Genomic DNA, 57,671 nt, shown 5'->3' on the forward strand with positions numbered 1-57,671 from the left:
AGGGTTTTTTCCTGGGCTTAACAGGTTTTCACCTGTGTCAGTCGCTAAAGACCAGTTGTTGTGCTTTCCGCTTCCGTTTACGCCTGCGAATGGTTTTTCGTGGAATAAAATGTGGAAATGGTGTCTGTGAGCGATTCTTGCCATAACATCCATCAACAAAGAGTTGTGGTCTACTGCAACGTTTACTTCTTCAAACATTGGAGCCAGCTCAAATTGGTTTGGAGCCACTTCATTGTGTCTTGTCGTTACAGGAATACCCAATTTCATGCATTCGATTTCCAACTCTTTCATGAAATTCATGACTCTTGTAGGAATTGAACCGAAATAGTGGTCGTCCAATTGCTGCCCTTTTGCTGGAGAATGTCCTAATAAAGTTTTACCCGTTAAAACTAAATCCGGACGAGACTGAAACAATGCAGAATCAACCAGGAAATATTCTTGCTCCCAACCTAAAGTAGGAGTTACTTTTGTTACGTTTTTGTCGAAATACTGCATTACGTTGGTTGCAGCTTCGTCTACCGCATTCAATGCTCTTAAAAGAGGTGCTTTATAATCTAAAGTTTCTCCGGTGTAAGAGATGAAAATGGAAGGAATACACAATGTAGTTCCCATAATGAAAGCGGGAGATGTAGGATCCCATGCTGTATAACCTCTTGCTTCGAAAGTGTTTCTGATCCCTCCGTTCGGAAAAGAAGAAGCATCAGGCTCCTGCTGAATCAATAAGTTTCCGCTGAATCTTTCGATTGCTCTACCTCCTTCAATGGGTGTGAAGAACGAATCGTGCTTTTCTGCAGTTGTCCCCGTCAAAGGCTGAAACCAGTGGGTGTAGTGAGTCACTCCTTTGCTCATTGCCCAGTCTTTCATAGCTACGGCTACCTGATCTGCAATGTGTCTTTGGATTTTAGTTCCTTTTTTTACCGCATCCATAATAGACTGGAATGCTTCTTTCGTTAAATATTCTCTCATTGTTTCTTCTGAGAAAACATTCTGGCAGAATAGTTCTGACAATTTTACAGGAACTTCTACAGAGTTATCTCTTCTAAAGTCCTTAAACGGTAAAGTTTCTAACGCTTTGAATCTTAAAGTTGACATATAGGTTAATTTTTACGGGGCAAATTTACAAAAAAAACGCATTGAAAATATTTTTACCCCAAAAAATTAAGGGGTGTTTTGAATTTTAACTAAATTTTAAACGTTGATTTGAATTCTGAAGGGGGTGAGGAGTTTTGTTTCTAATGTGAATAAAAATTATTCCGAATTTCTTTCCCGATACCTTAATATGTAGTACTTTTAGAAAACCTGTCATTATTCAATGATCAGCAATTATGTATTTGATTTTCAGTAAATTGAAGTATTAAATATATTTTTTGTAACTTAGCAGACTTTTTATAAAAATTTTAATATATGACAAATTCTAGAGCAAGAGAAACTACCGAGGCCATTGAAAGACTATACATATCTATGAGACACCTGTTTTATAGAGGTTTTTTCAAGCCGAGCGGAGTTTCTGGAGAAAGCATTAGAAGTTTGTTGAAGACGATCAATCCGGAAATTTACGGTACCATGAGCATTCCAAGCAAATTGGAATTGGATGGTTTGATGTATGTTTTAGACAGACTTCCAGAAGGTATTGAAGAATGTGCTTTCATTCATTTAACTTCAGACGAAGGTTTTGATAAAGGAAGTTTCGAACCGATCGTTCCTAAAAAGAGAAGAAGAAACTGTTACAGAATCGACGAACACCAGATGAATATCGAAGTTCTTTTGGGGCGTTCTGAGATCTATGATATTCTTACCCACTTAACATTCTTATTTATAGAAGCAGATAAAATCAGGAATTTAGCTTTCATTCAGGATGAAAACTGGAAGCCGACACGTGCTTTTAAAATTATCGAAGAAGTTGTAAAAGGCGAAAAGAAATTCAGCAGAAAAGAAAAAGAAGTTGCTTTAATTCATTTATCTTCTTTAATAGGAAGAACTTTTGAAGAAACCTTAAACGCTTACAATACTTTCGGAGACGATACAAATCCTGACCGTTTATTTAAGATTATCTACAACTTAGGAAAAGTAAGTTTGGAAGATGCAAAACAGACGAGAGAAAGAGAGATTCATTTCAGTGCTATTTTAAAGGAAAGAGTGGGTCACCATTATTTCGGTGAAAAATGGGCAGATAAAGTGAAAGAGGTTTTATTTGAAAATAATCTTCACATGCGTCCGTTACACATTATTTCTGCCAATATGCATTCCGTGAAAAATATGCTGTACGCCAACGATGCATTAAAGAAAAAAGACAACAAAGAAGTTGATTATAAGCTTTACGGAGAAATTTCTGATAAAAAAGAGCTTCGCGATAAAGTTTCAAAATATGCTTTGGAGGAAGGTATGCTTTATATTAATGATAAGAGCGGAAGTAATATTGATGTTCAGATTATTGATTTAAGCAAAACAAACCTTAAAAACACGCCTTTCCACGATATTAAGTTTGGTGGCGATGATGTAATTATGGTTTTTGATTACGCTTTCGGAGAACAGGCTTATGAGGTGATGGACGAATTATTAAGGCCTTACGAGCATAAAGGAGAAGTTTACATGATGAAAGTGAAATCTGTTTCCATCATGGGGAAAGCCGGAATTCTGGAAGGTGGAAAAGGTGATATTATGATCCCTACTTCACATATTTTTGAAGGAACGGCCGATAATTATCCTTTTGAAAACGCGTTGAAAAAAGAAGATTTCCATGATGATGAACTGAAAGCTTTTGAAGGTCCGATGATTACCGTTTTGGGAACTTCACTTCAAAACAGAGATATTCTTTCTTATTTCATGAATACTTCGTGGAAAGCAATCGGACTTGAAATGGAAGGTGCACATTACCAAAAAGCAATTCAGGTGGCGTCTAAAATCAGACATCATATTTCACCGGATCTGTTTGTAATGTATGCGTATTACGCTTCGGATAATCCTTTGGAAACAGGAAGCACACTTTCTTCAGGAGGTTTGGGATTAACAGGTGTAAAACCAACCTATCTGATTACGCTAAGAATCTTAGAAAAGATTTTACAAAGCGGAAAAAAAGAAGTTGCCGCTAAGAAATAATTTTTAATTATTACTAAAAAATATAATCCTCCAAAGTTTTAAAACCTTGGAGGATTTTTTTTGCTTAAACACTAATGGCTCAAATGCTTTGCGCAAATTACACGAATTTTATTTGTGATAAATATGGGTGATGTATTTCATCTCTCGCAGATCAAGCAAATTTAACAGATGTTTGAGTTAAAAAAATCAGCGTAATCTGCAAAATCAGCGAGATAAAAATTTAACAATTGAAGATAACTTTCATCTAAAAAAGACTCAAACCTCAACAATAACTCTACGTTTGAGGTTCTTGTTTAAATTAACTACCTTTAGAAAAATAAAAAATTTTAAATGAAAAAATCGGTTGCAATCCTGTTTGCGTTTATAATTTCTCAGTTTCAGGCTCAGCAGGGCCCTTATTATCAGCAGAGTGCGAAGTACAAGATGGATATTGATGTGAACGCTGAAAAATTTACTTATCAAGGAAATCAGACTTTAGAATACACCAACAATTCTCCGGACGAGCTCAATGTTGTTTATTTCCATTTGTATTGGAATGCCTTTAAACCCAACTCGATGATGGATCAAAGAGTGGCCAGTCAGGGAAAAAATGGGGATTCGAGATTGCAAAAAGATGGAATTTCAAGATTGGCTTCTATTCCGAAAGATCAGGAAGGAGCACAAAATATTCACTGGATCAAACAAAACGGCAAAGACCTGAAATTTGAAGTTCAGGAAACCATCATGAAAGTGTATTTGGCGGAACCTATCAAGCCAAATTCAACCACTACTTTCACGATGGATTGGGATGCGGTGATTCCTCAACAAATCCGTAGAAGCGGAAGAAATAACAGAGAAGGCGTTGATATGACGATGACGCAATGGTATCCGAAAATTGCAGAATACGATTACGATGGCTGGGCGACTTTCGATTATATGGGAAGAGAGTTCCATGCTCCGTTTTCAGATTTTGATGTGACGATAAAAATCAATAAAGATTATGTTGTGGGAGCTGGAGGAATTCTTGAAAATCCTACAGAAGTAAAAGGTTACGATGCGAATGCAAAGATCAAAGCCGAAAAAAATAAAAAAGCGACATGGAAATGGACTGCGAAAAATATTCTTGATTTCGCTTGGAGTGCCGACAGAGATTATATCGTAAAAAGTTTTGATGTTCCACAGGGTCCGAAAGTATTCTTTGTGTATCAACAAAATGATAAAACAAAAGTTTGGGAGGAAGCTCAATCTTATGTAACGAAATATTTCCAGATCATGAATTCTCATTTCGGGAAATATGTGTACCCAACGTACGCATTTATCCAAGGTGGAGACGGCGGAATGGAGTACGGAATGTGTACCATGATCCTTGGAGAAGCTAAAAATATTAAAGATTTAATGGGATTGATGGCTCATGAAGGTTCTCACTCCTGGTATCAGCAAATGCTGGCAACCAACGAATCGATGCGCCCGTGGATGGATGAAGGCTTTACGAGCTATGCGGAAGGATATGTAATGTATCAGCTGTTTCCTGAACAACTGCCGAATCCGTTTATGGAAAGATTAAATGCTTACAGAAGTTTCATCAAAAAAGGAATTGAAGAACCGGCTGTTTGGTTAGGCGATCACCACGACAACGGAACGTCTTATACGTATGCTTCTTATGTGAAAGGGGAATTGTATTTGGTACAGTTGGGTTATATTATGGGTGAGCAGAATTTGGCTGAAACATTAAAACAATATTACGATCAGTGGGCAATGAAACACCCGTCTGACAGAGACTTTTTACATATCGCTCAGAAGGTTTCGGGGATGGATTTGAAATGGTTCCAAAACTATTGGATCAACACCACAAAAACCATTGATTATGGCATTAAAGATGTGAAATACGATGCAAAATCTACGACGATTACTTTGATTAATAAAGGTCAGGTTCCGATGCCGATTGATTTCAGTATTATGACTACCGATAAGAAAATTGTGACGTATCAGATTCCTTTAAATATGACACATACTTGGAAAGAAAAAGATGCGTATGGTGAGTTTAAAACCATGCCGTACTGGCCTTGGACTCAAAAGGAATATACGGTAACGGTTCCTTATACAAAATCTCAGTTATCTGTTTTAGGTATTGATTTCAGCCAACGATTGGCAGATGTGAATATGGAAGATAATTTTGTTGAAGTGAAGTAAGTAATCTTTTAAAATATATAGAATCCTGCAGTTAGCTGTGGGATTTTTTTGTTTCTTTAAATTCTCTTTTACTTAATTACGACAGAAGACGGATTAAAAAAATATATTTTTTTAAAGATTCTATACTTTATGCGTCCAAAAATTATTAATTAAATAGAAATTAGTATCACTTAAGTAAATAATTATCATCATTTGATTTCAAACAATATGTGGGAAACAAAAGTAGTTTGTATTTTATTGCAAACACCCCTGTTTTAAATCTCCGCACTTTGTATTTTATTACAAACAAGGTTGTTTTAAACAAAATACTTACTACATTTATTTAAAACAACCTTGTTTGTAACCTCCGTAAAAATAATTTGGTCTTAATTCGGTTTTTATTGCACAAATAAATTTTAACTTCATCCTATTCATGATATTTTTATACAGAAGAGCATTTTATGGCAGATTAAGGGATAGTTTTTATGAAAATCATTAAATTTATTCCCTCAAAATAAAGCAAGAGTTTCAATAGTATTTAATGAAATTCTTCTGAAAAGTAAATAAATGAATTCAATCGTAATCAACGTAGGAAACAGCAATATCAGATTTGGACTTTTTGATGATGATAATTGTGATGTTTCGTGGGTCATCAATACAAAACCTTACCGCACGGCAGACGAACTGTATGTACAGATGCTGATGTTGTATCAGACGTATAAAATTGAACCCAGGGAGATCGATAAAGTCATTATCGGTTCTGTAGTCCCTCAGCTTACCAAGGTAATCAGTGCTGCCATCAGGAAAATTCATGATGTTGCTCCGGTTATCGTAGACAGTACAACGCCGTCTGTGGTACAGGCAAAATCGAAGTCGAGAGGAACGGATATTTTCGCCAATCTGGTAGCGGCGCATATGCTGTATCCCGGAAAAAAGAAAATTGTTTTGGATTTCGGAACGGCACTTACGGCAAGCTGTATCTCGGAAACGGGAGAATCTTTGGGGGTAATTATTGCTCCGGGAATTATCACCGCTTTAAATTCGTTAATCAGCCACACTGCACAGCTGCCCGAAATTGAGTTGAAAAAGCCGAAAACAGTTCTTGGTCTGGATACTGTAAGCTGCATGCAAAGCGGTATGGTATACGGATTTTTGGGGATGGTAGAAGGGTTTATCGACCGAATTAATGATGAGGTAAATGACGACTGCTTCGTGATTGCGACGGGAGGTGTCTCTCATGTTTATAAGCCATTGACAGATAAAATCCATATTATGGACAGGCTTCATACTTTAAAAGGACTGTACTTTTTAGGAAAAGATTTATAAATAAGATTCAGGTTGAGCATCTGGATGCATGTTTACTCTAACCTGGAGATGAACGATAGTAAAGTATGCAAAATTTCCCCACAATAAAAACCGAAAGATTGATTCTTTCTGAATTAAAAGAAGACGATCTTCCGTTGGTTATAGAATATATGCAGGATAAAGAATATTCTGATTATACATCTACAATCCCTTATCCTTACCGAAAAGAAGATGGTGATTTCTGGCTGAAACTGGTGAGAGAAGCGTTCACCTCTAAGAAAGGGTATACTTTCGCGATCCGCGATGCATCCGGAAAAATGATCGGAGCGATTGGTCTGCACGATGAAGGTCATGATAAAGCAGAAATGGGGTACTGGATGGCAAAAACTTTCTGGAATAAAGGATATGTGACAGAAGCTGCCAGAGCTGTTGTCGATTTTGGATTTAATGAATTGAACTTTAACAAGATCTTTGCGATTCATTTTCCTCATAACCCGGCTTCCGGAAAGATCATGCAGAAAATAGGAATGGAGCAGGAAGCTATTTTAAAACAACATCTGAAGAAAGACGGGAAATATTACGATATCCCGATGTATTCTATTTTTAAAAATAAGGATTGATTTATCTTTTCGATCTAAAAAACTCTTTCACAATAGAAGAGCATTCGCTTTCTAAAATTCCTGTAACAATCTCTGTTTTGGGATGAAGGGATAAATTTTTGTTGATGAATCCTCGCTGCTCGTCTCGCGCGCCAATCACCACCTTGGTAATTTGTGACCAAGAAAGCGCTCCCGAACACATGACGCAAGGCTCCATCGTAACATATAGGGTACAGTTGATAAGGTATTTTCCGCCCAGAAAGTTCGCTGCGGAAGTAATCGCCTGCATTTCGGCATGAGCGGTAACATCATGTAAAGCTTCGGTGAGATTGTGTGATCTCGCAATTACTCGGTTATTGGAAACTATCACGCATCCGATGGGAACTTCATCTTTTTCCAAAGCAATTTCGGCTTCCTGCAAAGCCATTTTCATAAAATACTCGTCGGTAAACATTTATCTGTCGATATTCATAGTTAAAGGAAGGCTGAAACGGTACCGTACCGATTTACCATTAACAACTGCCGGACTGAATTTCTCTGAAACAGAATACATCGCAATTTCTGCCTGTCTGTTGAAGGTGAAATTTTCTCCCTGCGCACGGACGTTACTGATGCTGCCATCTTTTTCAACGATAAAGGCTACGTTGGTTTTGATCAGTTTGTTTTCAGAATATACTCCGGGAGAATAGAAGAGATCTGAAACCTCTTTCCTCAATGCATTAATTCCACCCGGATAATCTGCGTTTTTCTGAATGTCCGCAGGTGTTTTCGTCAAATGATCAGAAGAATCTTTTTTTTCATTTTTCAGACTGATCATTTTGAGATCTTCCAGATTTTTAACTTTCAATAAAGCCCCAATCAGGGCTACATTTTCAATGCTGTCCATTTTCTTCATGAAAAGAACGAAATCCTCTCTGATTAATGTTTTGCTGAATGTATTCGCTTCTGCATCGAATTTCTTTTTAAATTCACTGGTGAGCATATTTCGATGTTGGTTGTAAAAACCTTTTACATGTTTGAATTCCTCTGTCTGCTGTGAAAAACAGAAAGAAGAAATAAGGCAAAACAAAACAAGAAATAGAGATCTCAAATTGATATATTTATGTAAATATAATCAAAAAAATCTATAAAAATACGGCTTTATTGCTCAAGATAATTGTTCAGTGATTCCTGTAAATGCGTTCGGATATCATCAACTAAAACTTTAGGTTCCAAAACCTGAACTTCTTTTCCGTAAGATAAAATTTCCTGCATAAAGTCATAGGTCGGATGTAGAAAAAACTCGAAAAAAGTCTCAGTCTGGGTTTCTTTTATTTCTTTTTGAGACTGATGAAGCGGAAAGCTTTTAATATATTCTCCCTGATGCTTAGTACATTTCATCACAATTTTTTGAGGATTTTGTTCTGCAAGATTCATCACTCCGAATGCATTTTTAAAATGTTCTCTGAAGTTATAACGGTATTTTTCCTTAAACTTAGTTTTGTGAACATCCAGATAATTAATTCGGTCTAAACCAAAAGACTTTAAGACTTGATCTTTGGTGTCAATCGCGATAAGATACCATCTGTCTTTGGATTCTTTTAAGGCCAACGGATGAACTTTTCGTGAAGTCATCTGTTTATTTTTATAATTATAGTGTTCAAAACTTACCACTCTTTTATTGCGAAGGGCAAAGAAAAGGTCATAAAAATTTTCAGCGCCGGTAGGTTTTCGGCTTTCAAAAAAGATGTACTTGGAAAAATCAGGATGGTTGTTCAGTGCGTTGCTTACCTGAAAAGATTCCAGGAGTTTTTGGTTGTATTCTTCTTCTTCCATCGTGGGGCGGCTCTCAATATAATACCGGTTATCGCCCTTTTTCTTGTTGTGAATGGAAAGGTTGAAGAGATCAGAGATCTCGCGAATATCCCTTTGCAATGTACGAATGGAGTAGCTTTTGATATTCGCATCCTGAAATTCGAAAGAATTGAGCAGATAATCCTCCAGCTGCGAATAGGTAGCCGGGGAATTTTCTAATCTTTTTATAATTAAAGCGTATCTTGTCAGGTAAAAATCTTTTTTCATTCGGAAATTTTTCTGCTCCAAATATAAGAGCTTAATACGACAAAATACGACGTATTTGCGTTTTTTTTTAATGATGAATAAGTATTTATAATGAGCTTATCTAAGATATACCTGAAGTTTTCAAACACCTTTTAATTGGGCAAAAAGATTTTTTACGCCTTTCTTAAACTCACGGACCAGCATTTAGATACGAAAAAACCGCTTCGTTGGAAGCGGTTGAAATATTTAGATTATTTTTTCTTTAAACTTGCATCTCTTCTTATTCTAATTTGAACAGTGAAATTTTCATGAATATAATTTCTTACTTCATCCTGTTCTTCATCAGAAAGATTAGCAGACCAACCTATATGGTCTTTATGTACAGAAAATACTTTTTTAAGTTCCGGACACTTTTCAAAAAGCAGTGCATATCTTTTAGAGCCAACCTCTTCTATTTCATATCTATCTGGTTTTTCTGCGCCAAAGAAATAGGCTTTATGCCAAGAAAGTAAATAACTAAGAGGAAAATAGATTTCTCTGTCACCCATTTCATCAAAAGCTTTTTGCAAATATTTAATAGGCTTTCTTTCTTTCTTATATTGAATCATTTCATTCAATAATTCTTTAATTTTTATATTCATTTTTAATAATTAACATAAATAAAATCTAACATTTCTCTGATAGTATCAAAATCCTTATCAAGACCAACCGATTCCTGAAAAGCTCTTTCATGAAAGAAAGCTCTTTTTTCCCATTGGTAGGTATCTCCAACAAAGTCTTCCAGACTGTCTAGAGCATGAGTTCCTTCATGTACAAATTCGCTTAACAATTTTTCGGCTGATGTAGACGCACGGTAAAATGTGTTTTCATCAATGCAGAAAGCAGCTGTACCTATTGCTTCTTCTAAAGTGTCACCAGAATCTATTAATATCTTTTCAAATTCAACATCATCAAGAATTCTAAATTCCATTTTTCCTTCTTCAATTAATCTTGCGACTTTATTTGCTTGTTCCGTATACCCTTTTAAAGCATTTGTAATTTCAGTCTTGCTGAGCTCAATAATTGATTTTCCTTCCCATTTTTCTTTAAAGCTTTCGAAGCGACGTTTATTCTGTTTTGCTTGTTTTCCTCTTTCAACATTATTCTTCTTTTCAATTTTATCCTGTATTAACTTTTGCTTCTCCTTCACCCTCCTCTGCGCAGGCGTAAGCGCATGATCCCCTACTTTTTCACCAAACCCGAAAATCTCATCGATAAAACCTTCTAATTGAGAAAAAAGATTTTTTACGCCTTTCTTAAACTCGCGGATAAGATTTTGGATAAATTCCAGAATTCTTGTGAGCAAGTTTTTTGTAAAAGTAACGATTTTTGAGAGTAAAAAACCACTCCAAATGAAGTGGTTAAATCATTATAAATGAGAATCTTTGTTAATGAAGCCATAATTTGTCAAATAAAAATATTTTTTTTAATATTAAAAGTTTCTAACAAAAGTATATTGCTTAATACAACAAAGGGTGTGTGTTAGTTTTTTGTGAAGGATTTTAAGATTTTAGGGCTTTAATTTTTTTTTCTACGAATTCAGAAAAAGTATTATTTATTTTTTTAAACCCAGGCACACCTTCTCCTCTTTCATTTTCCCATTCATCTAGATATGAGCAATAGTAATAAACGGGAGGATTTTCTCCCTCATCATAAAAAAAGAAGTGAAATTGTTCTCCACCATCTAAAGCAGATATTACCCAAAAATCTTTTTCTATTTTGTAATTATCTTCAGTCAATACATTTTCTACGCATTCTCTAAGATTCTTAAACGTATTAAAACTTGAAGAACTTGAAGACTGAAAAATATTATTGTTTTTACCTCCTAAAAATAGAAATTCACGATAGGAATTTGGAAATCTGTTTTTTGAAAACTGCTCCATTTTTATGATCTGAGATTCAATAATTCCTTCATTTTTTGCTCCAACGATAACGGGGTTGGATTTCATTGTTTTTAAATAATTAATTTCCATTATTTTCTAGTATTTAATAAATTTTGCAATTGGTCATGACCTTTAACTCCTATATATTTTCCATATTCATTTTTGAAGAAAGGATGTTCTACATTTATTATAGTATTATACCAATTTCTTCTTATATCTAATTCTCGTTTGCACATTATACAGGGTTCATATGTTGTTTTCAAACTAATTTCCACTTTAGCCCCTGACATATCTAGCAAAACCAAATCATTATCCATTTGTACTAACGTTTTATTTTCGCTATCGTACCATCTGTAATCATCCTCAACACTGTCGTAAAAAAGTTTTTTATTTCCAGAATTACTGGGAGCGCCAATACTATTTTCTATTTTTTTGCCTCTACCAGAATGAGCAATGTAATCAAAAAAATGCTCTTCACCATTTTTGAGTATTACTTTCACTTTCATTGATGCTATATTAGAGAACTCTAGTGAGCCTTTTCTATATTTTGTAAGTACTAATAAGTCCTCATAAGAAAGTTCTCTAATTCTTTTTGAAAAAAATGTCTCCCAATTTTGTTTAATGCGACGCCTATTCATTTGTTTACGTCTAGAATCAAATTTGATAAGTAATCTTTTTGTTTTTGTCCTAATTTTTTCTTAGAACTTGTTTTTTCGTTTAATCTTTTTTCTCTAGCTTCTACTTTCTCCTTCACCCTCTTCTCCGAAGGCGTCAGCGCATGATCTCCCATTTTTTCACCAAACCCGAAAATCTCATCGAGAATACCTTCTAATTGGGCAAAAAGATCTTTTACGCCTTTCTTAAACTTGCGGACCAGCATTTGGATAAATTCCAGAATTCTTGTGAGCAAGTCTTTGGTAAAATTAGCTGTTTTTGGAAATGAAAAAACCGCTTCGGGGGAAGCGGTTAAAAAATTATTCTTCTATTTTTTCAAAAGATTGAGGCCCAAGAATAAAAATCATTTTATGCGTTTTTTCATCAAATGTAGCTGAATATAATGCATCGCCATCATAAGGTTGGTCAGAAATAGAGACCATAAATGAAACAATATGTAACTTTCTAAAGCTATTGTCTATCATTTTCATTTTCCTTAATCCAACATAATTAATAGAATCTTTATAATAAGTTCTATTGTTTTCTTGTAGAAAAGTTTCTAAACTTTTTTCTAATTTCTTTTCTATCATAATTTTATATTTTTGGAATTTTAATATTTCTTTTTTCTAATTTGATTATTATTTCTATATCAAGATAAATAAAAGCATGATATAACTCTTCATTATTAAGGTTAAACTTCTTGGCATTTTTCACCAATTGGTCATAAACATATTTTTCTCTTTTATATAATCTTTTCCAATTATCAGTAGTATAATCAATTTCTTTTACTCCCCGCAATGGAGCATCTTTTACATATTCATCAAATCCAATTTTAAACATTTCTTCAGCATGAAAATGCTCATGTGCCATTAAATATTCTGTTACATTCTGTTTATAAAGAATTGTATTGGTATTGGGATCAAATTGAGCTAAAATGCTTGAACCCTCAAATTTGTCTACTTTTTTTAATGTTGTTCCAAATTTCTTTTTCAATAATTTTGCCCAATCTTCAATATCTGCATTTGAGAGAATTTTCCCATTATAAATTCCATTACCTTTTATACTATCAGGAGAATATTTATTATTCTTCCTCTCCAGTTTTTCTTTTATTCTCTGTTGCTTCTCCTTCACCCTCTTCTCCGCAGGCGTCAGCGCATGATCTCCCACTTTTTCACCAAATCCGAAAATCTCATCGAGAAAACCTTCTAATTGGGCAAAAAGATTTTTTACGCCTTTCTTAAACTCGCGGACCAGCATTTGGATAAATTCCAGAACTCTTGTGAGCAAGTCTTTTGTAAAAGTAGCTGTTTTTGGAAATGAAAAAACCGCTTCGGGGGAAGCGGCGTAATATAGAAATTATTTATCTTATATTGGAGTTTAGTCAGCTATTCAACGTTATTGATTTTTATTGTTTACTGTTTCTAGTTCTTATTAGTGGTTTATAATTTGAATCTATATAGTCTCTAATCTCTAAAATATCAGATTGTATTAGTAAGGGATTCCAGGTAAGAACATCAGGATGTAATTCAAATATTTCAGTCATAAAGGGACAATGCTGAAATAGTAAATTATATTTTTGATAAGTTTTCTTATGACCTAACTCATACTTTTCTAAATTTTTTAATTCTATTTTTGTTTGTTTTAGCCATGTTAATAACCAGCTTACAGCAAAATAAAAATCATCTGTAGACAATTCATCTTTTGCTTTTTTTAAATAAATTTTTGGTCTTACATTATTAACTTTCCAATTAATTATTTCATCACATAATTCTTTAAATTCTATTTTCATAATATTAATTTTAAGGATAAGTGTAAAAAATATGTTCTAGCATACTTTCAATTGTTTTGTACTCTACATCCATTTCGGTTGCAGTTTGAAATGCTCTTTCATGAAAATAAGCTCTTTTCTCAAATGAATATACATCTTCTAGTATTTTTTTAATTTCTGCTTCAGATTTCCCTTACTTCAAAAGGTTGTAAAGTTAAAGAGGCCGTCTTTTGAATTTTATTTTTCAGTATTATTTTTTAAATATTCTAAACCTTTGACGGTGATTGAGTACAGAGTGTTTTCTTTATCAATTAAATTTTTCCTTAGCAATTCATCTAATTTAGCCGATAGCGATAGTAAAAATTACTACCGCTATTTGAAATCTATATTTGATTACTTACTTGAAAACCTATCCTCATCAGGATACCAATAAAGATCTGAACTAGGTGCCATATTTGTATTTTCATAGGCTTTCACATTATTCTCTAAGGTCATTCTTGAAGAAAAAGTAACCACTCTTCCTGTCTTTTTCTCAACTAAAAAAGGTGCATTTCCACCTAATGCTTTATTAAAATCTTTTGTTAAAAGAAATTCTTTAGACTGATAGCGATAAATATTGCCATAATTTTTTTTGATTATTTCTTCCAATAATATTATCGGCTCAATGTCCTTATCTACTATTCTTCTTACAAAACGTTTTGCTATCTTTAGCATTTCTTTGTCTGTTAGCATAATATTTTTATTAATCGTAAAAACAACAAAAACAGCAGTAATTTTGAGGGCACTGAAAAACCCCGTTCATATAGAATTACCAATTGATTTGGAGTTAGAATTAAGAGTTTATTACGAAAATTAAACCTTCGTAATAAGCTTTTTTTCTTTTTTTCAGTATCAAATTTTTGAGGTTTAACGGGATTGATATTGCGCCACGCCTGCGATGTTTATAAAAGACGGAGTATAGATCGATTTCTCTATATTAATTTCAGGATTCTCTTCAAATTGACAGTGAAAATAGCCATTGCACCCTGCATTTGCATATTTTCAATACCATTTGCAATCGCCCTGTCGTAGCCGTGTACGTTTTTAAGCTCGCTGTTTTTGGCTTCGATTTTATAGCGGTGTTTCGATTTTTCTTTGTAATAATCGCTTTCCTGAAAAATCATTTGCTCCTTATGTAAGTCTGATTTTATGGAAACCGAATAAGTTTTAGATTTTGCTCCTTCTTTATAACATCCTTCTTTTAATGGGCAAACCTTGCATTTTTCAATATCAAAATAATAGGTATCCACTTGATTTCCGCCTACGTGTTTCTTCCCGCCACGAGCTTTGCGAATCGCCAAATGCCCTGCAGGACACACAAAACGGTCGGCATCTTTATTGTAATCAAAACGGTCTTCATCTTTTCGAAAACCCTGGGTGATGGAAGGATTAAGTCTGGCTACTATTTTAATATTTTGTTCGCCCGCAATTTTCAGATTTTCTTTTCCGCTGTAAGCAGCGTCACCAATGATGGCATCTACCTCCATCCCGTTGTCCTGGCTCATCTGCAGTAATTTTGGCAGTTCCGGGCCGTCGCCTTTTTCTCCCGAAGTTACCACGGCCGCCGTAATAATCCGCTCTTCGCTCATCGCCAAGTGCGTTTTGTATCCGAAAAAAGAACTGTCAGCCGATTTGTGACCCGTTTTAGCGTCGGCATCTTTTGAAAAAACCATCTGCTCCCCGGTGTCTCTCACTGTTTCCTTCAAAAGATTCAGCTTCTCCTTTACAGCAGGAATCTCCCTGATAGAAGCTTCGTTTTCAATGCGTTTTTCGAGTTCTCTGCAATAATCCAATTCTTTGTTTAAATCATTTTCAATATTTTTTGAGGGCATTTTAGTTTTAAATTCTTCATCAAACTGATAAACGGTCTTGCGAAGCAGTTTTGAGCGCTCCCGCAATACTTCTATCGTTGAAAAAGGATTGCTCATCGACAAGGTGTGAGTGGCATCTACAATGATGGATCTGGATTTGATGATGCCTTTTTCAATCGCAATACTCACGGTTTTACCAATGAGCAAGCTTAAAAGATCACTATCTTTCAAACGCAGTTTTCTGAATTTTGTAAGGGAACTGGGATTGATTACATCTTCTTCCGGAGTCATATCCAAGAAATATTTAAAGGACATATCATACCGGGAACGCTCTACCACATCTACATCAGAAACTGTATAAATACTTTTTAAAAGCAGGTATTTAAACATCCGTACCGGACTTTCAGCATTGCGACCATTGTTTAAGCAGTATTTGCTCAAAAGCTCATCATAGATGAAAGAAAAATCAATCAGCTCATTAATTTTTCTAAGAAGGTTTTCCTTCGGTACAATTAAATCATACAAACCGGAATAGGCACTCAACGGAAGTTTTTCTTGCTGTATTAACATTTGCTTTGCTATTGAAATTTACATTGAAGATAAAAAAATAAGCAAAACTTTTAAAGTTTTGCTTATTTTTTTTAATGAAGTTTACTTTTTCAGTGCCCTCGTAATTTTTATGCTGTTTTTTTATTAGAGATTATTTGCAGATCATTTATTCAAACCTGTCTTCATCCGGATACCAATAAGTGTTTAAAGCGGTAGACATGGTTCCATTTTCGTAGGCTTGTAAATAATTTTCTAATCTCATTCTTGTACCAAAACTAACGACTCTACCTGTCTTTTTTTCTACTAAAAAGGGGGGGGTACCGGTTAGTACTTTATTGAAATCCCTTGTTAAAAGAAATTCTTTTGATTGACAATAATAAATATTACCATAAGGCTTTTTAATCGTCTCTTCTGTTAAAATTACTGCTTCAATATCTTTATCGGTCTTTCTTTTAATAAATCGTTCTGCTATGTTTAGCATTTCTTGATCTGTTAACATACTGTTCTATTTTTTAATTTTACCTACTTTTGTATACTTAAATTGTCTATAATCTATTTCAAAGTTTTTAGATTCTATGGAAGCTTTATCATATAAAAGAATTTCTCCCGTATGTCCTTCTAATAAATAAACTTTCTTCTCTACCTTTACTGCTACAAGATAATGGCCTATAGTACTTCTAGTTATGCTGTCTTTTCTTTTCCAAAAAACCGCAACGGTAAAGTTGCGGCTACTATTTTTACGAAAAATTATGAAATATTAGATTACTTATAATCAAACCTATCTTCATCGGGGTACCAATAGCGAGTTAGAGCAGGTACTAATGCGCCGTTTTCATAATCCTCTATATAACTTTCTAAGGAGCCTGCTGTACCAAACCCAACCACCCTGCCGGATTTTTTTTCTACTAAAAACGGAGAGTGTCCTGCCAAAGATTTATTAAAATTTCCGGTTAATACATATTCTTTGGACTGATAATCATAAATATTACCATACGGCTTTTTGATAGTCTCTTCAGTCAGTATTACAACTTCAATATCTGCCCCACCAAAATATTCTCCTTTACTTTTTAAATAACGTTCTGCTATTGCTAGCATTTCTAGGTCTGTTAACATAAAATTTTAATTTCTCACTCCTAACTATTGAAAAAACAAGAAATACAACAGTAATTTTACTGTTGTATTTTATTAAAGATTATATAGATATTATTTGTAATCAAACCTATTTTCGTCTGGATACCAGTAACGAGTTAAGGTTGTTGCTAACGTTCCATTTTCATAGTCCTGTATATAGCTTTCTAAGCTACCAAGAGTACCAAAACGAACGACTCTTCCTGATTTTTTTTCTACTAAAAACGGAGCGTGCCCTGTCAGAGATTTGTCAAAATCTCCGGTTAATATATATTCTTTGGATTGATAATTATAAATGTTACCATAAGGTTTTTTGATAGTTTCTTCTGTCAAAATTACGACTTCAATATCTGAGCCCCCAAATTCTCCTTTTCTTTTTAAATAATGTTCAGCTATTTTTAGCATTTCTTGGTCTGTTAACATAATTATTTATTTAAGTTATTTATCTTACTTTTAAAAATCTAAATCCTCCTCCTTGCTCTGATTTAAGATCTTTATTATACTTACTTCGAAGGAACGCTTGAAATTCTGGTTTTCTGCTAAGTTCCATATATTGTCCAGTTTGTCCATCAAATAGATGTAATATTCCATCCTTTTTTACTCCTACAAAATAGTGTCCGCTTGTACTTTTTGTTATACTATTCACATCATTAACACCATAAATAACAACGATCTCATCATTTTTCATCAATACTTGTAGCCTTTCTAATGCAGTATAAAAAACGCCTTTTAGAGTAGCTGGATGCAATTGTTGAAAGTAACCTCCCCCATACTTTGCTGCTACTTTTTCAAATGTTTCATATCCACTATCTCTTGCTCTTCTTATTTTTTTGTTTTTCAGAAAATTTATTATGGCATCTACTACATCACCACAATTTTCATCACCTATTTGAATTACTACTTTTTCTAGAGATGTATGGTTAAACAAAGGCAGTACCTCTTTTAAATTTTCAAATGGATTTTCAATGATTTTATCTAAATATTTTTTTTCAAGTACTTCAAAGGCTTTTACTTCTTCATCAATTGTTGTTGCAACGATGGATTTTTGATTGCTATTTCCTCCTTCGTGTCTAAACTTCTCCAGAATTTCCTCTTTCTCTGCTTTTGTAAGTTTCCTGGTAATCCCATTTTCTTCAATTACAGCTTCATTCAGTTGCTTTTCTAAGCTGGAAAGATTTTGGTTTCCTTCAAATTTAGACATTTCACCAATGTCTTCGATCATTTTAAGAACTTTTTCTCTTGAGCCTTTAAGAAGTGTATATTTCCCAAAAACGAGCTGCCATTCTCCTGTTGTTCTTTCTACACGTAATCCCATTTTATAGGCTAAAAGAATCAATTCATTCTTGGTAGAAAAATTAGCCAACCAAGCAGATATTTCTCCAAGTGCTTCAGTCGCTCTTCCTGCTTTTCCTATTTTGGGAATAGGTAAAAATAGAGAAAGGATCATACTTATTTCATAACATTGTTGATAAGAAAGTCTGTATATAGAACCTTTGCTATTTTCAAAGTCGTATGCAGTAAGAATGTCTCCTAATTCTTGAGGTGTCATCATAAGAAAATCTACAATAACTCTAAAGAACTGCTTAAATGTAGCTCTGTCTGAAAGTATCTGATACAAACTAGGTAAAAGCATTGCAAATCCGTCTGCGGTATCGATTAAAGCATTCCAAAAACCGCAGAATTCAGCATTTATGGCTAGTGTCCAATCAACTTGCTTTTCTTTTATTTGATAATATTCCAGATCTTCTTTTGAATAGGTATACTTTTCTATGGGAATAGTTGTATTGACACCGATAGCTTTAAGTAATGCTCCATTTAAGATAGGATCAAATCCATTGGCATCTGGTAAATATGATTTTTCAGAAAGCCTGTATTCTTCAATTTTTTTTCCTACACCACGAAACTGATCTATAAAGAATTTTAAAGCAGTTCCCATTCCGTCAAAAATGAAGCCTATAACTTTTTGATAATTATATTCTGCGAAAATTTCTCTATCAATAGCATTGATTATTTTTGTTTTCGACAAAGCATAGCGATTGAAAGTTCCTTTATTTAGATACATGTCGGATATGCTATTGGCTAAATCTTGTTTAAAAATATCTAAAGCAGGGTTTATAATTTCTTTTCCTCCATTGTCTTTTATTACATATCCTCCTGTAGAAATTAGATTTTCGTTATTCAGTTTTAAACAATCGAAAATATCGCTTCCAAGATTGCATGCTACAAATTCAACTTCTTTTTTGTCCGGATTAGAAAATAGCTGAAAAGTCATCAGATTAGAGTCTGTACCTTCTAAAAACCAATATGCATTGTTTAGTGTATTTTTAAGTTCATTATAGGTATGATTTATAACGCCCTGCCAAGAAGTGTATGTTGTCTCTATTATTTTCGTTCGTTTGGTTTCGCACATTTTATCCATGATCATTGGTATTTCATGTTAATTTTATCATAGATTTCTGTAAAATCAATCTTTTCAAGATCTATATCGCTAAACAGTTTTTTTGTTGTTAGATATTTCCCTTTTTTCTCTAAAAAACGTCTATATGATCCTTCCTTTGCTTTATAGAAGGTACTTTCCTTTCCAAAAGGAGACTCCAATGCGTAATTATTATCATACTTTTTTGGAAATTTAGTAGAAGAATCATTGAAGGTTTCATTGGATAATTCAGAGTTTTGGCTTTTATTGCCTAAAATCTTATCGAATGAATTCCCAATAAGAGGATTATTTAATATTTCTAAACTCATTTTGTGATTTTTGGGGGTTAAAAAGCAGAGTTTTTTAGGCTCTGCTTCATAGATTTTCCCTGGGATCAGGAAAGTTTATCCAGATCAGCTTTTTTGTGGTCAATCAGCTCATTGAAATAGGTTTTTAAAAGGGTTAAAAATCCTACGGAATCATTCTGTAAAAGCCAGAGCATGTATTTGTAGCTGGGCACTTTTATTTTGCCTGATGTAAGGTCCTCCAGAGGTTCTTTTAAATCGGCTTCCAGAAATCCATTCTGTTGATCGCGCAGGTAGCTCCATGTATTCTTATGAATGATCCACTCGGGAGCCGGTAAAGAAATATTGATTTCCTGATCTGTATCTTTATCTCTGAGAACCTGCTCATAAGTGAAGCTTACAAATTCTTGTTTTGACTTGGCATCGATATTTAAAACCCGGATGCTTCTTTTAAACTGTGGCAATTGGGGGTGATCGTGTAATGGCAGTTCAATAAAATTTAAATTGATATTGGAAATGGCATCAATCAACTGCTGAATATCTGACGATATATTTAAATGGTTATTCATAATTGTAATTTTTAAAATTAAAAAAGAGTTAATTCTGTTATGTTAAAGGAAATGTTTGCGGAAACACTCATATTGGTATTAAACATGGCAAAGGAAAGAGCTTCGGTAGAGATGGTTTTGGAGTAGTTTAAAACACTCCCTCCGCGTGTCATCACGAAATAGACCACTGAACCTCTTCTCATGATGGTATAGTTGACAATCTCAGGATTTACCGGAGGCTGACTGTGGGAGATGGAGCTGTTGTCTAATAAGATCTGTCTTCCCCAGGAATCGCCCTTGGCTAATATTCTGATGCTGGCAATATTTGAATTGATTAGTTCTAAGGCTGTAGAATGCAGCATAAGCCCCAAAGAATGATAAGGTAGGACACTGTAAGGCTGTAAGAAATTAATATTGACATCAAAATTTAAATAAAAATCCTGATTGGCATCGATTATTTTAGAAGATTTCAATGCAGAAATAATAGATGCCTCATTGGCATACGCTTTAACATTGGGATTACTCTGATACTGTCCTGCACCGGCACTTCCGAATACGCCGTCGTTGGGCAAATCATTATAGATCTTTTTAGTCCAGACAATAGCATTAAGATCAACATTATTGGTGACTGAGGTCACGGTTATGATGCTTGTTGTTCTGTGTACCTGTACGATAGGCGTGCTGGTTCTGATCACGATATGATAATTTACTCCTGCAGCAAGGGCATCACCATAGACCGTTACAATCATGGATTTTCCGTCTGAAAAGGTCTGAAATCCCAAGCAGCTTATTTCTCCTGCACCGAGCGTATTTCCCTCTGGAATAAATTTTACGGAAGTGTTGGCCGGATTGACGTTGAGGTTTAAACCTTGAAGAACAAAATATTTAACCGTATGTTCATGCTTAATAATGGGAGGGGTTATGGAGTAGACATTCAGACTGCTGTTGCTGTATTGATTGCTCCATGCTAAACCAAACTGTTCCTTTTCAGCCGCGGTCATCAGAGACGGCATATTTAAGAAAGCCTGCTTCCCGTTAGATTTTCCGATGGAACCGGCTGAATTCTGCGTGAGCAACGTGTTAAACGACGAGTCATTTGAAACATTGTTGAGCCCGGTAATAGAATAGGGAAGTCCAAAAGTATTCATCGTCCAGCTTGCTCCTAAGGTAAATGATGCGCCGGGAATGGAGGTTAAAGAAGAATTGGCGATATTTTTCCCCAAATCTCCAGCCGGTAGTTTGGCCACTTTTCCCTCGTTGTTTAAACCAATGATTTTCGGATAATCCTGGGCATTTCCATCGATTAAAGGCATTTCCAGTTTTTGATCCAGCCGTTCTCTTGTATCAACATTGTACTGAGCCTGGCTGAGGATCTCCTCATTTTTCAGCTTCTGATCGGTCACCGTAATATGGTTATCCGATAGCTCCAATGGAACGGAGCCTTCCACAACAGCGTGGGTCTTCAAATCGCCATTGGCATCCACCGCATAGTCTGTGTAAGTAGCTGCTCCCGGGGCAGCTACTTGGTAAATAACATTATTTTCTCTTTTTTCAACCGGAGGTAATGCATTTACCCGTATAATTTTTCCTGTATTCGACATATTGTATTTTTAAGTATTCGTATTATTTTTAAATCCAGTCGCCTGTGATGATTTTTTGATCTTCATCGGATTGGCTTCCCAAGAGATGATTGTTTTTCTCGAAATTGAACCTATCCGCAGTGATCACCTCGGAAGGAACTTCAAAGTCATCAGGATTTTCCGTCGTAAATGGTAAGGCATGAGCCACTTTCAATCCAATGCTTTCTGCCTGAAGGATATTCAGTGTTGTTGGAAGTCTTGTTAACCAGGCTTTTCCTTGCTTTATCCCTTTAGGTTCTCTCATTTCATCGACAATCGATAAATAAAGCTCGTCCCCAATTACGGGAACTTCCCCGCCATTCCAGATTTTTCCGGTGGCTAAATAGAATTGTACCGCATCTTCAAATCCCGGACGAACCGTTGCGACCACTCTTGCCATACCGCTTTGTAAAAAGTTTCTGAAGATAGGATCGGTATTCTCGGATTGATAAAGATCTGTCCAGTTCGTTTTTTTACCCCAATAATAAGGGTAGAGGAAGTAAGAAATATTTTCCCATTCGAACGCCTGCTCCATAAATTTGACGAAAGCTGTATATTGATCGAGCTGAGAAGAAAGAACGGTTTCATAATCTCCAAATGTACTTCCGCTCGTTAATCCTTCTAAACCATATCCGTGAGTAGATCCTGCAGCTCTGTCTGCCATATAGGAGATACAGTTTTTACGTAAAACCGTATTTTCAATCTGTCTGTAGAAATTAGGGTTGGAATCTCTGATGATGACGGCTTTGTTGTTTTCTTCAGTAACCGCATTGTTGTATTCTACCAAAGCTTCTTCGTAGGCCTTTATAATCTTATTAAAGATCTCCTGATTCCATTTTGTTTTATAAGATGGTTTTAATAAACAAGAAATCGTGACGGATCCTCCAACGGTTTTAACATCCCAGGTATTTAGAGACAGACCAACTTTTCCTTCAAGATGATCCAGATCCATATTTATGGGTGAAGAACCATTGGTTGCAGCATCGAATGGGTCTTCCTCAGCATTTTTTACTCTTTTATCAGCAATGCTTAATATTGCTCCGGGATACATTCTTGATGCGCTTTCCCAGCCTCCTCCTCGAATGGTAATATCTCCCGTCAATTTGATTGCAACATAATTTTCGGGAATTTCCAAATCTTTACTGTAGAACCCTGCTAGTCTCCCAAAACCATTATTTTGACCTCTGTCAACAAAATCAACTCCCATTGTTTTGTCAGAAAAGCTATAACTTACATTTTTTCTATCTGCTAAGATTTCATCAAGTGCGACATTATATTTGGCAGACCAATATTTTAAAATACTTTCGTCGGATAAATAAGAGTAGTCTTTCATTTGCATCATGCTCGAAGTCCTAGGATCAACAGGCTTGATGAGTTCAGATGAATTTGGGCTTACTTTCATGCCTAACAAATGAAGTTTTGCAGGCTCCGGAACCATAAATTCAAACATCATACGCTTACCATAATTGTAGATTTGATTTTTCATCACTTTATCTACCCATCTGTACACGCCGACTACATGCTGATCGCCTTTTCGGTTGTCTAAACCATGAGAATTTGTTTCTTCAAATTCTTCGATGATCTTTTCAATTCTTTCTTCATGCACTTTGGAAACAATTCGATCCATTGCTCTCGCCGTGATATCCTGAGACTGGGTTACTGCTTGTCGGGTGCTTTCTTCTTTAGACTTATGGTTGGCATAGCTGGTTCCTAATCCGGTGCTGATTTTACCGCCACCTGTAAGATTCCAGGAAGCACTGAAGTTGGCACTTAATCCAAAATCAGAAGATTCCTGCTGCATTTTGGCGATCTCGCTTTGCATTTCAAAACGGTTGGCTGTCGTTGTATCCGAAAGTTGTTCTCTTTCGGTGTCTGATGATGACGTATTTGTATTTTCGCTTCTTCTTAATCTTCGGGTAGACTTTTCGCGATATTCTCTTGCCATCACATTTTCGATATGGGCAACTTCTCCTTCTACATAGGCGTGCGTGGTTTGTTCTACCTTCAGATAATCCGCGATACCGATCTGTTTAAATCCAAATCCGGAAGGGATGAATGTATTTTCATCATCAACAGCCGTTGGCGGAGCACCACCTTCTTCCGTCTGTACTTCAAAGGCTCCGGAAGTACACGTTTTATAATTCACATTCCTGGCGGTAAAGTTGATCACTTTGCCATTGGTAAAAGAAATTTTGAAATTAATCGTGGAATTCTCTGCAAGACTGTGATCTATACCATCTTTAAAGAGATCTTTTAAGAAAATCGTGTTTCCGCTTCTGGATTTGGTGTAATAATTCATCCCCAGGCTGCCATTTCCGCTGTTGGCTGTGATCACATAGTCTGCGTAGGAAACATCCCATGTAGAGTCCGGAACATTGAGTGCTAGGTCAAATACAGGAAGTCTGTAGGGTGTTCTGGGACACAGCTGATAGGTGAAAGCTTCCGACACGGCTCTTGACATGGGCATGATAACCCCACCAATGCTTACAAATACATCTTCATCTCCGGAAGTATTTTCTACAATGATATTATTATTTCTTTCCGTAGATTCACTAATTAAATCATGAATGTCCGCAAGCGTATTTCGCCCTTCCAATAAAGCGTTCACAGTACGGATATCTTCTGCCGCTCCTCTTGAAGCTGTTGCTTTGAATTCGTATCCGAGAAGAGAAAGAAGCGTATCTAAATTTTCTGCCTTCAGCGCACTGACCATAGAATCACCGCTTACCTGATCTTTATAGCTGAATTCAAACTTCGGGATATCGGGATAAGGGATTTCTCTAGGCTGTCTGCAAGGGTCTTTTGGATCATACGCTTGTTCCTGAGGTCTTGTTGAACAGAAGTTTTCTTTCTCGGCGGCAAGAGCTTCTCTGTGGCGGGCGAGGGTAGGCGCTATGGTTCTTTCATATTCTGCCTTTGCGGAATCATAAGCTGCCTGATAAGCTTTGTTGTATTGCTTTTCAAAGATCGTCAGGTTTTTTACCAAGGCTTCAGCTTTAATGATCTGTCCTTTGGCAGATGCTATTTTCTGCTGTCTCTGCATTTCCTGCGTTGGAAATGATTCTTTGGATTCTGACGAAGCGAGCCTTGAAACCGTTGAAGAGGTTGATAATGAGTCTTCATCCATCATCAGCTCTTTTGGAAGAACAATTCTTGCGGCCAATAAAGTCCTGGCTCGATCTTCATTTTGAGAATAATTCTGAATGACATGCGTCGCTAAAATCACCTGCATCATGGTTTCCTTAATGTAAAAATCTTTTTGGGTTACGGTTTGGAAAATAAAGTTATCCCATAGAGAAGTCATATTCGGGAGGGCATAATTGCTTGCCAATACTGCATCCCTCCTGCTTACAAATTCCTGATACGTGCAGGTATCTTTGTTTCTGGCGAGCCAAACACCAAAGTCATAAATAACTTTATACGTCCTTTTGAAGACATCCAGGTTATTGGGTTTTCCTTTTGTAATACAGCTTAAAGAAGTAGCATAGCTTGCTGCCTGAGTCTGTAATAATCTTTTTTTTGATCCGCTTCCTTGAGTAACAGGGGTGTAAAAATGGCTGTTGTCTTTAACTTCCTGAGACATTAGAATAAATCTCTTATCCTGATCTTTATCATCGGATAATTGCGGACTTCTCAGACTTACAAATCTAAAAAGGGTTTGACTTGCTGTGTTTTCTGCAGCATTTGAAGCTGCTTTTTCATTTTCTGTCATTTGATAATTTTTTTGTGGGTTGAAATACATTGTAAAGTTTCATCGGGTTCAGAAACTATATACGGTCAGTTTTTCGAATAAGAGTCTGACGAAAACTCCAGGTTTAGATTTTCTTTTTCATAGATTGTGGTGTTCTTGGGTTGCTTTTAAAGCATAGTTCCGGCTGATCAGCATCTTGTGAATGGTGATTCAAAGGTTGAGTTGAAGTGTAAAGGGTTATTAGGGGATGTTTTTAAATACGTAAAAAAGAAGTGCCGGACAGCGACGGAACCTGATGCTTTAAGAAATAGAATGAAGATATTTATTCTTCAATTATATCTTTTTCAAAATCTTCTCTGAAGAAGTTTTCGATGTCGCTGAGGTAGTTTTCATAATCTATCTCCGCGTTTTCAATATCGCTCCACTCAATGGTGTAGAGGCCTTCATCAAAAATAATATGGGGACTGTGATCCTCTGTTTCTCTATTGGCTATTTGATGATTCTTTGTAAAGTCTGAACATAATTTGCGCTGTTCAGCATAAGGTGGTGTTGAATTCAATTGGATTTTTAATTTTTTTTAATGATTGATTTTGTGCTTTATTTATACTCTAAAGATAATTTAGGGTGACGTCAAAATATGACGTGTTTAATTTTTTTTAATAATTAATTTGTGTCTTATTTATATTCCAAAGATAATTGGTAGCGACGTCAAAACTCGACGTATTTAATTTTTTTTTGAAAGAAAACTCGAAACAGGATATCATCTTTAAAACTAAATTTTGTTTTTGATTAATTTGTGAACGATCTGGTTCAGCGTTTCTCTATGATCATCGATATAGCCCAATCCGGCCTGTATTAAATTTTCAATATTTGATCTTTTAACATTGTCCATTGCGGGAGAGGCATTTTTCAACGAGGGATTTAGTCGATAGTAATTTTTTTTATTTCTTAAGCCTAATGTTTGAAACATCTGACTGATTTGATAATCGACGGTTTCTGCATTTGAAGACATCAGAATATCAATAATAGGATTAATCCATCCTATTTTTCCGGCTTTTTGTAATTTTTTGAAAGGATATGATTTGGATTCTATACCTGTTCCGATAGAAATAATAATCATATCATTGACAACCGGATTATTGGCTTTCTGATGATTTTTTAATACTTCTGCAAAAGGAATTTTCCTGGCTTCAGCATAGGCGCACAGGGCCGGGTTATTAGCAAACATTCCACCGTCGATGAGGCTGAAGATCTGCCCGTACATCGATTTTATCTGAGCCGGACTGAAATAGGTGGGCGCTGCGGAAGTTGCTCTGCAAACATCCTTTACGTAGAAATTATCGGTGCTGAGGTGGGCGTTCCACGAGTTAAATAATTTTGCTCTTCGGTTTTCAATGTCATAACTTGTTATTAAGCAGGGTTTTATTAGCTCTTTTAACTCCAGATTTCCAAAAAAATCATTTAAGTTTTTCTCGAGAGCTTCCTGGGAAATCTTTTCATTGAGCAGTCCGAAAGGATTAATCAGCCTTTCCCAAAAAGAAACCTGAAAAATGTTGCCTCCTTTTTCTGCATACAATTCCAACCCTTTCTGGATCGAATATTTTGCTTTTCGATGCTCATCCGGACATAGAATAATGGAAGCGATCAGTCCACCGGTGCTGCTTCCTGCAACAAGATCAAAATAATCTCCAAGCTTGGCTCCGGGATTATCATGAATCTGTAATTGCTCTTCTATATAGCGTAGAATAATACACGTAATAATACCTCTGATTCCGCCGCCGTCTAAAGAAAGAATGGTTGTTTTTTTCATGATTTTTTTATTTTTATTAAATTTCGCCGTAAATAGATAAAACCAGTTTTTTTCAGATATAAGTCTCGGTTTTGTCTTAAGGACTTTGTTATTAGCACTTTCTTATAGATCAAAGGTATAGATTGAAAGCGACAGAAGTTGTCGTATTAAAAATAAATTTTCTGAATTTTTTATTTTTTTTACCATTCATATTCCCGGAATAGTCGCTGTTTACAGAGACTCAGAAGTCGAGCTGCGGGCTATAAAATAATATATCCTTCTTCATTGCGGGGCATTTTGGCAAGGTTTCGCCAGGTTGCTTTTATCATCCCTTTTTTTGTTTTGATTTCTTTTTTTTCAAAATGGGGAAGATCTTTAAATGTTTTCCAGTTGCCTCCCCAGTCCCAGCCATGTCTGGCAAAAATAGTCACACATTCATACCAGTCGGCAATCCCGTCATTATCCCAGTCTTTTGCGGTGTCCCAACTTGCTGTTCTGCCATCAATGATCAGGCACATGTCGACCGCAAATCCATAGTTATGAATGCTTTGCCCGGCTTTGGCGTTGGTTACTTTTTTTCCCGAAGTAATTCTTCCGATGGCATATAGTTTTTCCTGTTCTTCAAAACTTCTGAGCCCTTGCGTGATTCTTATTTTTGCTCTTCCCGATAGTGCCTTGTCGCACTCTTTAATAATCTGTACTACTTCGTCCCGCACGGAAGGATGCAGTTTTTCAATTCTCTGTAAAGTCACTTTATCCATAATTGTAAAATTTATAAACCAAATATAGGTACGCAAAGCGACGAAACTCGACGTATTTAAAAAGAAGATCAGTTTAATTTTATAAAGTGTGGAATAAGGCCGTATTTTTTCAGAAAAAGATTCTGTAGCCTCTGAGGATGGTTAGAGGACAAAACAGAATTCATACTAAAATCTGAATAACTCTACTTTTTGTTATTGTTTTTTGTGGGTTTTTTATAGGAAAAATAGTGTAGTATGAATTTATTTACTAAATTTGAATTCAATATTTAGTGATATAGTAGCTTTTGTTTGTTAAAGAATATTTAATTTTTTTTGTTAAATTAATGAAAAATAGTTATTTTATTTGTATTTTTTAAAAATGGATGATAACACGTACCTTTACGGGATGTAAATTTTTTTAAATTATGAATATGAAAATAGCTTTATTAGGAGGCATTCTATTAACAACATTGGTGGCTTGTTCGGATAGAACAGAAGATGCTAATGTTCATGAAGAGATTGAGTATAAATCAGAAAACCTAATAAAAAGAAATGATTCTTTAACGGTAAAGATTCTGAATAGGGAAGCTGAAGATAACAAGCTTAATTCGGACAGTATTAAAGGAGATAAAACCCATTTAAAGCAAGAACAAGTTGAAATTGCAGTTGAGCCAGAAGAAACAATTGATCCGACAAAACCGGACAGACCAAAATAGGAATAGAATAAAATTAGTCATAGAGATTATTGCATCTTCTTTTGTACTAATTTCGGCCATATTACCATTTCTTAATAATTTATTAGGAAATTTTTTTGATTTATCCATAGAGCTGGAAAATAATGTGGGAGAAAGAAGTCTTGATCTGGACGCTTCCATCTATTTTTTATCCATCTCGTCGGCGCTTATATTATTATCATTAGGCGGATTATTCAGAGCGCACCGGTTTACGTATTACGTAGCCCTTGTATCCGGTTATTTTCATTTAGTGACCTATGTAAAGTTCATCTTTTACAACAAGAACAGCATCTCTTCAATCGCTGATTTTGCCATTATAGCGCTTATCCTGCTTATCGTTGGGGTCGTTTATACATTAGACAAACACTACAGGAATGAAATATTGAAAGAAAAGTTTAGTAATAATACTTTAGATAGATTTTCTAAGATATTATTTAAAAGAAATGACATTAATAGGAATGAGTAGGGAAAGATTAAAAATTCTTGTGGCTCTTAGTGATAAACTGTGGGATGATTTCGAAACTGAAACTATTTCTGAAGAGGCGTATCTCAGCAAGATGAAATTGGTAAAACGCGAGATCTATGGTGGTTTTATAAACACTATGGAAGAATTACAGCAGTTCACATATGAGCTGGGATATGTCGTAATCAAATTACCGACCCGGACATTTCTGGGAAGCTCAGATTTCAAAATTATCAACAGCAATTAGACCTTTTGTGCTTTTTGCTGCATGCTGGCCAGGATCTCATCTATTTTTAATGACTGGTTCTTGATCTGGTTCTGCAGAAACAGGAAATTTTTATCCGCTGCATTATTTTGTGCAAAAAGGTTCAGTAACAAATCGATAATTTTTTCAAATTCACGGTTGTCGATTTGAGGGTTTTCAGGCTTTTTCTCATCCTCATGATCTTTCAGCTTCAGCTCTCCTTCCCCTTTTATAAACCATTGTAAATTTTCATGATCAAGTTCGGGGTATTCTTGTAATATCCTCACAATCTTCGTGATACCAAGGTCATACTTAAATCCTTCCCCTTTAAAACTCGAAGCAGGCAGCTCTGTTTTTTTGTAAAAAGCTTCTTTTTTTATGTTTTTCTTTTCTAAATAATAGAAAATTCTTTCTTTTATGGTCATGTATTAGACTATTATTTCTTAAATTGGTCGCTTAAACGACCAGTGCTTGCAAAAGTACTAAAACAAAATTAAATAAAAATATAATATTTGTATGGAGACTTTGAAAAAATCAGCAAATGGATTGTACCGTCATTTTGCGCAGATCAATACGATTCACAATTTCTCAAACGGGTATGCTTTATCCGGCGGATCCTTTGAGCTAGGAGTCAATGAAGCCTGTTTTTGGTTCTATCATATCATTTGTGAGAACCAGGACTTTTTAAGTTCTTTTGTTTTTCAGAACTGGACCCTGAAAAAAGTCGGCGGTCATGAATATTTGATTGTTGTAAGAGATGAGAAAGGTGCTATGATTTATTCCCAGGTATTTATTAATTCAGAATTTATGTTTGATGAATTAATTGTTCTGGTGGTTAAAAGATTAATACTTTTACCATCGGAGTTCCAGTATTATCAGACGTCTGCACAGAAAAATCAACCATTCAGTATTAAAAAGATGTCAAGCGAAGAATTCTGTTTTTCATTTAATTAATGTGCATACTTATTCTAGATCTTTTGTTTAAATAAGTTTTTAATTTCCGGAAAGCTTGAACACGTTATTCACTCAGGCTGTCCGGAGATAAAGGAGGGTCCCGTTATACGGATGCTTTAAACACTGCAGAAATAAGGTGTCCTTCGTCGTTCTGAGTTCTTACAGTCTGTTTTTCAATAAAGTATTATAGAACTATCTGGACAATTGAGAATACGCAATTCTCCTGAAGAAAGATTAATATCTCCTTCTACAAAAAGATTATATTTCTCATAATTAATATAATCTTTTGATTATCTAATATTTCTATATCTCCTTTAATAAGGCCATAACTCTGAGTGCCAACACCTACAATTTCATTACCTATAGCTAATCTTTCTAATTTTATGGTAGTACCGGCTTTTTATAATGTAATATGCTCCTATAACGGCTCCTACAGCGGTTAGCCTTTTGGCAGTCTGTCGTTTAGCTCTTGAATATCTTTTCGAATTTCTAAGAACATATCTTTTAGATTATAGTTTTCAAGCCGATCCGGTTCAAAATCTTCGGGAAAAATGCCAGAAGCATATTGCCAGACTTCAATAATTTCTCCTAAGGAAATATCATAAGGTTTATAAAATGAATTGTCGGCAGCAACAGTAATTGATTTTTTATTTCTGGAGCTAAATCTTTTATAAGAAATCCCGTCATTTAAAGTCACAAAAACATAGCTTTTATTTGGTTTCAGGTCATCAATATGTTCAACGTATTTCCCGATAATATAGGAACCGTCCTTAAAGGGTGGCATAGAATCTCCCTGAGCCGGAAAAGCCCTGTACTTTCCGCCAGTCAGAAATGGGAGTGTAATTCTTTGTAAATTTTCAATGTATTCCGGGTCGCTGTATCCGGATAAATAACCCATGGATGCTTTCTGAGGAATAATTTCAATACTATTGTTTCCTAATTGATCTACCACAACAGGTAAAACAATTCTGTTGTCCGGAAGTTTCAATACATCTTCCAGCGGATATTTTCTGATATCCACGGTAAGAAGCAGATCAATACTCAGATTGAAATATTTTGACATTCTGATGAGCAGCTCATAAGGAGCTTCCGAACGTCCATCTTCATATTTTGAATAACGTACTCTGCTCATTAAAATTTGATCCGCAAGCTCTTGCTGAGATAAATTTTTCTGAGTCCTTAAAAACCTGATGTTATCTGAAAAAATTGACATTGATACAAATTGTATCTACAAATATAGGAAAAAAGATACAAATAGTATCTAATTTTGTAACGTGAACCGAGCAATTGTACATATGGATCTGGATGCATTTTTTGTATCCTGTGAAAGGCTAAATAATTCTAAACTTGACGGAATCCCTCTAATCATAGGAGGTGGAGACCGTGGAGTAGTCGCTTCATGCTCTTACGAAGCCAGAAAGTTTGGGGTTCGCTCGGCAATGCCGATAAGAATGGCGCTCAGGTTATGCCCCGATGCCAAAGTGATTCGTGGAGATTATGAACTGTATTCCAATTTATCCCATTTGGTAACAGAGGTTATTCAGGAAAAAGTTCCGGTTATGGAAAAAGCGAGCATCGACGAATTCTATCTGGATCTTACGGGAATGGATAAATTTTTTGGATGCTACCAATGGACTCAGGAAATTGCTGCAGCCGTAAAAAAAGAAGCCGGGCTTCCGATAAGTTTTGCCCTGTCTGCCAATAAAACCGTTTCCAAAATCGGAACCGGAGAATCTAAACCTGTGGGAAGATTAGAGATTAAAGAACTTGAAATTAAGCCTTTTTTAAATCCATTATCGGTAAAGAAAATTCCGATGGTTGGAGAAAAAACTTTTCAATTGCTGTCCAGAATAGGAATAAGAACCATTCATACATTGTCGGAAATGCCCGTGTTGGTTTTGCAACAAATGATTGGACTTAACGGAAAAGAACTTTGGAAAAAGGCGAATGGAATTGACGAAAATCCGGTGGTTCCTTATTCTGAAAGAAAATCAATTTCAACAGAAAGAACCTTTACAACAGATACAATGGATATGATCGAATTAAAAAGACTGATATCCGGAATGGCTGAAAAGTTAGCCTATCAATTAAGACAGGAGAAATGGCTGACTTCAACAGTGGTTATTAAAATTCGGTATGCCAATTTCGATACGGAAACCAAACAGATCAGAGTTACCTACACCTCTGCAGATCATACCTTATCAAGGGTTGCCTTAGAGCTTTTTACTAAAATCTATACCAGAAGAATGCGCCTTCGGCTGGTGGGTTTACGCTTTACCGATTTGGTACACGGTAACCATCAAATGAATTTATTTGAAGATACAGAAGAGCAAATGAATTTATACCAGACGATGGATCAAATTAAAAATCGTTTTGGAGCGGGTGCCGTGGGCAGGGCTTCAGGATTTGATTTTGGAAAATAAATTTTTAAATTCTTACACCATGTATCTCAACTGTCATTCTTTTCACAGCCTTCGTTACGGTACTTTATCGATAGAAGAATTGGTACAGCAGGCACATTCTCTGGGCATTAAAGAATTAGTGCTAACGGATATCAATACCATTACTGCGATTTATGATTTTAAGAAAGAATGCGAAAAAGCAGGAATTAAACCTATCGCCGGCATTGAAGTCAGAAAAGAAAATAAGCTGCTTTATATTGCTGTTGCAAAAGAGTTCTCCGGAATTGGCGAAGTGAATCAGGTTTTAACAGATTACAATTGTCACGGAGCTGAACTTTCTGAAATGGCTCCCCCATTTAAAAATGTTTTTATTATTTATCCCATAGATAATATGCCTTTAAGGCTAAAAGAAAATGAGTTTATTGGAGTTCGGGAAGAAGAATTGAATCTATTAATCCGGCCTGAATTTAAAATGCTGATTCCTAAAATGGTGATTGTTCATCCGGTTACTTTTCATACTCAGAAAGAATATAATCTTCATAAAATCTTAAGAGCTATAGATCATAACACCTTATTGTCCAAATTGTCTGAGCAGGAGGTTTGCAGGAAATCGGAATATTTTAAATCCGAAGATGCAATTATTACGACTTTTCAAAGATATCCGCAAATCATAAAGACTACAAAAAAACTGCTGCAGGCCTGCCACTTCGAATTTGATTTTGAAAAAGTAAAGAATAAACAATACTATACAAAATCCAAAGAATCTGATGTTAAGCTTTTGAGAAGATTAGCCTATTTAGGATTAGAAAAACGGTATGGAAAAGATCATGAAATCGCAAGACTAAGAGTAGAGAAAGAACTAAAAGTGATTGACGAACTCAACTTTTGTTCTTATTTTTTGATTACGTGGGATATTGTACGATACAGCAATAGAATGGGGTTTATGCATGTCGGACGCGGAAGCGGAGCCAATTCCATCGTCAGTTACTGCATCGGCATTACCGATATATGCCCATTGGAGCTTGATCTGTATTTTGAAAGATTTCTCAACCTTAACAGGAAAAGTCCTCCGGATTTTGATATCGACTGGAGCTGGCAAAACAGGGATACCATTCTGGAATATATTTTTAGCAGATATGGGAAAGATCACGTTGCTTTTTGCGGAACCAATGTGGAATTCAAATATAAATCGAGATTCAGAGAAGTTGGGAAAGCTTTTGGGCTGCCTAAAGACGAATTGGATGAACTGACAAAAAAGCCAATGGAAGTTCATGAGACAAATTCTGTGGTCCAGACCATTCATAAATATGTAAGGTTAATGGAAAAGTTCCCCAATCAACGAAGTATGCATGCCTGCGGAATTTTAATTTCAGAAGAGCCTATTACCCATTACTCTGCACTCGAAATGCCGCCGAAGGGATTTCCTATCGTTCAGTTCGATATGAATGTAGCAGAAGATATTAAGCTGGAGAAATTTGATATTCTTTCTCAAAGAGGTCTTGGAACGATAAAAGATACCGTTGAGCTCATCAGAAAAACACGGGGGATTGATGTTGATATCCGGGATACCAGAATTTCCAAAGATGAAGAAAAAGCCAATGAATATCTGGCTATAGGAAGAACAATCGGATGTTTTTATATAGAATCTCCTGCAATGAGAGGTCTTTTAAGAAGATTAAAATGCGACAATTACAGAATACTGGTTGCCGCTTCTTCTATTATCAGACCGGGAGTAGCGCAGAGTGGGATGATGCGGGAATACATTTTCAGACACAATCATCCGGATCAGTTTGAATATTTTCATTCTGTTTTTGAGGAGAATCTAAAAGAAACGTATGGCATTATGGTGTATCAGGAAGATGTCATTAAGATTGCACAATATTTCGGCGGACTTACTCATGCTGATGGTGATATTCTGCGCCGTGCGATGAGTGGAAAAGAGCGATCCATTGAAAAACTGAATGAAGTAAAGGCTAATTTCTTCATATCCTGCAGAGCACAGGGGCATTCGGAAGCACTTACTGCTGAAGCGTTCCGGCAGATAGAATCTTTTGCAGGGTATTCTTTCTGTAAAGCGCATTCGGCTTCATATGCAGTGGAAAGCTATCAGAGTTTATATCTGAAAGTATATTATCCATTGGAATTTATGGTTTCCGTTATCAACAATCAGGGAGGATTTTACCGTACTGAAGTCTATATCCATGAAGCTAAAATGTCAGGAGGACATATTCAGGTTCCCTGTGTTAATTCCGGCGAATTTCAGACGACATTAAAAGGAAAGAATATCTTTCTGGGATTTATGCTTTTGGAAAGGCTGGAAACAAGGATTGCTCTCGAAATTGTCGGGGAGCGGGAAAGAAATGGAGATTATAAATCATTGGAAAATTTTATCAAACGTATTCCCGTGGGTATTGAAACGATTCAGTCCTTAATTTTTATTGGAGCATTTCGTTTTACAGGGAAGCAAAAAAATGAACTTCTTGTTGAGGCAAGGGTTTTATTGGTAAATTTTAAACCCGAGAACAGAGGTTTAATGCTGATTGAAGAACCCGTTCAGCAGTTTAAGCTTCCCGAATTAAAAAGAGAACCGTTTGAAGATGCCTTTGATGAAATTGAATTGATAGGTTTTCCTATTTCATGCAGCCCGTTTGATTTGTTAGAAACGAAATACAGGGGTTCTGTTTTTGTAAAAGATTTACTCCGGTATCATAAAAGACAGGTGAAAATGTTGGCTTATCTTATTTCAAGAAAACATGTGCCGACCAAAAAAGGGACCATGTATTTCGGAACCTGGATAGACGTGAACGGAGATTATTTTGATACAGCGCATTTTCCAGACAGTTTAAAGCAATATGATTTTCAAGGAGGAGGATGTTACTTACTCTTAGGAACAGTGGAAGTCGATTATCACTTTCCCACAATTACCATCCATAAAATGGCAAAAATGCCCATGATTCCTGATCCGCGGTATTCTTATGACAGAGAAAAGCAATATGATATCCACCGGCAGATTAAAGAAGATGTAAGTATGACCTCCAGAAAACCTTATCCTCAGGAACATGAGGTCGGATTATCAAGGAGAAAATTTGGCTCATCGTAATGGGTTTCTCATTGGTAAACAGTGATAATACCCTTACCGAAGCTAATTTCAGATTTCATTAAGAGCCTGTTGAATAGACGGGCAGGTTTTTAATTGAATTTGATGCACTTTTCGCTTTCAATGCCGGATTTGACTCGTCAATTCAAGAATAGAAAGCGAAAAACAATCAAAAAAATCAAAACAACTCAAAAAAAAAGAAGAAAAAATCAAAGAGAAATGGAAGGATTTTGATTTTATTACTTCACATAATCTCCATCTTCCAGCACCCATCTTCCACAATATGAGATCGCATCTCCTAAAACCCAATATTGGCTATTTCAATACCTACTTGAAATCCGTTTTTACTTTTCAACAGGGCGTCATTATTAAACAGCGGGTTAAAGTCTTTTTGAATATATACATTAAATCCCCTGTATCCTATTCCTAATTTGCCTCCGACAATAAAATCATTAACCCCCTGCATCACTCTTTCTTGGTCCATAACGTTTGATGAGTTTACATTAGAGTATTTCGTGATCATTCTGCTCCCGATATTCGCGCCCCCATAAACACCTGCGATAAGACTAAGCTGAGGTTTGGTATTATCTAAATATTTTACGCCCTTATATTCTGTATATTGAGGATTGAGCACAAATCTAAAATCGATGGGAACAAAAATATAGGTATTACGGATTATGGATTCGTCTAATTCCCCTTTGCTAAAATCTTCCAGCATCAACTTATTGTTTCTCTGAAGAAAAGCATTATTTCCTTTGGCTTCATATCGGTCTGTTCGTATTCCCAGGCCAATATTATAAAAAACAGGGCTGGTAAAGTGTCCCAACTGATTCTCATATTTTACTGCCAAAGTAGAGTTATACACAATATTCATGTCCGAATTTTTTGAAGAAAGGCCAAAAGGTTCGTCTTTTGAAGTAAGGTTACCCGCTGAAAGATTATATAAGAGTGACCAATTATGTAAATAGTCTTTAGGCTCTTTTTTATTTCTTTGATTTATTCTCATTTTTAGACCATTAAGTCCCAGCTTCAAAAAGTTTTTCCCCTTACGTATGGTATCAGACTTTCCCAAAACGGCATGTTTCACCATTTCCTGGGTAGCCTCTTCGAGTTCAGACTTCTGGGCATCTATTTTACTATTAATAATCTTTTCGTACTTTGATGCTATTTCATTTCTCTGATTCTGTTTTTGTTCAGCCGTAATTTTATTATCTTTAAAATTTCGGTCCACTTTATCAAGCTCTGAATTCATCTCAGATTTCTCAGATATTACGATGCTGTCAATCTTCTTTGAGTACATCTCAATTCGAGTATTCATCTGTGGAGCTTCTTGAGCATACGTGTAAGAAATGGCCAGTATGGTAATCATCACGGTGATTTTCTTCATTTTTTTTTATTTTTTATAAATGATATATTATTTTTTTACGCAACCGGAGTAACCTTACGGCATGATATTGTTTTGTTTAAAGCTTTTTTCCTTAAAATAAACAAAAGCTCTTGTAGAAATCATAAGTAAAACCACTGCCAGGGCATATTCTATCTCAGTTCTTTGATTTTCAATCTCTAGGCTGCTCATATTCTCATGAGTATCAGATTGAATTTGTAAGTTCATTGGGAAATTTTCTTGGGCATGGCTGTAAGAAATTGCTACCATAGCAATCATTAATGTAATTTTTTTCATTGTTTTGTTTGTGTTATTTTTAGACAATATTTTATTGCTATTCACTTTTTTTGGAATAGTACTTTCTATGATTTTAAAAATTTAAAATTTATTTTTCTGAGGAGGAATAAATCTCTATTCCCATTATTTTTAATGAATTAGGACTCTTAATTTTATCAAGATCTACAACTGCAAATTGTTTGTCTTTAATCTCTTTGGCCGCTTTATCCAGCTCTCTTCCTGCCAGAAGATCATGAGCCTGGATATATTTGGTCGGCTTTTGTTCTGGAGTTCCTGTTTTTATTTCTGACTTTTCATTATTCAACGCTATTTTATTCTCTGCCGGTGTCACATCAGCAGTATATAATTCATGATGATCAGAAGTAGACGTAATTGAGGTTGGATTTTTTAGAGGACTATCTTTACTTGCTGTTTTTGCAAGAGAGGCATTAAAGTCTTCTCTTTCCACTGCATTTAATTTTCCGGGATTTTTCTTTTCATTCGCTACCAGACGGGACTTTTCAGAAGGTATTACCTTTGTATTCTGAGCTGTATTTTGAATGTTTGCATCATGTTGTGTCATTGCTGACGAATGGTCATTCTGCTTTTCAGCTGATTTTACAATCGAAATGCTTTTTTGCTTCAGTGTCGGTTCATTTTGATTAAAATAGAAAAAAGCTCCTGTTGAAATCACTGCCAGAACAGCTGCTGCCGAATATTTCCACCATTGAAAAGCAGGTTTGATATTGATTTCCGGTGGTTCATGGAATTTTTGATCTATTTTGTCCCATAGATTTGCTGAAGGCTTTATTTTAAGTTCTTCATAATCAGATTTTATTTTATTTTGTGTTTTCATTATTTTTCGGATTTTATATAATCTATTATCCACTTTTTTGCCTTACTCAGCTGGCTTTTGCTTGTTCCTTCCGAAATATTTAAAATGGCAGCAATTTCCTGATGCTTTTTTTCTTCAAAAACAGAAAGATTGAAAATTAACCGATAACCATCCGGCATTTTAGAAAAAATATCCTCTAAATTGATTGAATAGGCATTATCTTCCCAGCTATTTTCTTCATCTTCGATATTTATATTGTTTACATCAATGTCTAAATACATCAGGTTTTTATTTTTCCGGATAAAATCGACACAATTATTAACAACGATTTTTCTTAACCAGAATGGAAAACTTTTTGGATCCCGACATTCATTAATCTTTTTAAAACAGGTATAAAATGAAGTAACTAAGAGGTCTTCTGCATCATAGATATTATTAGTGTAAGAATTTGCAATCGCCAACATTTTATCAGAAAACATCTCATACAGAGCTTTTTGCCCCATACCGTCATTTTTCCTAGCGAGATCAAAATTCTCTTCTAATAAATTCTTCATCTGTTGTGTTCTGTAGATAAGACGAAAAAAAATGTAAATGGTTGCCTGAAAAAAAATAAATATTTAATAAAATTTTTTAAAAGGCTATTAGACAGTATTTTATATTGTCTAATTAAGTTCGGGATAAGCATGAAGCTGGAAGCTCATTAAGTTCTTTATTTTGTATAATCACAAAAATTCAAAGAAAAATGAAATGATTTTGCTTGTTATCACTTCATATAACCTCCATCTTCCAGCGCCCAGCACCATCTTCGATTCAGGTTATTTAAACAAACTCACCACCTCATTCACCAGAAACTTCACCTGGTCCGGTCTTCCTCTGTCATTTTTGGAGAGGTTATGATCGCTTCCGGTTTTCACAATCAGCATCTGATGTTCAGGTATCATGATAATGTATTGTCCTTGAAGCCCAAGAAAATAATAATGTTTTACAGGATTATCCTCATTGATCCAGAAACCCATTCCGTAAATTTCCTCAGATTTTTCTGTTGGCGTTTTCATTTGATTAATAAAATCAAGATTCAGAATTTGTTCGCCATCCACTTTACCGTCATCCAAAAATAGTTGTCCCAGTCTGGCAAAATCCCGCGCGTTGGAATGAATGCAGCAGTAGGTCTTTTCCATGCCTTCTTCATCGGTGCTCCATTCTGCATTTTGCTCCATTCCCAACGGGATCCAGAATTTTTCAGAAAGATAGCTTGCTAAGGTCTGGTTTAAAGCTTTCTTCAAGGCAAAACCCAGTAATTGAGTTGCCCCACTTTGATATTCAAATCTTTCACCGGGATTTTCTTTAAATCTTCTCGAAAAAGAAGCTTTACGGAGGCTTCTTCCGTAATAGGCTCTCGCGGTTGGTAAAAAAGGGTTTTTATAATCCTCATCCCAGTTAAGTCCGGCTTCCATTTGAGCTAAATTTTTTAACGTTAAACTTCTTCCGAATCCTTTTGTTTTAAATTCATCAAAATAATCTGAAAACAGATCATCGATACTGTTGATTTTTCCTTCTTCAATCGCCTTTCCCAAAAGCATCACTGTAATGGCCTTCGTCATGGAAAATGAGTTGGTATGTGAAAGTTGATGATAGCCGTTCCAGTATTGTTCATGCATGAGTTTACCGTTTTTCACCACAATAAAAGCGGCAGTGTGCGATTGGACGAGGTCGTCAACGATATTTTTAGGTAAATTGGTCTTGTTATATTCCGGAGATTCTTCCCAGATTTTGGGCGAAGCAGTTTTAATGATATTACTGCTGAAAAGCTTTCCGTCATCAATATAAGCGGTGGATCTCCCCCGTAGATACGTTTTGGAAATACCACTGAAAAGATAGCCGTATCCAAAAAGATACATAAGAATAATGGCCACAACTAAAACAATAAGAACCGTTTGCAGAATTATTAACCACATATTTTGAATGATTAGTGTAAAACAAATCTATTCAAAAAAAGTGTATAAAAAAAGCCCTGATTTCTCAAGGCTTTTCATCTATATTTTTGAAAGTAAGTTTCTGAAACTTGTCTTTTCGTCGATAATTCTTCTCAATTCCGATACCGGCACTCTTTCCTGAACCATTGTGTCTCGGTCTCTTATCGTCACCGTGTGATCTGTTAAAGAGTCATGATCAATCGTGATACAGTAAGGGGTTCCGATGGCGTCCTGTCTTCTGTAACGTTTCCCGATCGCATCTTTTTCCTCGTAGAATAAGTTGAAGTCATATTTCAGGTCGTTGAAAACTTTCTCCGCATATTCTGCTAAACCGTCTTTCTTCATCAACGGAAGAATCGCTGCCTTAATTGGCGCTAAAGCCGGAGGTAAAGATAAAACCGTTCTTTCTGAACCATCTTCTAATGTTTCGTCTTTTAAACAATGAGAGAAAATAGAAAGGAATAGTCTGTCTAAACCAACCGAAGTTTCCACCACATAAGGAACATAATTCTCGTTTCTTTCAGGATCGAAAAACTGAAGTTTTCTCCCTGAATGCTCTTCGTGAGCCTTTAAGTCGAAATCTGTTCTTGAGTGAATACCTTCCAGTTCCTTGAAACCAAACGGGAAATTAAATTCGATATCGGCCGCAGCATTCGCATAATGAGCCAGTTTTTCATGATCGTGGAATCGGTAATTATCATTACCCAAACCTAAAGCCAAATGCCAGTTCAGACGCTTTTGCTTCCATTGTTCATAGAACTCCAGTTCTGTTCCCGGAGCTACGAAAAACTGCATTTCCATTTGTTCAAATTCACGCATTCTGAAGATGAACTGTCTTGCAACAATTTCATTTCTGAAAGCTTTTCCGATTTGAGCAATACCGAAAGGAAGTCTGTGACGAGAGGTCTTCTGAACGTTCAGAAAGTTCACGAAAATACCCTGAGCCGTTTCCGGTCTTAAATAAAGATCCATTGCAGAATCTGCAGAAGCCCCCAGTTTTGTTCCAAACATTAAGTTGAACTGTCTTACTTCCGTCCAGTTTTTAGAACCTGTATCCGGATCAGCAATTTCCAGCTCTTCAATTAAAGCTTTTACATCGGCAAGATCTTCATTTTCTAAAGATTTTGCTAGTCTTGAAAGAATTGCTTCTCTTTTGGCTCTGTAATCAATAATTTTTTGATTCGTTGCCACAAATTGTTCTTTATCAAAAGCTTCACCGAATCGTTTCGCCGCTTTTTCGATTTCTTTGTTCTCTTTTTCTTCGATTTTTAAACAATAATCTTCCACCAAAACGTCTGCTCTGAAACGTTTTTTAGAGTCTTTATTATCAATCAAAGGATCGTTGAATGCATCAACGTGGCCCGAAGCTTTCCAAGTTGTTGGGTGCATAAGGATAGCCGAATCGATACCGACAATATTTTCGTTAAGCTGTACCATCGCTTTCCACCAATATTGTTTGATATTATTTTTTAATTCAGCACCGTTTTGTCCATAATCATAAACAGCCGATAAACCGTCATAGATCTCACTTGAAGGAAAAATAAAACCATATTCTTTCGCATGAGAAATCACTTTCTTGAAAACATCTTCTTGCTTTGCCATAATTTTTTAATCGTCTAAAGTGCAAAAATAGTGAAAAAGCGGGAAGTGGGAAGCGGGAAGCGGGAAGTTTTTATCATTGTGCAGATTAGGAGCCGGGAACCTGCTGTCCACTGTATCTTTTTTGTGGTCGTCTCCACTGCGTTCCGTCCGCCACAAAAAAGGATGCCGTTCCCATCAGGGCTATAACAAAAATTCGGTTACCATATCAAAAAATGCCTTTAGACAAAACTTATAGGTTTCAAAAACCGATGAGGTTTTACGGAAAAAGTAGAAATAAATTATAAGACGACGCCTTTTGTCGTTATCAGCAGCCATATTTGTCTAGAGATATAAACGAGATAAGATAAATTATTTTGTTCCTTCCAAGATATTTCTACGGAGAATCAGTAAAACAAATAATTAATTAAAAAAACATCAATGAACAGCGAAAAATATTTTAAAGACTTTGATGACTTTGATAAGGAAAGTCAGAACATACTTTCGGGATTTCAAAATAAAGTATTAGCAGAAAATTTATCCCAAAGCAATTTATCAGTACAAAGTGTAGAGCCTAAGGTTACAAATATTTCGGAATCTATGTCTGAAATTACAGATTGGATAACTGATGAATATATTGATTTAGAAAGGTTAATCATTAAGATAAAAGCTGCAAATAGCGGAATGAATGATTATCAATTTACTTATAATCCGAAAGATTTAAATGCTAATATTCAGAATAAAAGTATTAAAAATAAAAGTGAAGGGTTTATTCAATTAAAAGTATATAGAAATCCTAAGATTGGAAATGTAAGTGTAAAATGGAAAGATTCCCGCATAACTCAAAAAATAGATTTACGGAGTAAGAAGATTTATTATCGGTTACATTTCTATTATGCAAAAAGTACAGAAACATCTTTCGTTCTTGAAACATCATGGTATCAGGATTTCAGAGATTTGAATATATTGCTCAATTATGGAGATGTCGATAAGTATGAAGCGGATTACACCTATTTTCGACAAAATTTTGTAACAGCTTTAAGGAATGAAAAAGACGCAGACGGATTAAAATTTATTTATGAGAATATTCCGGAGACTATTTTAAAAAACTTTTCAGATTTTCTGGATTATAAACTCTTTTTCGATCATCTTGAAACTCTTTCAAAAGATGATGATTCCAGTACTTTCAGAGACAGTAGTGCGGCGATGATACAAATTTTCAAGGCATTTGGTCATCCTGCTCCTATTCTAAACTATTTCAGAGAAAACTCGGCAAAGCTGAACAGAATTTATTACAATCTAGACAAAAGTGGTGAATACAATGGAAAAATTTTAAGCAATCGGATGATTCTTGCCAACATTATGCTTGTTTTTTCGATGTTCTCAAAGAATAGCAAACAAAAGAAAACAGCCAAAACTTTTACCATTGGAAAAGGATACAAAATAAACGCTAACATTCTTGAGGGTGGAATTTTTCAACAGGACGGAGATAATTACAGAGAAACCTTTTTTTTACAACAGCAGAAAGAAGAAACAGTAACGTATAATATTCAAAGCAGCCAGACAATGGGTACTTCTGGTAGTGGCGAGAGAACCATAACTACAAATATAGATGATGGAGCACAGTTTCATCCTTTAGATATGGTGTATATTAAAGATATAACTGGAGAAAAAGAAGTTTCTTATTTCGTACCAGCGATTTATTTAAAAGCCTTAGCGGATGCACAAGAATGGGAAGTTGTATCACAGAATATTCGTATAGCTGCGGATATAGTGGCTGTAATTATCGGAGTACTAACTTTACCAGCGGGCAACCCTTATTTTCTTTTGCTTGCCATTGCCGATATTTCTTTGGCAGGAGCAGATCTTACAATACAGGCTTTTAAAGATGAAATTATAAAATACGAAGACGGAAAAGAGTTTTTGGATGCTTGGGAAGAAATTTATATGTATGGTGGCGGCGCATTAATAGCAGGAAACATTGTTGGTGGTTTTTATATAGGTGCTGCAAAACTTCTTACGAAAATTGCGGAAGGAGAAGCGAAAAACTATTTAAAATCAATAGTAATTAAAGTTGCTTTGGAAAGGAATATTACTAATTTTACGGAAAGCTCAATAAAATTATTATCTACCGGAAAAGAAGCTTTTTTTGATTCGAATTATTTATTGAGAGTGGTTCCAATCCAGAGACTTCTGGACAAAGATGTCCTTATCTTTTCGGGTAAATCAGCTGGAAGTAAAAACGATTTGAACGAATATGTTTTTATTTATAAGGGAGAAAAAATAGCTGCAGGTTCTGCTTATGAGATTAATAAAAAATTGGCAGGAGCATTAAAAGCGAGTGCAAAAGATGATGAGATTGTTGCTTTTTTGGATAATTTGGAAAGACTTTCTAAGGTGGAATCAGGAGAGGCATTCAAACACCTTTATGAGGTTCTTCCTTTGCTTAATAAGAAAATAATAATTGTTGATGGTAAAGAAGTTTTAGTTGAAGTATCAAATACACATTGTGTAAATATGGTGGTGGCAGTTGATGAATATTTGAGGACCGGAAAGATTTCGATAGCTCTTCCTTCAGGTAATCAAAAGATTGAAGTTTTATCCGATTTTTATAACAAAAAATATAATAGATTTACATATTTTCAAAGGATTGATATCAAAACACAGTTAAATTTAAAAATGAAGGAAGGAGAAATGGGAATTATATTTGGGGAAAGAAAGTATCCTGAAACTGGGCATGTATTTAATGTGCTTAAGAAAGATGGGAAATTATATCATCCTGATGGCCAGGCAGGTAAGGAAGCGGATCTTAATGATGGTTTTATATTTTTTAAATATTTAAAAATAGAATAATTATGTTAACAGAACAAGAAATCTTAAAAATAGCAAAAAAATATGTTTTAGATTCTGAAAAAGTATTTAAAGTTCCAATGATTTTGCTAGAAGAGTATACAATAAATAAAAACTATGGATATATCTTTTTTTATAATAGTAAAAAGAAGTTTGATAATCCAGAAAGCGAGACTGAGATTGTAGGGAATGCCCCTTTTATTGTTGAAATTAAATCCGGTCGAATAATTGAATTCGGTACAGCAAGGGCTTCTGCATATTATATAGAGGAATACGAAGCAGGAAGATGGCCTAAATAAAGATAGCAGACTACTACTGTAGTCTGTGTTTAATTAAGAAGTACTTCTCTACAAACCTTATAAAGGAATTATTTCCATTGAATTATTATCATAGTCAAAAATAAATTTTAATTTACAGTAGCTTCGAACAAACATACCATTTATGGTAGCAAGATAAAAGTTCTGGCGCAATAACATGCTCTTTAATCCTACGATTATATCTTGATTTTTGCCTGTTTCTATTTTTAGATTTGATATCTTCTTATGAACTTCTGAAACGAAAGAGATGACAAAAGTATTTTCAGAGGGTTTGTGCTTTGGATCTATGATAGAATAATCGAAAGAGTCTGATAAGTTTTTAGCATTAAATATTATTTTCTTATCAACTTTAGAATAAATTTTATCTTGTTCATATTGACTGTTAATATCTTTTTGTCCTGGTGGAGGATGAACTATAACATTTTCATTATTTTGTCCGTATAATGAAAAGCTATAAAAGACAATAAAAATAAATAATTGTTATTTCATAATAAATGCTTGTTAATACAAACGTAATCATTTTTTCTGTACAAAAATAAAATGGTTACTAGATCATCTAAAAATCTCTACTTTTGCCCAATGTTAGAAATTCTTTATCGCGACGAACACATTATTGCCATCAACAAACCCAGCGGATTATTGGTTCATAAATCTTTTTATTCCGGAGAAGCAGATACCTATGCGATTCAGGAGCTGAGGAAGCAGATCGGACAAAAAGTGTATCCCGTGCATCGTTTGGATCGAAAAACATCGGGTGTTTTGCTGTTTACTTTAGATAAAGATACCTTAAGAGCGATGAGCACTCAATTTGAAGAAAAAAAGGTCGATAAGAAGTACATTGCCATTCTTCGCGGCTGGGCTCAGGAAGAGGAAACCATCGATTACGATTTGGTGAATGAAAATGAAGTCACACAGAATGCGGTTACCCATTATCGCCGTTTACAGACTTCGGAAATAGATTTGCCCTTTTTAAAACATCAGACTTCGAGATATTGTTTAGTGGAAGCAATTCCTCAAACGGGAAGATTTCATCAGCTGAGAAAGCATTTTAAACATATTTTACATCCCATTCTAGGATGTCGTAAACACGGCTGTAACAAACAGAATAAATTGTGGCTGGAAACCTTTGGCATCAGCAAAATGACGCTTCACGCCCATCAGTTGAGTTTTAATCATCCAATTACCAATGAAAAAATCTCATTGAATGCAAAAATAGATGATGAATTCAAAAGAGTAGGGGATATTCTGAATTTTGACCTGAGCGCGTATTCTTAATATTGATAGAATAAATTATTACAGATCCTGATTCAAACCTCATTTCAAACCTCATAGGTTTTTAAAACCTATGAGGTTTATATTTTAAAATCTGCTTCATCCCATCAACTTCAAATAAAGCATATTCGTGCTTTTTGTGAAACAATTCGTGCAATTTGTGTTTAAATATCACAGATCAATAATCCGTTAATTTTAAAATGAGTATTTTTGTAAAACTTTTTTTCAATGTACAAATCGCTCATTCGTCCGATTCTTTTCAAATTCGATCCTGAAGAAGTTCATCATTTTACTTTTTCTATGCTTAAGAATTTCGGTTTTCTTACCAAATTATTTTTGCCAAAACCTATCGTAGACAAACGTCTGGAAAGAGAAGTTTTTGGTCTGAAATTTAAAAATCCTGTAGGATTAGCTGCCGGTTTCGATAAAAATGGCGTACTTTTTAATGAATTGGGAGATTTAGGTTTCGGATTTGTGGAAATAGGAACCGTAACTCCGAAAGCGCAGGCCGGAAATCCTAAGAAGAGATTGTTCCGATTAATCGAAGACGGCGGAATCATCAACAGAATGGGATTCAACAACGAAGGTCTTGAAGCTGCGATTGAAAAACTGAAAGGCAACAGAGGGAAAATCATCATCGGTGGAAACATCGGAAAAAATACGAATACAACGCCGGAAAATTACACTCAGGATTATCTGGATTGTTTCGAAGGACTTCATCCTTATGTAGATTATTTTGTGCTGAATGTGAGCTGTCCGAACGTTGGAAGTCACGCCAAACTGGAAGATGTGGAATATTTACGCGAATTAATCACAGAGGTTAAAAAAATCAACCAGTCAAAAGCGGTACAAAAACCGATTTTATTGAAAATTGCTCCGGATTTGAATAATCAACAATTGGATGAAATTATTGAACTGATCGCTGAAACAAAAATCGACGGAATTGTAGTTTCAAATACATCGGTGAATAGAGAAGGTCTGAAAACTTCACCGGAGGTTTTAGAGCAAATCGGAAACGGTGGTTTAAGCGGAAAACCGATTCGCGAGAGAAGTACAAAAATGATCAAGTATCTTTCTGATAAAAGCAACAGAGCATTCCCGATCATCGGAGTAGGCGGAATTCATTCTGCAAAAGATGCGATGGAAAAACTGGATGCGGGGGCAACCTTAGTTCAATTGTACACCGGATTTATTTATGAAGGTCCGCAATTGATTAATGATATTAATCAGGAGCTTTTAACCAGAGCAAGTAGGATTTCAAGATAAAAAATATTCGAAAAAATTATACAGAGGGTTCAAAAGAGCTCTCTTTTTATTTGTTTTAAAGGAAAAAATGCGAAATTGTATAAATAATTAATCCCACCAATCCGCCGACTAATGTTCCGTTTACTCTAATAAATTGCAGATCTTTCCCGACTTCCAGTTCCAGTTTTTCGCTCAATTCTTTTCCCTGCCAGTTTCCGACGGTTGAACTGATGAGGTTCCCAAATTGATGCGTATTTTTCAGGATATATTTATAAGCGGTCACACGAACCCAATGATCAATTTTATTCTGAAGATTTTCGTCAGTTTTTAGATTTTGTGAAAATTCGTTCAGGTTTTTAGATAAATAATTTTTTAATGAAGATTGGTCTTCCTGTAATTCTTTTTTCAATGTATTTTTGATGGAAACCCAGATGTCATTGGAATATTCATCCAATTTATCACCTTTTAAAAGATCGTTTTTAATATTCTTAAATTCTTCATCCCATTTTGGATCTTCTTTTAAATCAACCGAAAATTCGTAAATTTTTTGTGTGATCAAATGTCTCAGTTCATGTCCAGGATCTTCTTCAATTTCTTTGAAAAAATCTGAAAGTCCGCTTGCAATTTTATCTGCAATTTTATTGTCCACAAAAGATGGAATGAAAGAATAACTTCCTTCTTTTACGCGTTTTTGGATCATTTCATCATTTTCAATAATATAATTTTTAATCTGTGATGAAAGATTGGTAATAATTCTCTGATGATCGTTTTTTTCTAAAATATAATGAATTCCGTTGCCGACAATTTTATTCAGTTTAATATCATCAGTCATTTCAGAAACTTTTTTACTGATGAATTGGCTTACAGCAGAATCGTCAAGCTTATTTAAAATATCTAAAACAATATCCGAAATATTTTTAATCAAAACTTCCTGATTTTTCTCTTTTCCCAGCCATTCGCCTACAAAACCTGAAATTTTTAACTTCTGAATATAAGGTCTGATATTCTGTGGCGAAAGAAAATTACTAACGACAAAACTTCCCAGATTATCGCCGAGTTTTTGTTTACTGTTTTCAATGAGATTGGTGTGCGGAATCGGTAGTCCAAGCGGGTGGCGAAACAAAGCGGTAACCGCAAACCAATCGGCTAAAGCTCCTACCATTGCAGCTTCGGAGAAAGCCCGAACGTAACCCACCCAATGAGAATCGTTGGTTTTCTGAAGAATGGTTGTTATAATAAACAAAGCAGCCATCAACAGGAATAATCCGGTGGCAAAGGCTTTATATTTTCTTAACTGTTTTCTTTTTGCGTCATCATTCATATTCTCAAATTTACTAAATTTGGTTGTGAACTTCTCGTTTAATTTTCAATCTTATTATCAAAAATATTTAAAATAATTCTATGGAAAACCAAGCAAAAAACAATCCATACTATTCCAGAACAGATACCACGAAACTCGATATTCCTAATGATGAATGGAAAAAAATCTTAGCTCCTGACTTGTACGCAATCTCAAGAGAAGCGGCAACAGAAAGAGCTTTTACAGGAAAATACAATGATTTTGACGAATTGGGCGAGTATTATTGTGCAGTTTGTGGCAATCATTTATTTCGTTCCGATTCAAAATTTTCAAGCAGCTGCGGATGGCCAAGTTTTTTTGAAGCCGATAAAGAAGGAGTTTATTATAAAAGAGATACCGCGTACGGAATGGAAAGGGTAGAGGTGCTTTGCAAAAGATGCGATTCGCACTTGGGACATGTGTTTGATGATGGCCCGAAACCTACAGGACTGCGCTATTGTATGAATTCTATCAGCCTTGAATTTATAGGAGATTCTGAGAAATAATAGAGTTTTAAATCACAAAATCAGGAAGTTAAAGTTTCTTAAATTCAGTTAAACTTTGTGGAGTTATAATGCCCTGATAGTTATGTTTTTATAAATTTGCCCCACTCAATTGGATTTAACATAATATTGAATGAAAGGATTTTATAGCTTATTAGGTATTGTTTACGTAGTAACTACTTCATTCTATCTGTCTCCAAGAACGGCGATTGTAAGGAATGAAATCAGTACAAAAAAAATTGAAAGAGTAGCCGACACGAAATCTGAGAAGACTGCCAATGCGGTATCTTCATCAGAAGAATTGTACAAATCTATTGCATTTGAAACAGGACACGAACTTAACGAAGAAGTTTTCTTCAAAGCCTTAACTGGTTTTGAGAATTTGAAGAAAGCTGGTTTGCTTAATCAGGATTCGCATTTACTTACGGTATGCGATTTTTCTATGTCTTCGAATACAAAAAGACTTTGGGTAATTGACACTGAGGAAAAAAAGGTATTGTTTAATTCACTGGTTGCCCACGGGAAAAACACGGGTGAAGAATTTGCCACCAACTTCTCGAATACCAACAGCTCACTGCAAAGTAGTTTAGGATTTTATATCACAGATGCTACGTATAACGGTGACAACGGATATTCTCTGAGATTGCTGGGAATGGACAAAGGTTTTAACGATGCCGCGTACAAAAGAGCCATCGTCATGCATGGCGCAGATTATGTAAGTGATGAGTTTGCAGCGATGCATAAAAGAATCGGGAGAAGCTGGGGATGCCCGGCGGTTCCGAGAGATCTTACACAACCGATCATTAATACAATAAAAGGAAGAAATTGCCTTTTTATTTATTATCCTGATCAAAACTATCTTTCCAAATCGGAATGGTTAAAAGCATAAGAAAAAATAGAAAGCAGTCTGATTTAGACTGCTTTTTTATTTTGTGAACTAAATTTTATTCTGAGAATACTTCCTTTTTCCGGTTCAGATTGCAACGAAAGTTTGCCTTGATGCATCTCGATAATTCTCTTGACAATTGATAAACCGATGCCGTTTCCTTTTTCGTAGTTTTTATTACTTCCGCGATAGAAAAGATCAAATATTTTTGCTTGATCTTCTTCCGAAATCCCAATTCCGTGGTCGATAAAGCGGATTTCCAGATTTTTATTCTGAACTTCAATTTCTACCGAACAATATTTATCTGAAGAATATTTGCAGGCATTTTCCATTAAATTTAAAAATGCAATCTGCAATAAATAAGGGTTTCCGTGAAAATCATAATTGCTCTCATCTTCATCTGCCCAGCTGTCCATATAATTGATTCCGATTCTATAATTCGAATTTTTCTGCAATAAAGCCACTTTTGCATCTGCCAGAATTTCATCCAAACGAAGATCTACAAAACTGATCTGCGAAACATCATAGCTCGCCCTCGCAAAATCTAGCAAAGCCGAGGAAAGTTGTGACGCATGAGTCGCATCCTGTAAAGCATTATCAATTGAGATTTTATAATCGTCTAAGGTTACATTCAGTTCTTTAGCCAACTCAAGCTCAGCGATTAAGGTTGAAAGTGGTGTTCGAAATTCATGCGAAATCGTCGTCACAAATTGTTTATGATTATTAAATGATTTTTCTAAACGATTGAAGGTTGAATTAAAAGTTTCGGTGAGCTCATAAATTTCATCTTTAGCTTTTGGAACTACTAATCTTTTGTTGAGGTTGTGTTCCGAAATATCCCGAATCTGCAGAATAATATCCTTTAATGGCTTCAAAGTATAATATGAAAAAAGAAAACCAATAATAAAGATAATGATGATGGAAACAGTGTAAACAATGATAATGTCTTTCTTAAATTCTTCGATATGGGCTTTCCCTGTTACATCAATGGCACTTCCGATAATGTAAAAATTTTCGTTGTTGAATTCATATTTAAAGGCCATATACTGGCGGTCATGACGTTGCCATGTGATTCTGTTTTTTTTGGTTTTTATTAGTTGATTTAAATAATCCTGATTTTTTGAAGAGGGCTCAATATCGGTAAATATCAATTCTTTTTTGCTGTCGTAAACGCTGATGTCTGCTTCATTCAGTAGCTTTTTATTACGCTCATGAAGTTCACGGATTTTAGAATCACTGATATTCGCATCAAATATAAATTCCGATCGCCATGTGATTTTATAACCCAGACGATCATTGAATTCATCTTCCCGATTTTTTTCTGATACAAAATACAGCACATACGCAAACACAAACAGAATTCCTGCGGTAAGAATGGCGTAATTGAGGGCGGTTCTGGTGGCTATTTTCATTGTTTGTGTTTAAAAATGAATCCCATTCCGGGTTTGGTGTGAATCAGCTTTTCTTCAAAATCTTTATCGATTTTTTTACGCAGATAAGCGATGTAAACATCAATATAATTTGTTCCCGTATCAAAATGGTTTCCCCAGACATTTTCAGCAATTTCCTCACGGCTCAATACCCGCTCGGCGTTATTCATCAGAAAAACCAGGAGCTTAAATTCCTTTGGCGTAAGATTAATCTCTATTCCCTCTCTGAAAACACGATTGGTGTTTTTATTTACGGTAAGGTTTTGATATTCAATGATGTTTGAATGCTCATTTTTCTTTGGCGAAGATGATTTTCTTAATAAAACAGCTTTTATTCTGGCATATAATTCTCTGATTTCAAAAGGTTTTACCATATAATCATCAGCTCCCGCATCAAAACCCTCAATTTTTTCATCAATCGTTCCCAAAGCGGTCAGCATAATGATCGGCAGTTCGGGATTTTTTTGCTTGATGAGTCTGCTGAGCTCAATACCATTCATATTCGGGAGCATAATATCGGTGATCACAAGATCGAAAACGATTTTGTCTACCATCACCAATGCATCTTCAGCATCTTCAGAAATGTAAATTTGATAACCCTGACTTTCCAATCCTCTTTTTAAAAGACTTGAAACGCGGATATTATCTTCAATGATTAAAACTTTCATGCAGAAATAGTTTAGAACAAATGGTAAGTTGATGATTAAAAATTAAATAGCCAAAGGTTTGATTTTCAGCTGCTCTTTAAATTCTATACAAAGGTATCTCATATTTTCCTTTTATAGATAGTGCTGTGGTGGTTTATAATAAATTTCTAAAGATTTTCTAATAGTTTTCTAACGACCTTCCCCCTTTTTGGAGCCTAATTTTGTACCGTTGAAATCAACAATAAGGAGTAAGAATAAAGAAAATAGTATGAATAAAAAATCTTTTAAAATCGGGATCATTTTAGTTTCATTGATGAGTGTTTACACAAAAGTAGAAGCGCAAAAAAAGAACGATTTTAACAATCCGGGGCTTACGCATTATTTTAATGATGAACATTCTCGTTATATTTCTTTAAGTGGATATGCGGAACTTTGGGCGAGATACACGCAGCTGAATCCGGGAAGTATGATTAATAATCAGGCGGAATCTAGTGCTTCAGACCTTTCATTGAGAAGAGTAAGAGTAAAAATGACCTACAAACCAACAGAAAAGTTAATGTTTGTATTGCAGGGAGGAACAACGAATGTGAACGTAAACGCAAAAGGTAGCAATTATTTTGATTTGCTGGATGCTTACGCAGAATATTCATTCAGTGATAAAATTGCTTTCGGGGCGGGGCGTTCTACCTGGAGAGGATTATCAAGATTTACCACAGGACCTTTGAATACGTTGTTATATGATCTACCTGCGTATGCTACGTCCAACGCAGGAGCGACAGATTATACGGTGAGAGAATTGGGAGCTTATGTAAAAGGTCAGTTAGGAAGATTCGATTATCGTTTGGTGGTGGCAGATCCTTACACAATGGCGACCGCCGATCCTAAATTAAATGTGGCTACTTTCAGTAAAAATGCACCTCATAAAGACTTCTCAGGATATTTCAGATATGCGTTTTTAGATAAAGAAAATATTTCAAGCCCTTTTAACTCCGGAACATATGTCGGGAAAAAGAATGTATTGAGTTTGGGAGCTGGTTTTGATTATATTCATGATGCGATGTGGCACCTGGATGCAGATAAAAATACTGTGAATGATGATATGAAAAACTTCGCGGTGGATTTATTTTATGATGCTCCATTAAACAAAGAAAAAGGAACTTCAATAAGTGCTTACGGAATGGCAATGCACAACGATTACGGTCCGAATTATGTTCGATATGTGGGAACCAACAATCCTGCAACTTCAGTGGATGTTACTCAGGCAAGTCTGAATGGTGCCGGAAATGCTATGCCGGTGATTGGAACGGGAAATACCTATTATGTTCAGTTGGGAGGTACCTTACCTTATCTTAATAAAGAGAAAAAGAACCTTCAGCTTCAGCCTGCAGTAAGTATGCAGCTATCTGATTTGAAGGGTCTTCATGATAATGCGATTATTTACGATGCCGGAATATCATTGCTGATGAACGGGATGTCTTCAAGATTATCTTTCGATGCCCAAAACAGACCTGTTTATACGGCCGATGCCTCTAATAATGCCATGGTTTCAGACAGAAAATGGCAGTTTGTTTTAAAATACAGAATAGATTTTAACTAAAAATAATTTACAATGGAAAGAAGAAAATTTTTATTCCGATCAGTGCAGGCTTCGGCATTGCTGCTGATCTCAGGAAGCGTATTTGGATCTGCTTTACCGATGTTTAACCCTATAAAAAAGAAAAAAGTGTACTTTCATTATTTGTTGTTCTGGCTTCGAAAAGATCTTTCTGAAGCCGAAGTAAAAGAGTTTGAAAACTTTTTCGAAGGTTTGAAAAAATTGCCTTATCAAAAAAATCTTCGCTACGGAAAACCTGCGAATTCATCACCGAGAGCAGTTCTGGACAATACGTTCACGTACAATGCTTCTATGGAATTCGATACTTTGGAAGAACTGGAAGCCTATGGTCAGCTTCCGGAGCATTTAGCTTTAGTTCAAAAATATAAACCATTTTTCGAAAAAATGATGGTTCACGATACTGTTTACAATTAAAATAAAAAATTTAAATTTATAATGAAAAATTTCATTAAAGGCTTCAGCCTTGTATTAGCATTAAGCACTGTAGGATTTATGAACGGACAACATAAAGATCATAAGAAGATAAGCGTAAAAGCGGAAGAATCTACCGAATTTATTCCGGCGGTACGATTAATCAATAATCCCGATGGGTCATGTGCTTTCGAAAAAGGGAAGATCCCGACTTTAAAGCATATGAATACCACGACATTCTGGATGAGCAATAAAACTGAAGAATGGGAAAAGAATGCTCACCCGGCGCCGAGAAGGCAGTATGTGATTACGATTAAAGGAAATATTAAATTTAAAGTAACCGATGGTTCTACGTTTATGATTAAACCAGGAACTGTTCTTTTGGCTGAAGATCTTAAAGGAAAGGGACACAGCTGGGATATGGTGAAAAGCAAAGAATGGGAAAGATTATATATTCCGATTGCTGATGATGCCGATGATTTCTTTATCGCTGATTAAAATTCATTTTTGAGCACAATCATTTTAAGTGTTTTATATAAATTTCGTACAAGGGAAAAGCAGTCGATTTTGACTGCTTTTTTTATGTTTGGACAAGTTTATTTTACATATTCGGTTATTTTATTTCTGACTTCCGAAAGATCTCCCATGATTCTTGCTAGAATTTTTCCGTTTTCGTCAATTAAAAGATGCATAGGATATCCTGAGACATTTAGCTTTTTCTGAAAATCTTTATTTGTATCAAAAAAATTGAGCCATGTAGCATTATTTTTCTGAAGAATTGTTTGGGCTAATTTTATTCTTTCAGGCTTTTGTTCATCCGTAACCGTGATGAATTGCACTCCTTTATCTTTAAATTCATGATAAAGATTCACTATTTCAGGCATTCCTTTTACGCAAGGCGCGCAGGAAGTTGCCCAATAATCAATAAAAGTGAGCTTATGATTTTTAAAATCTTCAGCCGTTAATTTATTACTCTTATCAAAATAAATGTCTGGGATATTATTTCCCGTTAATGTTTTTTGTTCGGTTAAAAGTTTGTTTACCAGTTTTTTGTATAAAGTGTTTTTTTTGATAGAAGGTGAAAAGAATTTCATATTCTCTAAATAAATTGAATGAAAATTGTACAATCTATAATCATTTACAATTTCCCACAAGGCAGCATAAGAATCCGGATTTTTTTTGATGTATTGAACTAAAAGTTTCTGCTTTTCATCAAAATTGGTCAAACTATCTATTTTTTGAGGATCTGTAGATTTGATGTAAACCGTGCTTAAAGCTTTCTGTAAATTTTTAAAATCACGGTTGGTGGGTGAATCGATATTGATTTCTGTTTGATTGTTGAAAGTAGGTAATTCAATCCTGTGTTTTCCTTTTTCAATAAAGAAAGTTTTAGAAACAGAAAAAGATTTATTCTTCTTGTCAAGATAAGTAAATGCTACTGGCTGAGGATATTCAGTAAAGCCTTTGATGAGGTTTTCTTTCTTGATTCTTATAGTGTATAAAGAATGATCTGTCGGGAAAACAGTAATATTTTTATCAGATTGTACGGTAAAAGTATAGAGATCGCCCCAACCTCTTCTCGTGGATGCTGCTCCTAAAATCAGGCTGTCATTTTCATAAGAATCTGCATTAAGATTAATCTCAAAGTTATTTTGTGAGAATATGCAATTTGAAATAAGAATTAGTAAAATGTAAAAAAATTTTCTCATCGATCTGTTTTCAGGGTTTATGCTAACTTACAAAATTTTCTTTATTTATGATGAGGTGATTATTGGCTTTACTGCATCTTGAAAATGAGTATAATCTTTTTAGACGCAAAGATTTAATTAACATTGATATTATGCAAGTAAGCAAAGAGTAATCAACAAGTTGATTTGACGAAGCGATATTTTCACGCTTCGCGAAGCAAATTTCATTTGCCTTTGCCCTCTAAAAATATACAATGCGATAAGTTAATCTTTGCGTTTAAAAAAACGAATAAAAATCCGATAATTACGTTGTTTCAATATCCACAATTTTCCTCCCGTTTTCACCCAAATAATGAACAAGCAATTTTTCGTAAACTTTGTACCCTTCATCCGCATTGGTGAAAATTAGAATTCCCTGTTTGGTCTTCGGTAAAATGAAAGTAATACACTGACTTCCCAAATCGGAACCACCATGAGATAGCGCAAATTCTCCATTTCCCAAATCATAGATTTCAAAACCCAATCCGAAATATTTGTTTTCCTTTGTTTTCACCTGTTTTTTGATCATTTCTGAATAAATCTTTGGACTTAGATTTCCGCCTTCCAAAATATTGACCAGAAATTTTCCGTAATCTTCTATCGTCGTGTGAAGGTCATCTGCAGCATTGGCAGTTGTATTTTTAATGATTTCGTAAGATTTTCCGTTTTTGTCATAGCCAATGGCAAATCTCTTTTCATCGGTATTTTGCTCCCAAATATAATTCGTATCATTCATTTGTAGAGGTTGAAAAATCAATTCTTTAGCTAATTGATCCAAACTTTTTTTGAATTTTATTTCAAGAGCTTTTCTTAAATATTCCATTCCTTCACCGGAATATTGATATTTTGTTCCCGGTTCAAAATCGAAAGTCAGCTTTTTATTCTCTTTCATCCATCGCCAGTTGGGAAACCCTGTTTGATGGCTTAAAATAATTCTTGTGGTCAGTTTTTTTGCTCTTGGGTCATTGGCAATATCGGGATCAATCCAATAGTTGGAAATGGGTTCATCCAAATTCCATTTTCCGGCATTTACCAGCTGTAAAGCAACCATTGCTGTGATGGGTTTAGTAAGTGAAGCTACATTAAAAATCGTATTGTAAGGCGCTGAAATTCTCTCTTTAATTTCACCAAAGACTTTTACCTGTTTCAGTTGTCCGTCGTCAATAATTCCGAGTCCAAGCGTGCGGATATGATTTTCCTTTAACCAATTTTCGATAGCAGGATCATTATCAAAAATTTCTGTTTGAGCTTTAATTTTAAAAGTGAAAAGGAAGAAGAATGGAAGGAAGAAATAAAATGTTTTTGTCATTGTTTTAATTTTC

The 57,671-nt window shown here is 35.2% G+C and carries 57 protein-coding genes (1 of these 57 only partly in view); 19 read left to right on the top strand and 38 right to left on the bottom strand.

Annotated features, from left to right (window positions below):
- Positions 1-1,092, bottom strand: the 5' portion of a protein-coding gene (locus tag VUJ46_RS16240) for a glutamine synthetase III family protein (protein WP_326981768.1). Its footprint begins 1,104 nt before the window's first position; the window shows 1,092 of its 2,196 coding nt (coding positions 1-1,092); its start codon is at positions 1,090-1,092; its stop codon lies off the left edge, out of view.
- Between the two features lie 312 nt (positions 1,093-1,404).
- On the opposite strand from VUJ46_RS16240, the gene VUJ46_RS16245 reads away from it, so the two are divergent.
- The 4 genes from VUJ46_RS16245 to VUJ46_RS16260 all read left to right on the top strand — a co-directional run bounded on the left by VUJ46_RS16245 (position 1,405) and on the right by VUJ46_RS16260 (position 7,169).
- Complete coding sequence (locus VUJ46_RS16245; RefSeq protein ID WP_326981769.1) at positions 1,405-3,096, top strand: DUF6909 family protein; 1,692 nt, start codon at positions 1,405-1,407, stop codon at positions 3,094-3,096.
- Between the two features lie 330 nt (positions 3,097-3,426).
- Positions 3,427-5,265: a M1 family metallopeptidase gene (locus VUJ46_RS16250; protein WP_326981770.1), complete on the top strand. Its 1,839-nt coding sequence runs from the start codon at positions 3,427-3,429 to the stop codon at positions 5,263-5,265.
- Positions 5,266-5,811: 546 nt separating this feature from the next.
- Positions 5,812-6,570, top strand: coding sequence for a type III pantothenate kinase (locus VUJ46_RS16255; RefSeq protein ID WP_326981771.1), 759 nt, complete (start codon positions 5,812-5,814; stop codon positions 6,568-6,570).
- A 65-nt stretch (positions 6,571-6,635) separates the two neighbouring features.
- Positions 6,636-7,169, top strand: coding sequence for a GNAT family N-acetyltransferase (locus tag VUJ46_RS16260; RefSeq protein WP_326981772.1), 534 nt, complete (start codon positions 6,636-6,638; stop codon positions 7,167-7,169).
- 1 nt (position 7,170) lies between these two features.
- On the opposite strand, the gene VUJ46_RS16265 is transcribed toward VUJ46_RS16260, so the two are convergent.
- From VUJ46_RS16265 to VUJ46_RS16380, 24 genes are all read right to left on the bottom strand, one after another.
- The gene (locus tag VUJ46_RS16265; RefSeq protein ID WP_326981773.1) at positions 7,171-7,602 is read right to left on the bottom strand and encodes a nucleoside deaminase; all 432 of its coding nucleotides are present in this window, start codon (positions 7,600-7,602) and stop codon (positions 7,171-7,173) included.
- The gene (locus tag VUJ46_RS16270) at positions 7,603-8,130 is read right to left on the bottom strand and encodes an energy transducer TonB (protein WP_326981774.1); all 528 of its coding nucleotides are present in this window, start codon (positions 8,128-8,130) and stop codon (positions 7,603-7,605) included. It lies immediately after the preceding gene.
- 158 nt (positions 8,131-8,288) lie between these two features.
- On the bottom strand, positions 8,289-9,209 hold the full coding sequence (locus VUJ46_RS16275; RefSeq protein ID WP_326981775.1) for a helix-turn-helix transcriptional regulator: 921 nt from the start codon (positions 9,207-9,209) through the stop codon (positions 8,289-8,291).
- 230 nt (positions 9,210-9,439) lie between these two features.
- Positions 9,440-9,829, bottom strand: coding sequence for a hypothetical protein (locus VUJ46_RS16280; protein WP_326981776.1), 390 nt, complete (start codon positions 9,827-9,829; stop codon positions 9,440-9,442).
- Between the two features lie 2 nt (positions 9,830-9,831).
- Positions 9,832-10,533, bottom strand: coding sequence for a hypothetical protein (locus VUJ46_RS16285; RefSeq protein WP_326981777.1), 702 nt, complete (start codon positions 10,531-10,533; stop codon positions 9,832-9,834).
- A 196-nt stretch (positions 10,534-10,729) separates the two neighbouring features.
- Positions 10,730-11,200 (bottom strand): SMI1/KNR4 family protein, encoded by a 471-nt coding sequence (locus tag VUJ46_RS16290; RefSeq protein WP_326981778.1) that lies wholly within the window; start codon positions 11,198-11,200, stop codon positions 10,730-10,732.
- The gene (locus VUJ46_RS16295) at positions 11,200-11,616 is read right to left on the bottom strand and encodes a hypothetical protein (RefSeq protein ID WP_326981779.1); all 417 of its coding nucleotides are present in this window, start codon (positions 11,614-11,616) and stop codon (positions 11,200-11,202) included. Before VUJ46_RS16295 ends, VUJ46_RS16290 begins: the two co-directional genes overlap by 1 nt.
- Before the next feature lie 128 nt (positions 11,617-11,744).
- Positions 11,745-11,990, bottom strand: a complete 246-nt coding sequence (locus tag VUJ46_RS16300) for a hypothetical protein (RefSeq protein WP_326981780.1) — start codon at positions 11,988-11,990, stop codon at positions 11,745-11,747.
- Positions 11,991-12,084: 94 nt separating this feature from the next.
- A complete protein-coding gene (locus VUJ46_RS16305; RefSeq protein ID WP_326981781.1) occupies positions 12,085-12,354 on the bottom strand; it encodes a hypothetical protein in 270 nt (89 codons plus the stop codon).
- A gap of 4 nt (positions 12,355-12,358) precedes the next feature.
- Positions 12,359-13,051, bottom strand: a complete 693-nt coding sequence (locus VUJ46_RS16310) for a zincin-like metallopeptidase toxin domain-containing protein (RefSeq protein WP_326981782.1) — start codon at positions 13,049-13,051, stop codon at positions 12,359-12,361.
- Between the two features lie 118 nt (positions 13,052-13,169).
- A complete protein-coding gene (locus VUJ46_RS16315; RefSeq protein ID WP_326981783.1) occupies positions 13,170-13,553 on the bottom strand; it encodes a hypothetical protein in 384 nt (127 codons plus the stop codon).
- A 372-nt stretch (positions 13,554-13,925) separates the two neighbouring features.
- Positions 13,926-14,264 carry a hypothetical protein gene (locus tag VUJ46_RS16320; protein WP_326981784.1) on the bottom strand — a complete coding sequence of 113 codons (339 nt, stop codon included), beginning with the start codon at positions 14,262-14,264 and terminating at the stop codon, positions 13,926-13,928.
- Positions 14,265-14,503: 239 nt separating this feature from the next.
- Positions 14,504-15,952 carry an IS1182 family transposase gene (locus VUJ46_RS16325; protein WP_326980898.1) on the bottom strand — a complete coding sequence of 483 codons (1,449 nt, stop codon included), beginning with the start codon at positions 15,950-15,952 and terminating at the stop codon, positions 14,504-14,506.
- A 145-nt stretch (positions 15,953-16,097) separates the two neighbouring features.
- The gene (locus VUJ46_RS16330) at positions 16,098-16,430 is read right to left on the bottom strand and encodes a hypothetical protein (protein ID WP_326981785.1); all 333 of its coding nucleotides are present in this window, start codon (positions 16,428-16,430) and stop codon (positions 16,098-16,100) included.
- Positions 16,431-16,693: 263 nt separating this feature from the next.
- Positions 16,694-17,044 carry a hypothetical protein gene (locus tag VUJ46_RS16335; RefSeq protein ID WP_326981786.1) on the bottom strand — a complete coding sequence of 117 codons (351 nt, stop codon included), beginning with the start codon at positions 17,042-17,044 and terminating at the stop codon, positions 16,694-16,696.
- Between the two features lie 90 nt (positions 17,045-17,134).
- Complete coding sequence (locus tag VUJ46_RS16340) at positions 17,135-17,482, bottom strand: hypothetical protein (protein WP_326981787.1); 348 nt, start codon at positions 17,480-17,482, stop codon at positions 17,135-17,137.
- A gap of 19 nt (positions 17,483-17,501) precedes the next feature.
- Positions 17,502-19,484: a hypothetical protein gene (locus tag VUJ46_RS16345; RefSeq protein ID WP_326981788.1), complete on the bottom strand. Its 1,983-nt coding sequence runs from the start codon at positions 19,482-19,484 to the stop codon at positions 17,502-17,504.
- Positions 19,481-19,804, bottom strand: a complete 324-nt coding sequence (locus VUJ46_RS16350; RefSeq protein ID WP_326981789.1) for a hypothetical protein — start codon at positions 19,802-19,804, stop codon at positions 19,481-19,483. Before VUJ46_RS16350 ends, VUJ46_RS16345 begins: the two co-directional genes overlap by 4 nt.
- A 65-nt stretch (positions 19,805-19,869) precedes the next feature.
- Entirely contained in the window at positions 19,870-20,349 is a 480-nt protein-coding gene (locus VUJ46_RS16355; RefSeq protein ID WP_326981790.1) for a hypothetical protein, read from the bottom strand.
- A gap of 17 nt (positions 20,350-20,366) precedes the next feature.
- Positions 20,367-21,929 (bottom strand): hypothetical protein, encoded by a 1,563-nt coding sequence (locus VUJ46_RS16360; RefSeq protein WP_326981791.1) that lies wholly within the window; start codon positions 21,927-21,929, stop codon positions 20,367-20,369.
- Between the two features lie 28 nt (positions 21,930-21,957).
- On the bottom strand, positions 21,958-25,659 hold the full coding sequence (locus VUJ46_RS16365; protein WP_326981792.1) for a hypothetical protein: 3,702 nt from the start codon (positions 25,657-25,659) through the stop codon (positions 21,958-21,960).
- 301 nt (positions 25,660-25,960) lie between these two features.
- Positions 25,961-26,197, bottom strand: coding sequence for a hypothetical protein (locus tag VUJ46_RS16370; protein WP_326981793.1), 237 nt, complete (start codon positions 26,195-26,197; stop codon positions 25,961-25,963).
- 213 nt (positions 26,198-26,410) lie between these two features.
- The gene (locus VUJ46_RS16375) at positions 26,411-27,448 is read right to left on the bottom strand and encodes a patatin-like phospholipase family protein (protein WP_326981794.1); all 1,038 of its coding nucleotides are present in this window, start codon (positions 27,446-27,448) and stop codon (positions 26,411-26,413) included.
- A gap of 239 nt (positions 27,449-27,687) precedes the next feature.
- Entirely contained in the window at positions 27,688-28,188 is a 501-nt protein-coding gene (locus tag VUJ46_RS16380) for a M15 family metallopeptidase (RefSeq protein ID WP_326981795.1), read from the bottom strand.
- A gap of 404 nt (positions 28,189-28,592) precedes the next feature.
- Between VUJ46_RS16380 and VUJ46_RS16385 the strand changes: the two genes are divergently transcribed.
- The 3 genes from VUJ46_RS16385 to VUJ46_RS16395 all read left to right on the top strand — a co-directional run bounded on the left by VUJ46_RS16385 (position 28,593) and on the right by VUJ46_RS16395 (position 29,611).
- Positions 28,593-28,883: a hypothetical protein gene (locus VUJ46_RS16385; protein WP_326981796.1), complete on the top strand. Its 291-nt coding sequence runs from the start codon at positions 28,593-28,595 to the stop codon at positions 28,881-28,883.
- A 124-nt stretch (positions 28,884-29,007) separates the two neighbouring features.
- Complete coding sequence (locus VUJ46_RS16390; protein ID WP_326981797.1) at positions 29,008-29,367, top strand: hypothetical protein; 360 nt, start codon at positions 29,008-29,010, stop codon at positions 29,365-29,367.
- Positions 29,360-29,611, top strand: coding sequence for a hypothetical protein (locus VUJ46_RS16395; RefSeq protein WP_326981798.1), 252 nt, complete (start codon positions 29,360-29,362; stop codon positions 29,609-29,611). Before VUJ46_RS16390 ends, VUJ46_RS16395 begins: the two co-directional genes overlap by 8 nt.
- On the opposite strand, the gene VUJ46_RS16400 is transcribed toward VUJ46_RS16395, so the two are convergent.
- Positions 29,608-30,033, bottom strand: a complete 426-nt coding sequence (locus VUJ46_RS16400; RefSeq protein WP_326981799.1) for a hypothetical protein — start codon at positions 30,031-30,033, stop codon at positions 29,608-29,610. The two genes, VUJ46_RS16395 and VUJ46_RS16400, sit on opposite strands and share 4 nt — an antisense overlap.
- Positions 30,034-30,124: 91 nt before the next feature.
- On the opposite strand from VUJ46_RS16400, the gene VUJ46_RS16405 reads away from it, so the two are divergent.
- Positions 30,125-30,562 carry a DUF6876 family protein gene (locus VUJ46_RS16405; protein ID WP_326981800.1) on the top strand — a complete coding sequence of 146 codons (438 nt, stop codon included), beginning with the start codon at positions 30,125-30,127 and terminating at the stop codon, positions 30,560-30,562.
- A gap of 439 nt (positions 30,563-31,001) precedes the next feature.
- On the opposite strand, the gene VUJ46_RS16410 is transcribed toward VUJ46_RS16405, so the two are convergent.
- Positions 31,002-31,775: an XRE family transcriptional regulator gene (locus VUJ46_RS16410; protein ID WP_326981801.1), complete on the bottom strand. Its 774-nt coding sequence runs from the start codon at positions 31,773-31,775 to the stop codon at positions 31,002-31,004.
- 61 nt (positions 31,776-31,836) lie between these two features.
- On the opposite strand from VUJ46_RS16410, the gene dinB reads away from it, so the two are divergent.
- Positions 31,837-32,985, top strand: a complete 1,149-nt coding sequence (gene dinB, locus VUJ46_RS16415; RefSeq protein ID WP_326981802.1) for a DNA polymerase IV — start codon at positions 31,837-31,839, stop codon at positions 32,983-32,985.
- Between the two features lie 19 nt (positions 32,986-33,004).
- Complete coding sequence (locus VUJ46_RS16420) at positions 33,005-36,064, top strand: DNA polymerase III subunit alpha (protein ID WP_326981803.1); 3,060 nt, start codon at positions 33,005-33,007, stop codon at positions 36,062-36,064.
- Positions 36,065-36,359: 295 nt separating this feature from the next.
- Here the strand turns inward: VUJ46_RS16420 and VUJ46_RS16425 are convergent, their stop codons facing one another.
- The 6 genes from VUJ46_RS16425 to VUJ46_RS16450 all read right to left on the bottom strand — a co-directional run bounded on the left by VUJ46_RS16425 (position 36,360) and on the right by VUJ46_RS16450 (position 42,131).
- Positions 36,360-37,448: a hypothetical protein gene (locus VUJ46_RS16425; RefSeq protein ID WP_326981804.1), complete on the bottom strand. Its 1,089-nt coding sequence runs from the start codon at positions 37,446-37,448 to the stop codon at positions 36,360-36,362.
- A gap of 54 nt (positions 37,449-37,502) precedes the next feature.
- On the bottom strand, positions 37,503-37,742 hold the full coding sequence (locus VUJ46_RS16430; RefSeq protein ID WP_326981805.1) for a hypothetical protein: 240 nt from the start codon (positions 37,740-37,742) through the stop codon (positions 37,503-37,505).
- An 88-nt stretch (positions 37,743-37,830) separates the two neighbouring features.
- Complete coding sequence (locus VUJ46_RS16435; RefSeq protein WP_326981806.1) at positions 37,831-38,577, bottom strand: hypothetical protein; 747 nt, start codon at positions 38,575-38,577, stop codon at positions 37,831-37,833.
- The gene (locus tag VUJ46_RS16440; protein WP_326981807.1) at positions 38,577-39,110 is read right to left on the bottom strand and encodes an RNA polymerase sigma factor; all 534 of its coding nucleotides are present in this window, start codon (positions 39,108-39,110) and stop codon (positions 38,577-38,579) included. Before VUJ46_RS16440 ends, VUJ46_RS16435 begins: the two co-directional genes overlap by 1 nt.
- A 261-nt stretch (positions 39,111-39,371) precedes the next feature.
- Positions 39,372-40,511 (bottom strand): serine hydrolase domain-containing protein, encoded by a 1,140-nt coding sequence (locus tag VUJ46_RS16445; protein WP_326981808.1) that lies wholly within the window; start codon positions 40,509-40,511, stop codon positions 39,372-39,374.
- A 78-nt stretch (positions 40,512-40,589) separates the two neighbouring features.
- A complete protein-coding gene (locus VUJ46_RS16450) occupies positions 40,590-42,131 on the bottom strand; it encodes a glycine--tRNA ligase (RefSeq protein ID WP_326981809.1) in 1,542 nt (513 codons plus the stop codon).
- A 417-nt stretch (positions 42,132-42,548) separates the two neighbouring features.
- Here VUJ46_RS16450 and VUJ46_RS16455 point away from each other — a divergent pair, with 417 nt between their 5' ends.
- The 4 genes from VUJ46_RS16455 (at position 42,549) to VUJ46_RS16470 (ending at position 47,812) form a co-directional block, all read left to right on the top strand.
- Positions 42,549-44,960 carry a hypothetical protein gene (locus tag VUJ46_RS16455; RefSeq protein ID WP_326981810.1) on the top strand — a complete coding sequence of 804 codons (2,412 nt, stop codon included), beginning with the start codon at positions 42,549-42,551 and terminating at the stop codon, positions 44,958-44,960.
- A 2-nt stretch (positions 44,961-44,962) separates the two neighbouring features.
- The gene (locus tag VUJ46_RS16460) at positions 44,963-45,256 is read left to right on the top strand and encodes a hypothetical protein (protein WP_326981811.1); all 294 of its coding nucleotides are present in this window, start codon (positions 44,963-44,965) and stop codon (positions 45,254-45,256) included.
- A 597-nt stretch (positions 45,257-45,853) separates the two neighbouring features.
- Positions 45,854-46,549 (top strand): pseudouridine synthase, encoded by a 696-nt coding sequence (locus VUJ46_RS16465; RefSeq protein ID WP_326981812.1) that lies wholly within the window; start codon positions 45,854-45,856, stop codon positions 46,547-46,549.
- A gap of 225 nt (positions 46,550-46,774) precedes the next feature.
- On the top strand, positions 46,775-47,812 hold the full coding sequence (locus VUJ46_RS16470) for a quinone-dependent dihydroorotate dehydrogenase (RefSeq protein ID WP_326981813.1): 1,038 nt from the start codon (positions 46,775-46,777) through the stop codon (positions 47,810-47,812).
- 55 nt (positions 47,813-47,867) lie between these two features.
- On the opposite strand, the gene VUJ46_RS16475 is transcribed toward VUJ46_RS16470, so the two are convergent.
- Positions 47,868-49,112 carry a DUF445 domain-containing protein gene (locus VUJ46_RS16475; RefSeq protein WP_326981814.1) on the bottom strand — a complete coding sequence of 415 codons (1,245 nt, stop codon included), beginning with the start codon at positions 49,110-49,112 and terminating at the stop codon, positions 47,868-47,870.
- Between the two features lie 80 nt (positions 49,113-49,192).
- Between VUJ46_RS16475 and msrB the strand changes: the two genes are divergently transcribed.
- The gene (msrB, locus tag VUJ46_RS16480; protein ID WP_326981815.1) at positions 49,193-49,636 is read left to right on the top strand and encodes a peptide-methionine (R)-S-oxide reductase MsrB; all 444 of its coding nucleotides are present in this window, start codon (positions 49,193-49,195) and stop codon (positions 49,634-49,636) included.
- Positions 49,637-49,766: 130 nt separating this feature from the next.
- Positions 49,767-50,522: a murein L,D-transpeptidase catalytic domain family protein gene (locus tag VUJ46_RS16485; protein ID WP_267406712.1), complete on the top strand. Its 756-nt coding sequence runs from the start codon at positions 49,767-49,769 to the stop codon at positions 50,520-50,522.
- Between the two features lie 23 nt (positions 50,523-50,545).
- On the opposite strand, the gene VUJ46_RS16490 is transcribed toward VUJ46_RS16485, so the two are convergent.
- Together VUJ46_RS16490 and VUJ46_RS16495 are read right to left on the bottom strand one after the other, a co-directional pair.
- Positions 50,546-51,931 (bottom strand): sensor histidine kinase, encoded by a 1,386-nt coding sequence (locus VUJ46_RS16490; RefSeq protein ID WP_326981816.1) that lies wholly within the window; start codon positions 51,929-51,931, stop codon positions 50,546-50,548.
- On the bottom strand, positions 51,928-52,617 hold the full coding sequence (locus tag VUJ46_RS16495) for a response regulator transcription factor (RefSeq protein WP_326981817.1): 690 nt from the start codon (positions 52,615-52,617) through the stop codon (positions 51,928-51,930). The genes VUJ46_RS16490 and VUJ46_RS16495 overlap by 4 nt, the downstream gene beginning before the upstream one ends.
- Positions 52,618-52,864: 247 nt before the next feature.
- Between VUJ46_RS16495 and VUJ46_RS16500 the strand changes: the two genes are divergently transcribed.
- Genes VUJ46_RS16500 through VUJ46_RS16510 form a run of 3 tightly spaced genes read left to right on the top strand, consistent with a single transcriptional unit; the run spans position 52,865 to position 55,120 of the window.
- The gene (locus VUJ46_RS16500) at positions 52,865-54,193 is read left to right on the top strand and encodes a hypothetical protein (protein WP_326981818.1); all 1,329 of its coding nucleotides are present in this window, start codon (positions 52,865-52,867) and stop codon (positions 54,191-54,193) included.
- Between the two features lie 12 nt (positions 54,194-54,205).
- The gene (locus VUJ46_RS16505; RefSeq protein ID WP_267406718.1) at positions 54,206-54,625 is read left to right on the top strand and encodes a Dabb family protein; all 420 of its coding nucleotides are present in this window, start codon (positions 54,206-54,208) and stop codon (positions 54,623-54,625) included.
- A gap of 21 nt (positions 54,626-54,646) precedes the next feature.
- Positions 54,647-55,120, top strand: coding sequence for a hypothetical protein (locus tag VUJ46_RS16510; protein ID WP_326981819.1), 474 nt, complete (start codon positions 54,647-54,649; stop codon positions 55,118-55,120).
- A gap of 98 nt (positions 55,121-55,218) precedes the next feature.
- On the opposite strand, the gene VUJ46_RS16515 is transcribed toward VUJ46_RS16510, so the two are convergent.
- Together VUJ46_RS16515 and VUJ46_RS16520 are read right to left on the bottom strand one after the other, a co-directional pair.
- Entirely contained in the window at positions 55,219-56,331 is a 1,113-nt protein-coding gene (locus tag VUJ46_RS16515; RefSeq protein WP_326981820.1) for a TlpA family protein disulfide reductase, read from the bottom strand.
- Positions 56,332-56,614: 283 nt separating this feature from the next.
- Complete coding sequence (locus tag VUJ46_RS16520) at positions 56,615-57,658, bottom strand: serine hydrolase domain-containing protein (protein WP_326981821.1); 1,044 nt, start codon at positions 57,656-57,658, stop codon at positions 56,615-56,617.
- Positions 57,659-57,671 lie beyond the last annotated feature (13 nt).

This window comes from Chryseobacterium sp. MYb264 (assembly GCF_035974275.1).
Classification (GTDB): domain Bacteria; phylum Bacteroidota; class Bacteroidia; order Flavobacteriales; family Weeksellaceae; genus Chryseobacterium.

Bases quoted from the DNA above. Each gene is read 5' to 3' on its own strand.
- VUJ46_RS16515 (WP_326981820.1), bottom strand. From the start codon at position 56,331: ATGAGAAAATTTTTTTACATTTTACTAATTCTTATTTCAAATTGCATA.
- VUJ46_RS16470 (WP_326981813.1), top strand. From the start codon at position 46,775: ATGTACAAATCGCTCATTCGTCCGATTCTTTTCAAATTCGATCCTGAA.
- VUJ46_RS16505 (WP_267406718.1), top strand. From the start codon at position 54,206: ATGGAAAGAAGAAAATTTTTATTCCGATCAGTGCAGGCTTCGGCATTG.
- VUJ46_RS16380 (WP_326981795.1), bottom strand. From the start codon at position 28,188: ATGGATAAAGTGACTTTACAGAGAATTGAAAAACTGCATCCTTCCGTG.
- VUJ46_RS16475 (WP_326981814.1), bottom strand. From the start codon at position 49,112: ATGAATGATGACGCAAAAAGAAAACAGTTAAGAAAATATAAAGCCTTT.
- msrB (WP_326981815.1), top strand. From the start codon at position 49,193: ATGGAAAACCAAGCAAAAAACAATCCATACTATTCCAGAACAGATACC.
- VUJ46_RS16295 (WP_326981779.1), bottom strand. From the start codon at position 11,616: ATGAAAGTGAAAGTAATACTCAAAAATGGTGAAGAGCATTTTTTTGAT.
- VUJ46_RS16400 (WP_326981799.1), bottom strand. From the start codon at position 30,033: ATGACCATAAAAGAAAGAATTTTCTATTATTTAGAAAAGAAAAACATA.
- VUJ46_RS16335 (WP_326981786.1), bottom strand. From the start codon at position 17,044: ATGTTAACAGACCTAGAAATGCTAGCAATAGCAGAACGTTATTTAAAA.
- VUJ46_RS16510 (WP_326981819.1), top strand. From the start codon at position 54,647: ATGAAAAATTTCATTAAAGGCTTCAGCCTTGTATTAGCATTAAGCACT.
- VUJ46_RS16260 (WP_326981772.1), top strand. From the start codon at position 6,636: ATGCAAAATTTCCCCACAATAAAAACCGAAAGATTGATTCTTTCTGAA.
- VUJ46_RS16355 (WP_326981790.1), bottom strand. From the start codon at position 20,349: ATGAATAACCATTTAAATATATCGTCAGATATTCAGCAGTTGATTGAT.
- VUJ46_RS16265 (WP_326981773.1), bottom strand. From the start codon at position 7,602: ATGTTTACCGACGAGTATTTTATGAAAATGGCTTTGCAGGAAGCCGAA.
- VUJ46_RS16385 (WP_326981796.1), top strand. From the start codon at position 28,593: ATGAATATGAAAATAGCTTTATTAGGAGGCATTCTATTAACAACATTG.
- VUJ46_RS16365 (WP_326981792.1), bottom strand. From the start codon at position 25,659: ATGACAGAAAATGAAAAAGCAGCTTCAAATGCTGCAGAAAACACAGCA.
- VUJ46_RS16500 (WP_326981818.1), top strand. From the start codon at position 52,865: ATGAATAAAAAATCTTTTAAAATCGGGATCATTTTAGTTTCATTGATG.
- VUJ46_RS16420 (WP_326981803.1), top strand. From the start codon at position 33,005: ATGTATCTCAACTGTCATTCTTTTCACAGCCTTCGTTACGGTACTTTA.
- VUJ46_RS16280 (WP_326981776.1), bottom strand. From the start codon at position 9,829: ATGAATATAAAAATTAAAGAATTATTGAATGAAATGATTCAATATAAG.
- VUJ46_RS16460 (WP_326981811.1), top strand. From the start codon at position 44,963: ATGTTAACAGAACAAGAAATCTTAAAAATAGCAAAAAAATATGTTTTA.
- VUJ46_RS16485 (WP_267406712.1), top strand. From the start codon at position 49,767: ATGAAAGGATTTTATAGCTTATTAGGTATTGTTTACGTAGTAACTACT.
- VUJ46_RS16290 (WP_326981778.1), bottom strand. From the start codon at position 11,200: ATGGAAATTAATTATTTAAAAACAATGAAATCCAACCCCGTTATCGTT.
- VUJ46_RS16450 (WP_326981809.1), bottom strand. From the start codon at position 42,131: ATGGCAAAGCAAGAAGATGTTTTCAAGAAAGTGATTTCTCATGCGAAA.
- VUJ46_RS16320 (WP_326981784.1), bottom strand. From the start codon at position 14,264: ATGCTAACAGACAAAGAAATGCTAAAGATAGCAAAACGTTTTGTAAGA.
- VUJ46_RS16410 (WP_326981801.1), bottom strand. From the start codon at position 31,775: ATGTCAATTTTTTCAGATAACATCAGGTTTTTAAGGACTCAGAAAAAT.
- VUJ46_RS16495 (WP_326981817.1), bottom strand. From the start codon at position 52,617: ATGAAAGTTTTAATCATTGAAGATAATATCCGCGTTTCAAGTCTTTTA.
- VUJ46_RS16250 (WP_326981770.1), top strand. From the start codon at position 3,427: ATGAAAAAATCGGTTGCAATCCTGTTTGCGTTTATAATTTCTCAGTTT.
- VUJ46_RS16430 (WP_326981805.1), bottom strand. From the start codon at position 37,742: ATGAAAAAAATTACATTAATGATTGCTATGGTAGCAATTTCTTACAGC.
- VUJ46_RS16375 (WP_326981794.1), bottom strand. From the start codon at position 27,448: ATGAAAAAAACAACCATTCTTTCTTTAGACGGCGGCGGAATCAGAGGT.
- VUJ46_RS16330 (WP_326981785.1), bottom strand. From the start codon at position 16,430: ATGTTAACAGATCAAGAAATGCTAAACATAGCAGAACGATTTATTAAA.
- VUJ46_RS16315 (WP_326981783.1), bottom strand. From the start codon at position 13,553: ATGAAAATAGAATTTAAAGAATTATGTGATGAAATAATTAATTGGAAA.
- VUJ46_RS16490 (WP_326981816.1), bottom strand. From the start codon at position 51,931: ATGAAAATAGCCACCAGAACCGCCCTCAATTACGCCATTCTTACCGCA.
- VUJ46_RS16360 (WP_326981791.1), bottom strand. From the start codon at position 21,929: ATGTCGAATACAGGAAAAATTATACGGGTAAATGCATTACCTCCGGTT.
- VUJ46_RS16255 (WP_326981771.1), top strand. From the start codon at position 5,812: ATGAATTCAATCGTAATCAACGTAGGAAACAGCAATATCAGATTTGGA.
- VUJ46_RS16325 (WP_326980898.1), bottom strand. From the start codon at position 15,952: ATGTTAATACAGCAAGAAAAACTTCCGTTGAGTGCCTATTCCGGTTTG.
- VUJ46_RS16340 (WP_326981787.1), bottom strand. From the start codon at position 17,482: ATGTTAACAGACCAAGAAATGCTAAAAATAGCTGAACATTATTTAAAA.
- VUJ46_RS16425 (WP_326981804.1), bottom strand. From the start codon at position 37,448: ATGAAGAAAATCACCGTGATGATTACCATACTGGCCATTTCTTACACG.
- VUJ46_RS16395 (WP_326981798.1), top strand. From the start codon at position 29,360: ATGAGTAGGGAAAGATTAAAAATTCTTGTGGCTCTTAGTGATAAACTG.
- VUJ46_RS16275 (WP_326981775.1), bottom strand. From the start codon at position 9,209: ATGAAAAAAGATTTTTACCTGACAAGATACGCTTTAATTATAAAAAGA.
- VUJ46_RS16520 (WP_326981821.1), bottom strand. From the start codon at position 57,658: ATGACAAAAACATTTTATTTCTTCCTTCCATTCTTCTTCCTTTTCACT.
- VUJ46_RS16435 (WP_326981806.1), bottom strand. From the start codon at position 38,577: ATGAAAACACAAAATAAAATAAAATCTGATTATGAAGAACTTAAAATA.
- VUJ46_RS16245 (WP_326981769.1), top strand. From the start codon at position 1,405: ATGACAAATTCTAGAGCAAGAGAAACTACCGAGGCCATTGAAAGACTA.
- VUJ46_RS16350 (WP_326981789.1), bottom strand. From the start codon at position 19,804: ATGAGTTTAGAAATATTAAATAATCCTCTTATTGGGAATTCATTCGAT.
- VUJ46_RS16270 (WP_326981774.1), bottom strand. From the start codon at position 8,130: ATGCTCACCAGTGAATTTAAAAAGAAATTCGATGCAGAAGCGAATACA.
- VUJ46_RS16445 (WP_326981808.1), bottom strand. From the start codon at position 40,511: ATGTGGTTAATAATTCTGCAAACGGTTCTTATTGTTTTAGTTGTGGCC.
- VUJ46_RS16465 (WP_326981812.1), top strand. From the start codon at position 45,854: ATGTTAGAAATTCTTTATCGCGACGAACACATTATTGCCATCAACAAA.
- VUJ46_RS16305 (WP_326981781.1), bottom strand. From the start codon at position 12,354: ATGATAGAAAAGAAATTAGAAAAAAGTTTAGAAACTTTTCTACAAGAA.
- VUJ46_RS16300 (WP_326981780.1), bottom strand. From the start codon at position 11,990: ATGCTGGTCCGCAAGTTTAAGAAAGGCGTAAAAGATCTTTTTGCCCAA.
- VUJ46_RS16440 (WP_326981807.1), bottom strand. From the start codon at position 39,110: ATGAAGAATTTATTAGAAGAGAATTTTGATCTCGCTAGGAAAAATGAC.
- VUJ46_RS16455 (WP_326981810.1), top strand. From the start codon at position 42,549: ATGAACAGCGAAAAATATTTTAAAGACTTTGATGACTTTGATAAGGAA.
- VUJ46_RS16405 (WP_326981800.1), top strand. From the start codon at position 30,125: ATGGAGACTTTGAAAAAATCAGCAAATGGATTGTACCGTCATTTTGCG.
- VUJ46_RS16345 (WP_326981788.1), bottom strand. From the start codon at position 19,484: ATGATCATGGATAAAATGTGCGAAACCAAACGAACGAAAATAATAGAG.